47 protein-coding genes and 2 tRNA genes (1 of these 49 only partly in view) are annotated in these 57,671 nt (G+C 45.3%); 30 read left to right on the forward strand and 19 right to left on the reverse strand.

What is annotated here, in order from left to right; all coding sequences use genetic code 11:
• On the reverse strand, positions 1-278 hold the beginning of the coding sequence (locus QUF61_RS01565; RefSeq protein WP_289680136.1) for an endonuclease/exonuclease/phosphatase family protein. Its footprint begins 616 nt before the window's first position; the window shows 278 of its 894 coding nt (coding positions 1-278); its start codon is at positions 276-278; its stop codon lies off the left edge, out of view.
• 225 nt (positions 279-503) lie between these two features.
• Here QUF61_RS01565 and QUF61_RS01570 point away from each other — a divergent pair, with 225 nt between their 5' ends.
• From QUF61_RS01570 to QUF61_RS01630, 13 genes are all read left to right on the forward strand, one after another.
• Entirely contained in the window at positions 504-1,043 is a 540-nt protein-coding gene (locus QUF61_RS01570; RefSeq protein WP_407080040.1) for an NUDIX hydrolase, read from the forward strand.
• Entirely contained in the window at positions 1,040-1,630 is a 591-nt protein-coding gene (locus QUF61_RS01575) for a YqeG family HAD IIIA-type phosphatase (protein WP_289680138.1), read from the forward strand. The genes QUF61_RS01570 and QUF61_RS01575 overlap by 4 nt, the downstream gene beginning before the upstream one ends.
• Positions 1,631-1,635: 5 nt before the next feature.
• The gene (gluQRS, locus tag QUF61_RS01580) at positions 1,636-2,580 is read left to right on the forward strand and encodes a tRNA glutamyl-Q(34) synthetase GluQRS (protein WP_289680140.1); all 945 of its coding nucleotides are present in this window, start codon (positions 1,636-1,638) and stop codon (positions 2,578-2,580) included.
• Between the two features lie 328 nt (positions 2,581-2,908).
• The gene (gene aat / locus QUF61_RS01585) at positions 2,909-3,646 is read left to right on the forward strand and encodes a leucyl/phenylalanyl-tRNA--protein transferase (protein ID WP_289680142.1); all 738 of its coding nucleotides are present in this window, start codon (positions 2,909-2,911) and stop codon (positions 3,644-3,646) included.
• Positions 3,647-3,664: 18 nt separating this feature from the next.
• Entirely contained in the window at positions 3,665-4,411 is a 747-nt protein-coding gene (locus tag QUF61_RS01590; protein WP_103920439.1) for an arginyltransferase, read from the forward strand.
• Between the two features lie 44 nt (positions 4,412-4,455).
• Positions 4,456-4,530, forward strand: a tRNA-Gly gene (locus QUF61_RS01595).
• 183 nt (positions 4,531-4,713) lie between these two features.
• The gene (locus QUF61_RS01600; RefSeq protein WP_289680143.1) at positions 4,714-5,946 is read left to right on the forward strand and encodes a tyrosine-type recombinase/integrase; all 1,233 of its coding nucleotides are present in this window, start codon (positions 4,714-4,716) and stop codon (positions 5,944-5,946) included.
• A 224-nt stretch (positions 5,947-6,170) separates the two neighbouring features.
• Positions 6,171-6,353 (forward strand): helix-turn-helix transcriptional regulator, encoded by a 183-nt coding sequence (locus QUF61_RS01605; protein ID WP_103920441.1) that lies wholly within the window; start codon positions 6,171-6,173, stop codon positions 6,351-6,353.
• Between the two features lie 205 nt (positions 6,354-6,558).
• Positions 6,559-9,591: a DUF927 domain-containing protein gene (locus QUF61_RS01610; protein ID WP_289680144.1), complete on the forward strand. Its 3,033-nt coding sequence runs from the start codon at positions 6,559-6,561 to the stop codon at positions 9,589-9,591.
• A complete protein-coding gene (locus tag QUF61_RS01615; protein ID WP_103920443.1) occupies positions 9,588-9,788 on the forward strand; it encodes a hypothetical protein in 201 nt (66 codons plus the stop codon). Before QUF61_RS01610 ends, QUF61_RS01615 begins: the two co-directional genes overlap by 4 nt.
• Before the next feature lie 105 nt (positions 9,789-9,893).
• Positions 9,894-10,289 (forward strand): DUF5681 domain-containing protein, encoded by a 396-nt coding sequence (locus QUF61_RS01620; protein ID WP_103920444.1) that lies wholly within the window; start codon positions 9,894-9,896, stop codon positions 10,287-10,289.
• Positions 10,273-10,479: a hypothetical protein gene (locus QUF61_RS01625; protein WP_289680148.1), complete on the forward strand. Its 207-nt coding sequence runs from the start codon at positions 10,273-10,275 to the stop codon at positions 10,477-10,479. The genes QUF61_RS01620 and QUF61_RS01625 overlap by 17 nt, the downstream gene beginning before the upstream one ends.
• Positions 10,463-10,735 carry a hypothetical protein gene (locus tag QUF61_RS01630; RefSeq protein ID WP_289680150.1) on the forward strand — a complete coding sequence of 91 codons (273 nt, stop codon included), beginning with the start codon at positions 10,463-10,465 and terminating at the stop codon, positions 10,733-10,735. Before QUF61_RS01625 ends, QUF61_RS01630 begins: the two co-directional genes overlap by 17 nt.
• 226 nt (positions 10,736-10,961) lie before the next feature.
• On the opposite strand, the gene QUF61_RS01635 is transcribed toward QUF61_RS01630, so the two are convergent.
• The 3 genes from QUF61_RS01635 to QUF61_RS01645 are packed head-to-tail and all read right to left on the reverse strand — an operon-like array spanning position 10,962 to position 17,176.
• Entirely contained in the window at positions 10,962-12,032 is a 1,071-nt protein-coding gene (locus QUF61_RS01635) for a Fic family protein (protein WP_103920447.1), read from the reverse strand.
• A 3-nt stretch (positions 12,033-12,035) separates the two neighbouring features.
• Entirely contained in the window at positions 12,036-16,871 is a 4,836-nt protein-coding gene (locus QUF61_RS01640) for a DEAD/DEAH box helicase (protein WP_289680151.1), read from the reverse strand.
• 47 nt (positions 16,872-16,918) lie between these two features.
• Complete coding sequence (locus QUF61_RS01645) at positions 16,919-17,176, reverse strand: hypothetical protein (protein ID WP_103920449.1); 258 nt, start codon at positions 17,174-17,176, stop codon at positions 16,919-16,921.
• A gap of 104 nt (positions 17,177-17,280) precedes the next feature.
• Here QUF61_RS01645 and QUF61_RS01650 point away from each other — a divergent pair, with 104 nt between their 5' ends.
• The 5 genes from QUF61_RS01650 to QUF61_RS01670 all read left to right on the forward strand — a co-directional run bounded on the left by QUF61_RS01650 (position 17,281) and on the right by QUF61_RS01670 (position 20,297).
• Positions 17,281-17,505: a hypothetical protein gene (locus QUF61_RS01650; protein WP_103920450.1), complete on the forward strand. Its 225-nt coding sequence runs from the start codon at positions 17,281-17,283 to the stop codon at positions 17,503-17,505.
• A 71-nt stretch (positions 17,506-17,576) separates the two neighbouring features.
• A complete protein-coding gene (locus tag QUF61_RS01655; protein ID WP_286019387.1) occupies positions 17,577-17,825 on the forward strand; it encodes a hypothetical protein in 249 nt (82 codons plus the stop codon).
• Entirely contained in the window at positions 17,822-19,372 is a 1,551-nt protein-coding gene (locus QUF61_RS01660; protein WP_289680152.1) for a hypothetical protein, read from the forward strand. The genes QUF61_RS01655 and QUF61_RS01660 overlap by 4 nt, the downstream gene beginning before the upstream one ends.
• A 46-nt stretch (positions 19,373-19,418) precedes the next feature.
• Positions 19,419-19,652, forward strand: coding sequence for a hypothetical protein (locus QUF61_RS01665; protein ID WP_289680153.1), 234 nt, complete (start codon positions 19,419-19,421; stop codon positions 19,650-19,652).
• A 240-nt stretch (positions 19,653-19,892) separates the two neighbouring features.
• Positions 19,893-20,297: a hypothetical protein gene (locus tag QUF61_RS01670; RefSeq protein ID WP_289680154.1), complete on the forward strand. Its 405-nt coding sequence runs from the start codon at positions 19,893-19,895 to the stop codon at positions 20,295-20,297.
• A gap of 299 nt (positions 20,298-20,596) precedes the next feature.
• On the opposite strand, the gene QUF61_RS01675 is transcribed toward QUF61_RS01670, so the two are convergent.
• Positions 20,597-21,832: a DUF1015 domain-containing protein gene (locus QUF61_RS01675; RefSeq protein ID WP_289680155.1), complete on the reverse strand. Its 1,236-nt coding sequence runs from the start codon at positions 21,830-21,832 to the stop codon at positions 20,597-20,599.
• A gap of 317 nt (positions 21,833-22,149) precedes the next feature.
• Between QUF61_RS01675 and QUF61_RS01680 the strand changes: the two genes are divergently transcribed.
• The 5 genes from QUF61_RS01680 to QUF61_RS01700 all read left to right on the forward strand — a co-directional run bounded on the left by QUF61_RS01680 (position 22,150) and on the right by QUF61_RS01700 (position 33,051).
• On the forward strand, positions 22,150-25,425 hold the full coding sequence (locus QUF61_RS01680) for an AAA family ATPase (RefSeq protein WP_289680156.1): 3,276 nt from the start codon (positions 22,150-22,152) through the stop codon (positions 25,423-25,425).
• A 149-nt stretch (positions 25,426-25,574) separates the two neighbouring features.
• Positions 25,575-27,587, forward strand: a complete 2,013-nt coding sequence (locus QUF61_RS01685) for an AAA family ATPase (RefSeq protein WP_289680158.1) — start codon at positions 25,575-25,577, stop codon at positions 27,585-27,587.
• A gap of 76 nt (positions 27,588-27,663) precedes the next feature.
• Entirely contained in the window at positions 27,664-29,208 is a 1,545-nt protein-coding gene (locus QUF61_RS01690) for a glycosyltransferase (RefSeq protein WP_289680160.1), read from the forward strand.
• On the forward strand, positions 29,174-32,578 hold the full coding sequence (locus tag QUF61_RS01695) for a glycosyltransferase family 2 protein (protein WP_289680161.1): 3,405 nt from the start codon (positions 29,174-29,176) through the stop codon (positions 32,576-32,578). Before QUF61_RS01690 ends, QUF61_RS01695 begins: the two co-directional genes overlap by 35 nt.
• Complete coding sequence (locus tag QUF61_RS01700; protein ID WP_103920464.1) at positions 32,572-33,051, forward strand: low molecular weight protein-tyrosine-phosphatase; 480 nt, start codon at positions 32,572-32,574, stop codon at positions 33,049-33,051. The genes QUF61_RS01695 and QUF61_RS01700 overlap by 7 nt, the downstream gene beginning before the upstream one ends.
• A gap of 193 nt (positions 33,052-33,244) precedes the next feature.
• On the opposite strand, the gene QUF61_RS01705 is transcribed toward QUF61_RS01700, so the two are convergent.
• The 5 genes from QUF61_RS01705 to QUF61_RS01725 form a co-directional block, all read right to left on the reverse strand.
• Positions 33,245-33,709 (reverse strand): hypothetical protein, encoded by a 465-nt coding sequence (locus QUF61_RS01705; protein WP_289680162.1) that lies wholly within the window; start codon positions 33,707-33,709, stop codon positions 33,245-33,247.
• A gap of 15 nt (positions 33,710-33,724) precedes the next feature.
• Positions 33,725-34,861 carry a sulfur reduction protein DsrS gene (locus QUF61_RS01710; protein WP_103920466.1) on the reverse strand — a complete coding sequence of 379 codons (1,137 nt, stop codon included), beginning with the start codon at positions 34,859-34,861 and terminating at the stop codon, positions 33,725-33,727.
• Between the two features lie 74 nt (positions 34,862-34,935).
• Complete coding sequence (locus QUF61_RS01715) at positions 34,936-35,646, reverse strand: DUF484 family protein (RefSeq protein WP_289680163.1); 711 nt, start codon at positions 35,644-35,646, stop codon at positions 34,936-34,938.
• Positions 35,643-36,473 (reverse strand): diaminopimelate epimerase, encoded by an 831-nt coding sequence (gene dapF, locus QUF61_RS01720; RefSeq protein ID WP_289680164.1) that lies wholly within the window; start codon positions 36,471-36,473, stop codon positions 35,643-35,645. The genes QUF61_RS01715 and dapF overlap by 4 nt, the downstream gene beginning before the upstream one ends.
• Before the next feature lie 348 nt (positions 36,474-36,821).
• Entirely contained in the window at positions 36,822-37,622 is an 801-nt protein-coding gene (locus QUF61_RS01725) for a LysM peptidoglycan-binding domain-containing protein (RefSeq protein WP_289680165.1), read from the reverse strand.
• A 226-nt stretch (positions 37,623-37,848) separates the two neighbouring features.
• Between QUF61_RS01725 and QUF61_RS01730 the strand changes: the two genes are divergently transcribed.
• From QUF61_RS01730 to QUF61_RS01760, 7 genes are all read left to right on the forward strand, one after another.
• Positions 37,849-37,925, forward strand: a tRNA-Arg gene (locus tag QUF61_RS01730).
• A 214-nt stretch (positions 37,926-38,139) separates the two neighbouring features.
• Positions 38,140-38,349 (forward strand): cold-shock protein, encoded by a 210-nt coding sequence (locus QUF61_RS01735; RefSeq protein ID WP_103920470.1) that lies wholly within the window; start codon positions 38,140-38,142, stop codon positions 38,347-38,349.
• 287 nt (positions 38,350-38,636) lie between these two features.
• On the forward strand, positions 38,637-42,503 hold the full coding sequence (locus QUF61_RS01740) for a hybrid sensor histidine kinase/response regulator (protein ID WP_289680167.1): 3,867 nt from the start codon (positions 38,637-38,639) through the stop codon (positions 42,501-42,503).
• Positions 42,504-42,614: 111 nt separating this feature from the next.
• Entirely contained in the window at positions 42,615-43,553 is a 939-nt protein-coding gene (miaA, locus tag QUF61_RS01745; protein ID WP_289680168.1) for a tRNA (adenosine(37)-N6)-dimethylallyltransferase MiaA, read from the forward strand.
• 56 nt (positions 43,554-43,609) lie between these two features.
• The gene (hfq, locus tag QUF61_RS01750) at positions 43,610-43,855 is read left to right on the forward strand and encodes an RNA chaperone Hfq (RefSeq protein ID WP_103918742.1); all 246 of its coding nucleotides are present in this window, start codon (positions 43,610-43,612) and stop codon (positions 43,853-43,855) included.
• 207 nt (positions 43,856-44,062) lie between these two features.
• On the forward strand, positions 44,063-45,388 hold the full coding sequence (gene hflX, locus QUF61_RS01755; protein ID WP_289680169.1) for a ribosome rescue GTPase HflX: 1,326 nt from the start codon (positions 44,063-44,065) through the stop codon (positions 45,386-45,388).
• Between the two features lie 95 nt (positions 45,389-45,483).
• Positions 45,484-47,883, forward strand: a complete 2,400-nt coding sequence (locus tag QUF61_RS01760; protein WP_289680171.1) for a thioredoxin domain-containing protein — start codon at positions 45,484-45,486, stop codon at positions 47,881-47,883.
• Between the two features lie 393 nt (positions 47,884-48,276).
• On the opposite strand, the gene QUF61_RS01765 is transcribed toward QUF61_RS01760, so the two are convergent.
• The 9 genes from QUF61_RS01765 to QUF61_RS01805 all read right to left on the reverse strand — a co-directional run bounded on the left by QUF61_RS01765 (position 48,277) and on the right by QUF61_RS01805 (position 57,442).
• Positions 48,277-48,873 (reverse strand): NapC/NirT family cytochrome c, encoded by a 597-nt coding sequence (locus tag QUF61_RS01765; RefSeq protein WP_103918739.1) that lies wholly within the window; start codon positions 48,871-48,873, stop codon positions 48,277-48,279.
• Between the two features lie 332 nt (positions 48,874-49,205).
• Entirely contained in the window at positions 49,206-49,622 is a 417-nt protein-coding gene (locus QUF61_RS01770; RefSeq protein ID WP_103918738.1) for a nitrate reductase cytochrome c-type subunit, read from the reverse strand.
• A gap of 32 nt (positions 49,623-49,654) precedes the next feature.
• A complete protein-coding gene (napH, locus tag QUF61_RS01775; RefSeq protein WP_103918737.1) occupies positions 49,655-50,545 on the reverse strand; it encodes a quinol dehydrogenase ferredoxin subunit NapH in 891 nt (296 codons plus the stop codon).
• A gap of 2 nt (positions 50,546-50,547) precedes the next feature.
• Positions 50,548-51,414, reverse strand: coding sequence for a ferredoxin-type protein NapG (gene napG / locus QUF61_RS01780; protein ID WP_103918736.1), 867 nt, complete (start codon positions 51,412-51,414; stop codon positions 50,548-50,550).
• A 77-nt stretch (positions 51,415-51,491) separates the two neighbouring features.
• Positions 51,492-54,029, reverse strand: a complete 2,538-nt coding sequence (gene napA, locus QUF61_RS01785) for a nitrate reductase catalytic subunit NapA (RefSeq protein ID WP_103918735.1) — start codon at positions 54,027-54,029, stop codon at positions 51,492-51,494.
• Complete coding sequence (locus QUF61_RS01790; RefSeq protein ID WP_103918734.1) at positions 54,026-54,286, reverse strand: chaperone NapD; 261 nt, start codon at positions 54,284-54,286, stop codon at positions 54,026-54,028. The genes napA and QUF61_RS01790 overlap by 4 nt, the downstream gene beginning before the upstream one ends.
• Entirely contained in the window at positions 54,283-54,837 is a 555-nt protein-coding gene (napF, locus tag QUF61_RS01795; protein ID WP_320416056.1) for a ferredoxin-type protein NapF, read from the reverse strand. Before napF ends, QUF61_RS01790 begins: the two co-directional genes overlap by 4 nt.
• Before the next feature lie 455 nt (positions 54,838-55,292).
• The gene (locus tag QUF61_RS01800) at positions 55,293-55,763 is read right to left on the reverse strand and encodes a MarR family winged helix-turn-helix transcriptional regulator (RefSeq protein ID WP_103918733.1); all 471 of its coding nucleotides are present in this window, start codon (positions 55,761-55,763) and stop codon (positions 55,293-55,295) included.
• A complete protein-coding gene (locus tag QUF61_RS01805) occupies positions 55,763-57,442 on the reverse strand; it encodes an NAD-dependent malic enzyme (protein WP_103918732.1) in 1,680 nt (559 codons plus the stop codon). Before QUF61_RS01805 ends, QUF61_RS01800 begins: the two co-directional genes overlap by 1 nt.
• Positions 57,443-57,671 lie beyond the last annotated feature (229 nt).

Raw genomic sequence — 57,671 nt, forward strand, 5'->3', positions numbered from 1 at the left:
TCGGGCCGCACCCGCTGCAAGAGTTTTGCAATATTGTTTAAGTGTTGCTGAATCTTTTTTTCAGACTGAAAAAATTGATGAAAACCATTGCTGCGCCCGTGCGCAATATTTAAGGTGCAGACTTTTAACATGGCAGTGCTATTAGGTGGTGGTATCTGTCTGCTGTCAGCAAACATGGCATACTGGGTGACTTGCATCTTATCATGACCGGTCAGCCCGTAAGCCGTCCAGGTTGCCAAAGCCAGCAGGAAGAATAAACTGATTGTGATTGATTTCAATATTTTCGGCATCATTTATTGTAAGGTAACTCGCAAGAAATAACACCCCCGTAGCGTGCAGGATTTTTATTCGTTTTCAAGGCGTAAAAACCGGCGCATAGTGAGCTATGTAACGGTTTTTACAACGCGGAAAACGGGTAAAAAGACCAGCGAAATGGGGGGCGTTATGCGCTGCGAGTTACCTAAGTAGATTTTAGGGTGTTGTCTAAGGATAGGTGAAACATTGTGAATTTAAACATAAATTATTGTAGTTATTGCGGCGCGGATCAACTGGCAGAAGAAATCCCCGCAGGCGATAATATGCCGCGTATTGTTTGTTCACAATGCGGTAGCATCCATTATCAAAACCCCAAAATTGTTGCAGGTTGTCTGGTCACTTGGCAGGATCAGGTTTTATTATGCCGCCGCGCCATTGAGCCGCGTTATGGTTTATGGACGATGCCTGCCGGCTTTATGGAAAATAATGAATCCATAGAAGAAGCAGCCTGTCGGGAAACGTTTGAAGAAGCGCAGGCACGGGTTACACTGGATGGTTTATATGGCTTTTACAGCATTCCCAGAATCAGCCATGTGTATGTTTTATTTCGTGGTCATCTGGACAAACAAGAATTTGGGCCGGGCAGTGAAAGCCTGGAGGTAAAATTATTTTCTGAAGCGGAGATTCCCTGGGATGACTTGGCATTTAATGCAGTGAGAGTCACTTTGCGGCATTATTTTAATGACCGTAAACGTGGGGAATTTCCTTTACATCTACAAACGCTATGAGTCACTTATTAAAACGCAGTTTTTATGCTTTACAGCAAGCCTGGTCTTACCGGCATTGCCTGCAACAAGCACAACAAAACCGGCAATGCGCTGATATCAGCACGTTGTTACCACAGGATTTGCAACAACAAGGCATTTCTGTGCTGGTGCTGGATTTTGATGGCGTACTTGCCAGTCACGGAGAAATTGCACCTGCGCCAGCGGTGCAAAGCTGGTTGAAGCAATGTACAGCAAGCACAGATATTCAGCAGATATATTTACTCACTAATAAACCCATGTCTGCACGTTTTGCCTGGTTTGAGCAACATTTTCCGCAAGTGCAGTGTTTTATCAGTCCCAGCAAAAAACCCTATCCTGATGGTTTGTTGGCCATAGCTAAACAAAGTGGGCAGCCTGTGGAAAAGCTGTTATTGGTGGATGATAGACTGTTGACCGGCGTATTGGCAGCCTGTATTGCCAAAGTGCCGGTGCTGTGGCTGAATCAACCGTTGACCAATTTTCGCAAGCGCCCACTACAGGAAAGCTTTTTTATGTTGCTGCGTAAAATGGATAAGCTGTTATTAGGCTTATTTAAGGTATTTCATTAAGCGCCATGTCAGTTTATCGTGGTCGCTTTGCGCCTTCTCCCACCGGCCCTTTACATTTTGGCTCATTGGTCAGCGCCGTGGGCAGCTTTTTGCAAGCACGCAGTCAGAATGGACTGTGGTTGCTGCGTATGGAAGATGTGGATCAAACCCGCTGCTTTACTCAGGCAGCGGATAGCATTCTGCGTACTCTGGAAGCTTATGACTTGTACTGGGACGAGTCTTATATGGTGCAAACCCAGCGCAGTGAAGCCTATACTTATGCTTTGCAGCAACTGCATGAACTTGATCAGATTTATGCCTGCGCCTGTAGTCGTAAAGCGATTGCAACGCATAACCAAACACAGGGCCATCCACCAGGTTTTTATGCGGGACTTTGCCGCAATGGCATACCCAATGATACGTTCAAAACCCATGAGCAAATGAGTGTTCGGGTTAAGGTTGAAAATCAATGCTTAGGGTTTGAGGATCGGGTGCAGGGGTTCTGGCAACAAAATCTGGAACAGGAAGTAGGTGACTTCGTTATCCGTCGCGCAGATGGTTTATTTGCTTATCAACTGGCAGTGGTGGTGGATGACCGTGACCAGGGCATTACGGAAATCGTGCGTGGCAGCGACCTCATTGACTCAACGCCACGCCAGTGTTATTTACAGTCCTTGCTCGGTATACCATCCCCGGATTATATACATTTGCCAGTTGCACAAAATGCCCAGGGTGAAAAGCTCAGCAAACAAACCCACGCTCCGGCATTACCGCTGGAGCGCCCCGTTATCTGGCTGTGGCAGGCCTTGGACTTTCTCGGACAACAGCCCCCCAGAGATTTACAGGAAGCAGACCTGGATGCATTTTGGGACTGGGCAATCAGACATTGGCGTCTGGAACAAGTACCTAAAGTGTTGGGGTCGGAATATCAACCATTCCATAGCAGAGCTTCCACTCGATGTTCAAATTAGAAAATTAGCATACATTAAAATTACTCAATCTTTCGCATTCAACAGGGTCTTCCTTGAGGTTTTTTAGGGGTTGAGTTGTTAAAGATGGGCTAGCATCAGTTAAGGAGTGAGAATTTTATAACTTCAGAAACTGAACTGGTCTTTTTCTCCATTTTCTGCGTTGTTAAAACAGTTACATAGCTTGCTATGCGCCTGTTTTCACGCCTTGAAAATGAATAAAAATCCTGCGCCCAGTTCCTGCACTTATTTCATCCTCACTCCTAAGCACACAAGATTTTGTTATACTTTAAAGAAATAATATCACCTTAACACTGTCAGTAACCAAGCCATGCAACGCCCTTATTTACTTTCTACAGATACGCCCTGGCATCAGTTTCCGCCATTAGACAAGGCGTTAAAATATCCTGATGGCTTACTCGCCATAGGCGGCGACTTGCATGTGCAGCGCCTGGTTCATGCTTATAAACAAGGCATTTTTCCCTGGTATAGTGATGAGCAACCCATATTATGGTGGTCGCCTGATCCGCGTATGGTGTTATTTCCTGAACGCCTGAAAGTCTCCCGCAGCCTGCGTAAAAATATCCGCAATGGTGGTTTCAGTGTTACCTTAAATCACGCTTTTCTTGATGTGATTGCCGCTTGTGCGCTGGTGGTGCGGGAAGAGCAGGAAGGTACCTGGATTACGGAAGAAATGATGGAAGCTTATTATGCTTTGCATCAACAAGGCATTGCCCACTCGGTAGAATGTTGGTTTGAGGGACGTCTGGTGGGTGGTTTATATGGTTTGGGCCTGGGTCGTGTATTTTTTGGCGAATCCATGTTCAGCCTGATGAGTAATGCCTCTAAAGTGGCTTTTTCTGTATTTACCCGCCAATTGCAAGCCTGGAATTATGCCTTAATCGATTGTCAGGTGCATACCACACATTTAGAAAGCCTGGGCGCGGAAACAATACCCCGCACCCTGTTCCGGCAGTTATTAGATTCCCATTGTGAACAAGACAGTTGCTTAAGCAGTGCAAAAAAACAATTGGCAATGACTTCTTTTTTTAATCATTCTTCTGAATAAACTACGCGGGTTTACACAATGCGCCCACTTGCCCAACATCATGAACAACGCCCACGGCAGTTAAATTTATATGCCACGCCAAGCCATGACTGTACTTATCTGCCGCAACAGCAAGCCAGAACCATTTTTCTGGATCCTAACATACCTAAAGATAGCTTTATTTATGGGCAGTTAAGCCAACAGGGATTTCGCCGTAGTGGTGAACATTTATACCGCCCACATTGTGATGCCTGTGAACAATGTTTATCAGTGCGGGTACGGGTTCAGGATTTTAAAATGCGTCGCAGTCAGCGCCGTATCTGGCATAAAAATACGGATTTAACCGTCATAAAACACCCAGCTATTTTTCAAACATCTCATTTTCAGTTGTATCAGAAATATTTGGCACATCAGCATCAAGGTGGGGGGATGGATAATCCAAGCCCAGAAGAATATATGCAATTTTTGACCAATCACTGGTCACATACTTTTTTTTATACTTTTTATCAAAACCAAAAATTGCTGGCTGTTGCGGTCTTAGATGAAATGAGTAATGGTTTTTCCGCCATTTATACCTTTTATGATCCAGAACAAAAACAACGTAGTCTCGGCGCTTATGCCATTTTATGGGAAATTGAAGAAACCCGACGTCAAGGACTGGAATGGTTATATTTAGGTTACTGGATACGTGATTGTAAAAAAATGCGTTATAAAATCCAATATCAACCCCTGGAATTTTATCATCAGGGACATTGGGAATCCCAAGTACCCCAAAATTTAAAATAAGGCTGCCACAGTTAAAGCTTTTATTGTATAATTCTAGCGCTTTCGCGGGTGTCGTATAATGGTTATTACCTTAGCTTCCCAAGCTAAAGATGACGGTTCGATTCCGTTCACCCGCTCCACAATCTCATTTCAGAACGTTTCATAATATCCCACAAGCAAAGCAATAAAAGGGATTCCCGCCTTTCTGTTGTTTCATTAGATACCATCTTGTATAGTGACATACCACCGCTTTTGCTGGTATTTATGTTGGCATTTTCATACCAGCAAAACTGCATACCATCAAATCCCCAAAAGGTGCAGTTATGTCATTGACCGATATACAAATCCGTAACGCCAAACCCAAAGATAAGCCATACAAATTATCAGACGGCAAAGGGCTTTATCTGCTGATTAATAAAGCTGGGAAATACTGGCGTTATGGTTATCGCTTTTCAGGCAAACAAAAAACGCTGGCATTAGGTGTATATCCAGAAACTACCCTCCAACAAGCACGGCTAAAACTGGCAGATGCTCGCTTATTGCTGGCTGATGGCGTAGATCCAAGCACATACAAACAGGCGCAAAAACAGGCCAATAAACTGGATGCTGAAAACAGCCTTGAGATGGTAGCGCGTGACTGGTTTGGACGAACCCAAAGCAAATGGACAAAGGGTTATGCAGACGCAACTATCAAGCGATTGGAAAAGGATATATTCCCTTGGCTGGGTAATAAACCAATTACCGATATAAAACCACCTGATGTATTACGGGTGTTGCGGCGTATTGAATCCAGAGGCGCAAATGAAACAGCACATAGGATGTTGCAAATCTGTGGTATGTTTTTTCGCTATGCCGTGGCTACTGGGGTACTGGAAAGTGATCCTTGCCGTGATTTACGTGGTGCGCTTGCGCCTGTTAAACGCAAACACCATCCAAGCATCACAGACCCCGCAAACATTGCCCCATTAATGCAAGTAATCCGGGATTATGAAGGTGAACTTGTCACCCGATGCGCCTTAAAACTGCTTCCCCTTGTCTTTGTCCGGCCTGGCGAACTTCGCCAGGCTGAATGGTCAGAAATTGACCTGAACGCGGCGCTGTGGTCGATACCGGGCAGTAAAATGAAAATGAAAGCCGATCATCTTATCCCCCTGTCCAGCCAAGCTGTTAAGATTTTGCAAGAAATTCAGCCACTTACCCAGCAAACAAGCCGCTATGTATTCCCCTCTATCCGTTCTAATAGCCGTCCAATGTCTGAAAATACCATCAATGCTGCTTTACGGCGTTTGGGATATACCAAAGAACAAATGACCGGTCACGGATTCAGGGCAATGGCTAGAACCAACCTTGATGAAGTGTTGAGATTCAGAATTGAAGTGATTGAAATGCAGCTTGCCCATGCGGTACGTGATGCCAATGGACGGGCATACAACAGAACCCAATACATTGATGATCGCCAGCGCATGATGCAAGCCTGGGCTGATTGGTTGGATGATCTGCAAGTGGGTGATGGTATCAATGGCAATAATATTGTACCAATCAATAAGGCTGGCTAAGATGTTGTAACGATTAAGCCGGGGATAGGGCGGGAAGTCATGAACCTGCCTGATAAGGTGCTGTATCCCTTTCTATGGCACTTTCTTACCTGCTCCTATTTTTTGGTGAAAGGGAAATAATTGCTGGCACGCAGTTTTTTATTTGCCTTTACTTGTGTATCAGTGTTTTGCAAAAATAGGTGCGTAGTCTCATTTCACCCCAAACAATACCAGAGAGGTTAATTATGGCAAATATGGAGTTACTACGCTTAAAACAGGTTTTGGAAATCGTACCAGCAAGCCGGGCAACAATTTGGCGTTGGACGCGAGACGGCAAATTTCCAAAACCTATCAAACTATCAGAACGCTGCACGGCTTGGAAAAAATCAGATATTGAATCCTGGATTGATGAGAGGGCAGCAGCATGAATTATAGGCATAAAAAAACCAGAAAGGGTGCCAGCCCGATCTGGTCAATGTGTCTTTTGTAGTCGATAACACAAACAGCATACACTTTGTTAAGTGCTTATATTATATCAATAAATAGTGGTTACAGCCATTATTTATTGGTACTTATAAGTATAACATGGTGTTTCATGCTGTTTATATCTAACTTTTTATAGGATATAAATCCATGACAACTGATAAATACATTCAATCTGCCATTGATGCAGAATTGGATAACATCAGCAGCAGCACTGGTGGGCGTAATAATGCCCTGAATAGTGCAGCTTTTGCGCTGGGAAGCTTATGTGCAGCTAACTGGAATGATTACACCCGACAACAGGCTGAAGATAATTTAATGCAAGCGGCGCTTGATGTTGAATTGCAGGAATCTGAAGCACGGGCAACCATTAAAAGCGGCCTGGATGATGGTGAACAAGAGCCACGGAAAAAGCCAGAAGCGCTGAACCAGCATCACAATAAAAAGCAGTTTTTCAAAACACCAGCAGATGCAGTGGGGGCATGGTCAACATTACCCGCTGCTGATTCCGATCACGCTTATCTGCAACGTAAAAATATCCAGCCTTATATTGCCCGGCAAAATGGTGATGAACTCATTATCCCATTACAAACTGATTTTGCTGGTACGGTGACATCAGTGCAGCGCATTCTGCCAACCAGGAATAAATCAGGTACAGACAAGCTTTTTATTAAAGGAACGCAGAAAAAAGGCGCGTTTTGTCTAATCGGTGAAGTGGAGGAAGATAAGCCACTACTATTTTGTGAAGGTTACGCCACTGGCGCAAGTATTCATGAAGCCACCGGGCTGCCTGTTGTGGTTTGCTTTGATTCCGGCAATCTTCCAAGGGTTGCGCAGAAGTTACGCAATGAAACAAATCAATGCCCTTTTATTTATTGCGTGGATGCTGATGAAGCTGGGAAAAATGCAGCCAGGAAAGCGGTTAAAAAATCTGGTGGCCTTGATTGCATCCCTGATTTTTCAGGTATAAACAGCAAGGGAAATGATTTTAATGACCTGCATAATGTGGCAGGGCTAAATACTGTTAAAAAACAAATCAGCGAAATGGTTGATCGTGTGGAATCTGGTTTGTTAAATGCTGGTTTTACGGGGCAATCAGATGATGATAAGCCCCAATTCAAGCTTGAAAACGGGAAATTGTACAGGTTACATTCTAAAAAAGATGAACTTGGCGTAAAGTCGGATTATATCTGTATTGGCAGCGCAATCCAGGTTAAAGCTGCCACTGTTGATATGCGCGGCGGCAATCACGGGCGTTTGTTGGTATTTTATGATCGTCAATATGAACGCCAGTTTGTCATGCCTATGGAAATGCTTGCCAGTGAAACTTCAAAGCTGGCAGGCGCATTATTAAATCGTGGTTATTGGTGTGTTGCTCCCCATCAAAAATTTATCCGTGATGGTATTGCAGAGTATGTTAATTCAGTAAGACCACCGGAAACCTTGACCACAACTGAAAGCACTGGCTGGCATGATCATACTTTTGTGTTCACTGGCGGTGAAGTCATTGGTAATGATAACAAGGTAATTTTTACCGGTGCGGATACCGATATTTACGCGGCACAAGGTACGCTTACTCAATGGCAACAAGCAGTAGCAGAGCTGTGTACAGGCAATTCCCGTTTACTGTTTTCAACCTCTCTTGCCTTTGCCGGGGTGTTGATGCCTTTGACTGGGGATGAAGGCGCAGGCACTAATATTTATGGTGATACCAGTACGGGCAAAACCACCACGCAACGTGCAGCGGCCTCTGTATGGGGCAGCCCTGAGCCGGGTGGTTTTATCTCAAAATGGAACGCCACGGCAACCGGGCTGGAAATCCAGGCAGTGCAACGCAATCACACGTTGTTTTGCATTGATGAACTGGGCGAAGTTGATCCGAAAATAGCGGGGCGTTTGATTTACCAGCTTGCCAGTGGCGTACAAAAAGGACGTGGACGGGCAGGTGATACCGGCATCGGGCTGGCGAATCTCAAAACCTGGAAAATGCCGTTTATATCCAGCGCGGAAAAAACCCTTGCCCAACATATTGAAGAAGCGGGGCAACGTCTATATGGCGGTCAGGCGGTACGCTGTGTAGATATTCCAGCGGATGCGGGTGCAGGACTTGGTGTGTTTGAGGATGTACACGGCACACCGGGCAACACAAAAGCGGCGGGGGCTGCTTTTTCAGAGCGCATCAAGGATGCCACGCATAAATTTTATGGCACTGCTGGACGCGCCTTTGTGCAAGCTTTATTAAAAATGGGAATAGCCAAAACCCTGGATTTTGTGACAAGTAAACGCACAGAATTTATGTTATGCCTACCAAGTGATGCCGGGAGCGTTCCCAGACGTGCAGCCAAGTTATTCAGTTTATCAGCAGCAGCTGGGGAACTTGCGATCCAGCTTAACATTTTACCCTGGCAACCCGGCACAGCAATGGAAGCGGCAAAGCGTTGTTTTAATGACTGGCTGGCAGAAAATGGCACGGGCAACCCGGAAGAACAAGCGGCGCTGGCACAAGTGGCTTATTTTATCGAAACCAACCAGGAAAATTTCCGGCGCTGGAATGAAAAGGATGCCAGCAGCGGTGGACGTAATATATCGCACCAGGTGGGATACTTGTCTGAAGATGAAAATGAATATTACATCATGCCCGAAATCTTCAAAAAAGATACCTGCAAGGGATACCGGCCTGAGTTTGTCTTAAAGCAATTAGATAAGCGCGGGATACTGGTTTATTCACCAAAGCGGCGGCAATTACAAATCAGGTTGCCAAATGCAAAAAAACCATCAAAGGTTTATGCAATTAAAACGGACTTTACAGAAAACGTACTGGATACACTGGATACACTGGATACAACTATACATAAAGCTAATAATAACGGGGCTTCTAGCTGTAACCACCCTGTAGCCACTTCGTATCCAACGGGCGATTCTGTAACCACTGAAAGCCAGTCTTGTTCTGGACAGAACCATCCAGAGAAAAAATCTGTATCCACTGTAACCACTGCTGGAAATTCTGTATCCACAGAAAACAGTAATGAAAACAATGTTGTACCCACTGTATCCAGTGTAACCACTATAAAAACAGGTTTGCCAAAAAAAACTTATCAAAAACCTTATGTGGGCAGCCCAAGCACTGCATTGGTTATGGATGAGGATTTTTATTCAGATAATGGTGGGGGGGCAATATCATGAACTTAACCCCAAAAGAACAGCGCAAATTAAACAGAGGGCGCATGTTGATTATGCGGAAAATTCATGTGGAGCGATTAAAGCGGTTTTTAGATCATGGCGGGAAACCACCTGGTGAATTAATGCCACACGAAAAAAAGCGTATTAATGCTTATATGGCTGTTGTTGAGCAAGATATTAAACAGCAGCGCTTACAGTAATTAACCAATGTCTGAACCTTGCATTTATGCGGGTTCAGGATGCAGTCTGGCTAAATCAGCCAGCCTGCTTATATAGGTTTTATTGATTAGAACAAGGACAAAACAATGCCATTCCAAAAAGGCCAGAGCGGAAACCCCAGCGGGAGACCACCGGGAATCCAGGATAAACGTGCAGCATTACGGGATTTGCTCGATCCCCATGCGGATGAACTGGTAAAGCAAGCTGTCAAGATGGCGCTGGAAGGTGACACGGCAGCATTAAAGCTGTGTCTTGATAGGTTGATCCCGCCAATGAAAACTGCACCAGTAAATATACCAGGTTTGGCTGTTGGCAGTCTGGCTGAACGCGGCGCGGCGGTACTGGATGCCCTGGGAGGTGGTGAAATAGAACCAGCCCAAGGTGCGGTGTTATTGTCTGCCTTGCAATCACAGGCACGGATTGTTGAGGTATCTGAAATTATTGAGCGGCTTGAGGTATTGGAAAATGAACGGCACAATTAAAAGTAGGCTGGATGCCCTGGAAATAAAAAAAGGCACGGGTGATAATGCGCCGATCATCGTTTGCCTTAACCAGACTAAAGACCAGGCAGTAGCAGAATATGAAGCGCGTCACGGGGTTGTGGTTGGGGATAATGCTATTTGTATTCAATTCAAAGGCGTAGACGGGAGTGTGCATGAACAGCAGCATTAAAACCCGGTTAAAGGCTTTGGAAGGAGAACAAGGTCAGTTCCTTGATATATGGCTTAAACTCGAAGGTATAGTTATCTCAATCTCTTATTTTGACGGCGCAGACTTTGGCAAAGAAGCAGCACGGCAGCGCGTGAGCAAGTTAAGGACTCAGGAAGAATTCAGCGAGTTTATGCGCGATACTCTAAAGCTGGACACGATAAGTGCTGACCACAAAACCACCGCACTGGCGGTGCTTGCCAACAAGTTGCCGGGATAACCTCCCTTCAAATTAGCTTTATTCAATGGCACTAAGGCCTCTGCTTTGATGTTGCTGGCTTTATTAACAATGATTTAATACAGTCCATAATCTATTTCAGAGTAGAATGGATTGCTTAATGGGTATAAAAAACCTATAAAAAATAGGTATAAAAAAATCAATTTCTTGCACATATCAAGCAGGACATGTATAAATTTTTGGTATTTTTATACATATTTTTCACTGATTACCTGATAAAAATTTTATATAAAGGTTTATTCAGATAATAGTTGCTTCTACCTATTTTCAACTTCTCCAAAAATCCAGCTTCGACCAATTTATCCAGATAACTGGTGGCTGTCGCACGGGAAACCCGCAAATCATCCATGACAAATTCTATTTTGGTGTAAGGATGCTTAAACAGATTATTTAGTAAATCCTGACTGTATACTTTAGGCAGTTCAGCGCGAATTCTATGCTTATAATCCTGCATGAGCTGCTTAATATCATGCACCAGGTGGATGGTTTTCTGTGCGGTATCGGCAATGCCCTTTAACATAAACAAAACCCATGATTCCCAATCATTGGCATCACGCACTTGCTGCAAGTATTGATAATAATCGTCTTTGTTTTCTATTACATAACGGCTCAGATATAAAATAGGAAGTTGCAGCAAATCCTTACAGACCAGATACAAAACATTGATAATCCGCCCTGTTCTGCCGTTACCGTCATAAAACGGGTGGATGCTCTCAAATTGATGGTGAATAACCGCCATTTTAATCAGCGGATCAACGTCCGATAATTCATCATTATTGATGTACTGTTCCAGATTATCCATTAAGCGGTTGATGTCATCGGGATGCTGCGGCGGGGTGTATACCGTTTCCCCGGTTCGCTGATTTTTCAGTGCCGTTCCCGCCTGCCTGCGAAAGCCTGCGTTATTGCCTTCCAGTTCAGACTGAATTTGCTTGATGTGGTTCAGCGTCAAAATTTTACCGTGGCGCACCAGTTCAAAGCCGGTTCTCAGGGCATTGGCGTAGTTTTGCACTTCCTTGGTGGCGGTGTTGGCAAATACTTCGGTTTGCAGTTCAGCCCTGAATAACGCATCCTGCGTGGTGATGATGTTTTCCACGGCTGAGCTATCCCGCGCTTCCTGCAAAGTCAGGGTGTTGATTAAGATAGTCTCATTGGGGATGGTTGCCCCAACGCCTTTTAATTCCGCCAGATAACGATGCGCCAGCGCTGCCTGTTTCAACACCGCTTTGGTTTCGAGTTCCAGAGCTGGGGGCAGTGCTGCGGGTTGCCAGTCAGACATGGCTTAAACCTGCTCATTCAAAGGCGGCAGACTTTCCACAATCCGCACGCTTTCCAGACTCACCCGCACGATACGTTTAACCAGATCGATAATATAACGCGGGTCTTCCGACCAGTCATTAGGGTCATTTTTGATGCCGCTTTTTTTATCGATGGTGACCTGGTAGCGGTCTATGAGCCATTCCAATGCCGGTTTGCCGTTGACGATATAGTCATAAGCCTGCAAGGGAATATTACTTAAAATGACACGGCTGTTATAGATAAGCGTGGTTTTATCCTTTTCCTTGCCTTTTTTGGCAAACTGCATTTTCTGGACGCGGTAAAAACTGGTTTTATCTTCCAGCATATCCGCTGCACTTTCCTGCACCGGGTACGGGTCTATGCTTTCATAGTTGAGATGCCAGTCGGCTAATTCCTGACCTGCCTTGCTGAATGCCCAAAAATCCTGGGCAAAGGGAATACGCGGCAGTTCTTTTTTGAGATTGGCGGCAAAACGGGTTTTGTATTCAGGGGAATGCATTAGCCCATAAACATAATAAAAAATGTCTTTTTTGCTGATGCTGGTGTCGGTATAGGTTTTTTGGAATTCAGCCAGAATGCTGTCGGGGATGGCATCCTGTTTGACGTATTCATCAGCAATGCCAAACAGATCACCGCTACTTTCTATTTTTTCGTAGGTGTAGAGGGGGAAACCCTGACCGCCAGAATGTTGCATATTTAAATCTGGTAATGTATCTACTATCAGTGCTGAAGAATCTTTTCCACCTGCCCCAATACCACTAACATAAATCACAAGATTTTTTAATTCAGGCTTTGGGAAAATCCGAGGCATTTGATAACGTCTATCATTAAAATTTTTATCAAAATAAACCCATTGTTTGCAATAAGGGCGGTACATATCACATACGACTGATGATTTATTCAATGAATGGGTTATTTCTTTTCCTAAATTATTTTTTAAACTAACTGACCAGCTTATTTTAGTCGCATCGGTATTAATGAATTTATCAACAGAAATACTCTTATTCTGCAAGGCTTTGTATTCAGCGACCTGTGCATTATAAAAATCAATCATTTGTTGCATATTATTTTCAAGTTGTTGCTTATTAAAATGATATGTCCAGGTATCACGACTTGTTGCAATCCCTCTTGAATAATCACTAAATATAACTTTTCCCGCTTTATCTTTTTTATCTCCCAATGATATGAATTTATCAAATGCAGGATCGCGCTGATTAATCCAGTCATGGGCAGCATTGGGCTTTAAGGTTTTCCAGTCAATCCCCTGTATGCTGTGAAAATCATCAATAATATTCAGCTTTTCTTTTTGACTGAGATAATCACCAATATCATGGTAAAACAGTTGGCAGTTTTTGCCTTTTCCTGGATTTTTGACCAATAAAGTAATGGCAATAGGGGCGCGACTGCCTGAACCAAAAATTTTGCCACCTTCTTTGCGTGATGTTTCGCCTGATGTACGTTGATTACCCCGCAAGTTAAAACAATAAATGCTATTAAATTCATCGGTTAAAGACTGGCGCAAACCATCCATTGCGTTGCTGTCAATAAATGATCCATTGGTGACAAAGCAGACTATGCCTTTATCCGCAATCCGATCACTTGCCCAACGAATTGCCCGGATATAAGAATCATACAAACTATTTTTATTGGTGGCGCTGGAACAGGCAGCGTAAGTATCCCGAATACCGCTATCCAAATTGGGATATTGGAGATTTTTATTATTGTCATTTTCGCTGGTTTGCTTTGCTGAATAGGGCGGATTGCCCACAATCACCTGTATCACTTGTTTATTTTGCTGTTTGGCGCGGTCGCTGTTGGCTGGCAGCATGGCATCAACCCAGCCCTGCATATCACCCCGGCCTTCCGTCATCTGGAAGGTGTCGGTTAAGACGATGCCGTTAAACGGCTGGTAATCTCCCCCCGCCACGCCATGATAAGCCGCTTCAATATTTACCGCCGCAATGTAATAAGCCAGCAATACCAGTTCATTGGCATGGAGTTCTTGCTGATATTTGCGCTGTAAATCTTCAGGTTTGATTAAGCCGCTTTGCAGCAGACGCACCATAAACGTGCCCGTACCAGTGAAGGGGTCGAGAATATGTACGCCTTCATCACTTAACCCCTTGCCAAACTCTTGCTGTAAGGCAGCATCGGTGCTGTGAATAATGAAATCCACCACTTCAGTGGGGGTGTAAACAATGCCCAGACGTTCCGCCATGCGCGGGAAGGCAGCGCGAAAAAACTTATCATACAGTTCAACAATGATTTTTTGTTTGCCAGTGGCGTTGTCAATGCCTTTTGCGCGCATTTTGACGCTGGCATAAAATCTTTCCAGGGTGGCGGTTTCCTTGCGTAAAGATTGTTCGTGCAGCACGTCCAGCATGGCTTGCATGGCCTGGGATACGGGGTTGTGTTGGGTAAAGTCGTAATCTTCAAACAGGGCATCAAATACGGGTTGGGTAATCAGGTGTTGTGCCAGCATTTCTATGGCATCATCGGTGCTGATGGCGGGGTTCAGATTGTTTCGCAGACCTTGCAAGAAGGTATCAAAAGTGGCTTTGTGTTGGGGCAGGCTTTCCAGTAAGGCTTTAATGCGGCTGATGTGGCGTTCGGCAATGGCGGCAATATCCTTTGCCCAGTCTTCCCAATAACGGCGCTGTCCACATTTTTGCACGATTTTGGCATAGATGGCATCGCGCCATTCGTCAATATGGGGAAAGTTCAGCACACCTTGCTGGCCTGTATCATTGCTTTTATTTGTATCGTTTTCTGATGGTGTGCCGCCGTCATCATCAGCATCCCCACCCGTTACGCCAATCACCTGGATATTATCAGGTTTGCTTTGGTTCAGTTCCAGTTTATTAACCGTGGCATTAAAGCGGTCATCATGGGCGCGTAAGGCTTGCAGCACCTGCCACACGACTTTGTATTTTTTATTGTCTCTTAAGGCTTCTTCCGGCGTTAAGTCTGCGGGTATGCCAATGGGCAGAATAATATAACCGTATTGTTTGCCATCGGCTTTACGCATCACCCGGCCTACAGATTGCACCACGTCCACAACTGAATTGCGCGGGGTCAGGAACATAACGGCATCCAGCGCGGGTACGTCTACCCCTTCCGATAAACAACGGGCATTAGAGAGTATACGGCAGGTATTGCCTTGTGATTCCGCTTTAAGCCAGTCCAGGCGTTGATTACGCGCCAGGGCGTTAAAGGTGCCGTCTACGTGGTCAACTTCGCAGTGTAACAAGTTATCATTGTCTTCATGGGTCTGGTGGTATTCGCTGACTATATCGGCAAACTGGCTGGTAATTTGTTTGGATGCCTTGATATTTTGACAAAAAGCCACGGCGCGGCGCATGGGGCTGTTATCCCCTGCCAGCACGTTACCGTCCAGGTCACGCGCCATGCGTTTGGATAAGCCGTTCCAGCAGCCGGTGATTTTAACCGCGTCTTCCAGGTTTAATTGGTTATCGTCATCCGCCAGTTGCGTTTGAAAAGTTTTGCTGACATATTTTTCATCAACTGCCAGTACCATGACCTTGTAATCCGATAATAAGTTGCTGCTGACCGCTTCAGAGAAGCCTAAACGGTGGAACTCTTTACCATACAGGCTTTCATCATCCATAGAACACAGGCTGGCATTATTTTCCTGGGCTTTGCTTTTGGCGCTGTCATCATACAGGCGCGGGGTTGCCGTCATATACAGGCGTTTTTTGCCCCGGACATAGTTTTCATCGTGAATGCGCACGAATTTGGATTCTTCTTTATCCGCCAGGGTTGCGCCTGTGGTGCGGTGGGCTTCATCGCAGATAATCAAATCAAATTCAGGGGTGTCGTATTGTTGCTGGGATTCAGCAATCACCTGGATGGATTGGTAGGTTGAAAACACAACATTTAACTGGCGTTTGCCTGCCTGTTTTATGTGGCTTGCCAGTTTTTCCGGGTCGGTGGTGGCTGGTAAGGCTAAATCATGGGTTTTAATATCTTCCTGGGTTTTACCGACTTTGGTATCAGAACACACGGTAAAGTTATGCAGGCTTAACTGGCATTCCGCTGACCATTCACGCAGGGTTTGCGATAACAGGGAAATGGACGGCACCAGAAACAAAACAAAGCCGTGATCCCCTGTACTTTTTGCCATTTCTTCGGCAATTTTTAATGAAGTAAAGGTTTTTCCCGTGCCACAAGCCATAATCAGCTTACCCCGGTCGGCCTGTTCAAAACCCGCCACCGTATTATCAACTGCTTTATGCAGGACTTCATTTTGTTTGCTGAAACCTGCTATCACCTTTTCCAGTGCACTTTGCTGGTGGGGGCGTAATTGTTTTTTGGGCTTTAAGCTCAGGTGACCAGGCTTTTCCCAGATAAACTGTTCCCAGTCTATAGGGCTTTGGGCTAAATCCTGAACGCGCAGGCGATTTACGGCAATTTGCTGGTTTTCCAGTGCTTTTTCTGCATTTTTGCCCCATTTATCTGTGGTGGAAACAATCAAACGGCTGCTGAACGGGGCTTTGCCGGATGCAGTAAAAAAGGAGTCTATATCTGATTTTTGCAGGCTGTGCGCAGGATCGTAAAACTTGCACTGGATGGCGCAATATTCCCCGGTATCCCGTTCCTGTGCCACTAAATCTATGCCGGTATCTCCCCCATCGCGTCCAGGCCAATCTGACCATAGCCAGACATCGCTGTATTTTTCCTGATACAGCGGATCGGTTTTTAAGTAGGCCAGCATTAAACGCTCGAATTTATCCCCCTGGTTGCGGGTGGATGTGGCTGTTTGCCGGTAGTCTTCCAGAACGTTGTGAATTGTGGTCATTTTGCGTGGCATTCCGTTGATAGGGGGCTGACAATGTAAAAAATTATTTATTTGTTTGTAGAAACAGGTTTGTTTTTCAGTATCTCAATACCTGCACTTATTACCGCTTCAATCGCTTTTTGCATATTTGGTTTGCCTGCTCCGCGTCCGCTGACATTTACCCAGCCTCTATCTTTGGCGATAGCCTCAAGCTGTTTTATATCGTCTTGCGCAAGCCAGCAATTAAATTGCTTCTTGTTATCCGCGTCTTTGCGCTCCCGATAACGCGCATGGCGTTCTTTGCCTGTTGCTGCTGTCTTTTTCATCCGCACATTATCCAACATTCAGTCTGTTTATAGAAATATTTAATTGAAACTGTTTGTAGAAACGACTATTATTTAATTTTGTTTCTATAAACGAGGTATTTCACATGGCAACAGAACGAAAAATTCTGAATGCTCGACACCGCGCCAAACGCAGCACAGATCACACCTTAAAAAATGTTTGGATACCAAGCGTAGATATTAAGCGACTGGAAAAGCTTGCAAAAAAACGGGGCTGGCTGGCAGCAACCGGGCGCAATGCCGGACAAGTTAATTTCCAGCAGGCAATTAATGAAGTTTTGAAGGCTGGTTTATCAGCTTTGAAGGCATAAAAAAACGGCGCTGTCATCCGACCAAAGACCGACAGCACCGCATCACTCAAACCCAAGAAAGGTATAGAGCAATGAATAGTATAACAAAAAACAGGCAGGCTATTAAGCAGGCAAATAAATGGCGCACAGACTACAACCGGCACGGGCATGGCGGTGTTGTTGTGGTATTTAATGGTGTTGTGAATGGCTGGGTAAATAAGTTACGTAACCCTGAACAATGGCAGCCAGGCTGCATTGCTGTGGATGAACAGCAAGATACCTGGATTGCTTGTGGTGGTAATGCCCAAAGTGGTGCAGAACGCTGGGAGGCTGTGCAATGAATACCATTTACGCATGGTTTTATCAGGCAATGCCGTTTATTTTAGCCGGTCTGTTTATATTGGGGCTTTATGCCTTCATGCGCACCAGAAAGCCGGGTAATGAAGCCATGCCCAGCAGCGTGGTAACTTTAACTGGTGTGGCTGGCGCATTGGCGGCGCTGGTCAGTATGGCGTTTTCCTATTCCTTTGCTGTCAGCCTGGGCGACTCACTGTTTATGAAGCTGGCAATGGTGTTTCTATTCTTTTCCTGGCAGATAGCAGAATTTACAGCAGCCTTTTGGTTTGGGCATAGTCTCAATTCATTGAGCGTGTCAAAAACCATCATTGCTATGATCCTGTTTTTGGGTGGCGTGACTATCAACTGGACGGCGGGACAATCTTTTCTATCAGGGCGCATAGATGATATTGAATCTGAAAGATTACGCCAGAGTGATGCTTACCAATCAGCACAGGTGCAACGCCAAAATGCGCAGAATAAAGCCGCAAGTCTGGCAATTTCCCCAGCACAATATCAGGATGCAGCAACAGCAGTGCAGGCACTTGAATCAGACTTAAACCAATACAAAAACAGTCAGGCTAAAAACTCAGGCGGTGCCAGCGTGGGAACTGTCCAGGCAGTGGTTGCCCGGTATGGTTGCAATGGGTATTACAGTAAATACTGTGTCGAGCAAGAGCGCATAAAATCGGAAATGATCCAGCACCAGAAAACAATCCAGCAGTGGCAAGCGTACCAAGCGGCACAAAGTCACGCGCAGGGATTGGCAGCGCAACCACTACCCAGCGGCGCGACGGATGCAACCTTGCCTGGCATCAGAAACTTATCAGAAACGCTGGGGATTCCAGTTGCTACTGTGAAGGCATATTTCAACTCATTACTGGGCGCGGCTTGTGAGGTGGCGGCATTAGCCATGCTTTGGTTATTTGGCGGTTTTGTGGCGCAGATTCGCCAAGATGAAGGCCAGCAGATGCCACCGGCAACAGTCACTAGGCCGGGTGATCCTATTCCAGCCATGAGCAGTGGTGGCAGAATCAACACAGACGGGCTAATAGAAGGCCATGCCGGGGAATGTGTATTAAACGCCATGGCAACAAGCTGGCTGGATGTTAATTATCCTGACTGGTTGGATAACTTAAACCTGGGCGCATTAGCCTTGCCCGTAGTCAATGACTATAAGCCAATGCCTAAAGGCAATGACTCCAGTTCAATGCCTAATAAGCCAATGACTAAAGGCAATGAGTTAAGCCAAGCCGATGCTGAATTGATAGAAGATTATTTCCCAGGGATACTGGACAATTTAAGAAAGCAAGGCGGGGAAGCTGCAATACCTGGCTTTATTGAAGTTGCCAGACAAAAGAAAGCAGAAGGCAAGCCCATATCGGCACAAGGCTATGATTCTAAAGATAAGCGTACAGTAGGCGGTACTTATAACTGTGAGTCATGTGGTGATGAATTCAAGGCAAAAACAACCTGGCACCGTTTCTGTGCAGCGTGTGGCGCTGAACGTAAAAAAGGCGTTTTAAGAGCAAAGGCAAAAGGGAATAAATAAAAGCAAACCGCCTGTAATCGTGGGCGGTTTTTCAAGGTGAAATATCATGTATAAAAAAACACAATCTCAAGCTTCACAAAAAAAATTGATGGTATTTATGCTGGTACTTTATTTATTTGAAATAACTTTATACTTTGTAAACAGTGCATTACCGTTGCTTTTCGGATTCGTTCACCCGCTCCACAATCTCATTTCAGAACGTTTCATAATATCCCACAAGCAAAGCAATAAAAGGGATTCCCGCCTTTCTGTTGTTTCACTCGACTATCAAGGATTTTAAATTTGACAATTTTCAGTAAATGAGCATCTAATTTATAGATAGTCCTGCCTGATTCAGGAGAAAACAGATGCTCTTTACCAAACCACTACCCTTCATCAGCAAATTTATTAGGGTGAACTGGCTGGCGATGATACGGATAAAAAACATGCTAAAGTTACCACGCGGATCTACAAAGCATACAAAATTTTTGATAAGAAGACAGGTGGATACTTCAATGGTTAAACGGTTGTTTTGCTGTACTTGATCACACCTAAAATAAGTTTGCCGGTAGGATTTCGGTTTTATGAGCCAGACCCGGTGATGAGGCAGTGGAAGAAGAATGATGAAAAGCTGAAAAAGCAGGGTATCAAAAAATCTGAGCGACCAGTGGAACCTGCAAAAAATCCAAAATATCCGAGCAAGCTGGCTTTGATGCTGGAATTACTGGAAGAATTCAAGTTTTACCATCTGCATATCCGCGTTAAAGCAATCCTGGGTGATGCGCTGTATGGAAGTGCTTGGTTTATGAATCAGGCAACGAAGGTTTTTACTGATACACAAACTATCAGTCAATTACAAAAGTCACAAATTGTCCAATATCGCAATCGGGAAATGTCGGTAGCTCAATATTTTGGTAAATACCACGGATACGTGGCAAAGAAGTGAAAGTTATGATTGGTAGTGCGCGATTACATGTTTCAGAAATTGGATGAAATCATCGCAGTTGCCAAAAGGCTTTTTCCGCTCAGGGATTCCTCAAAACATATGAATGATAGAGACTTGGGTAGGCTTGAGCCAACGCCATCGTTGGTATATAGGGCGAAAGATTGTATGTCTTAAGCATAAATTTTGTTTTTGTCAAAAATAAAAACTTGAGAGTCGAGTAATACCTAAAATTTGATCGGTCTTTTTATCCTCGTTCCTAAATCTGGCAGGTCTTTAAGACCTGCCAGGTTGATGTGTAATCAATCCAATATATGTGAAACCAACCCATCAGCCAGTTTGGGTTCAAACCAGGTTGATTTTGGTGGCATCACCTGATTGGCATCAGCAACATCCATCAAATCGGACATGCGGGTGGGAAATAAGGAAAATGCCAGTTTCATCTCGCCGCTGTCTACCCGCGCCTGTAAGCCTTCCAGGCCACGGATACCACCGACAAAATCAATACGCTTATCACGGCGCGGATCGGTAATGCCCAGGATGGGGGCAATTAAATAATCACTGAGCAGACTGACATCCAGTCGCGCCACGGGATCATCTTTAGGAATACACTGGCTGTGAATATCCAGACGGTACCAGCGGTCATTAAGATACATGCCAAATTCACCTGGATGAGAGGGTTTGAAAGGTTCAGTTTCCAGTTGCACCTGGAAGTTTTCTTCCACCCGTTGCAGGAAGCTTGTCTCATCCAGGTCGTTAAGATCTTTAATTACCCGGTTATAATCCAGAATTTTCATGCGCGTGTCCGGGAACATCACCACCAGAAAATAATCATGCGCGTTATCTTGTGGCGCTTGCTCGCCATTGCGCATTTTTGCCACCCGTGAAGCGGAAGCTGAGCGATGATGACCATCGGCAATATATAAGGCAGGCATGGCATCAAAAGTGTCAGTAATCGTCTGGATATGGGTATCTTCTTCCACCAGCCAAAGCCGGTGAATAATGCCATCATCCGCAGTGACATCAACAATCGGCGTGCTGCTGGTCAATTGATCAATCAAACCCTGGATGGTGTCATCCTGTTTATAGGTTAATAAAACCGGGCCGGTCTGCGCGTCTAAGGTATCAATTTGACGTACCCGATCATCTTCTTTGTCCGGGCGGGTAAATTCGTGTTTACGAATCCGGTTGCTGTCATAATCAACCACGGATGCTGCGGCAACCAAACCGATTTGGCTGTGATCATCCATCACCAGTTCATACAGATAATACAAGGATTTGGCATCCTGCTTTAAAACCCCTTGCGCAATCATCTTTTGCAAATTTTCCGCGCCTTTGGCATAAACCGCAGGATCATAAGGGCTGATGCCCTTGGCAAGATCAATTTCCGGGCGGGAAATATGTAAAAAACTCCAGGGACGCCCCGCTGCGCGCTGTCGCGCTTCTTCGGTATTGAGGACATCATAAGGCGGAGCAACAACCGCTTCGGTATATTCCGGCGTCGGGCGTAATCCTGCAAAGGGGCGAATTAATGACATGATGCTTCCTTGTATTAAAAACTTAAATAGAGTGTGTATTTTAACAAAAATACACGATATATTGAGTCTCAGGCAATGGAACTTGTAGTGAATTTTAACGAATATCAAATGATATTGCTGAAATTGTATTGAGTTGTCTGAAGAGCAAACCATGTCCTGATGAATAAACCCTAGCCACTTTGAGCATGAGGCGAAAGCAATTCGCAAGCGTGTAACGGATGAAAGAAGCTTACATCAAATTCAGGTCAATTTAAAAAAATGGCATTTTGTCCCAATCCTGAACAAAAAAAAACCTGGATTTTGTTATCCTAACTATCATGAAAACACCACCTTCACCTCATTTATCTGCTTTTTGCAAGCCGCAGGCAAAAGTCATTTTTGATGATCAGATAACAGCGGCTGCAAGTTGGAAGTCCTGTCCAGTGGATATTCGCAGCTTACACAGTGAAGCGCGCAGTCAGTTTCAGGCCATGTATCACAACTTGTGTCGCCCGGAAATCAACCCGCAGATATTGGCCTCAAACCCCAGAATATTGTATTTATCTGGTCAGGCCGGGGTAGGTAAAAGTCATTTATTACAGTATTTTCGCCAGCAGGTGCATCAACAGGGACGCGGTTGTTGCGTTAACATGTCCTTGCCGCTGCTAATGCAAAATCCTGATGATTATTTGTTGAATCAGGTGATCGAGGGTCTGGAAAAACCCTGGCAGGAAAGTGCGCAGACCTCTGCTTTATTGCGGGTATCCCATGCGCTGTTGGAAAATTATCAACGTATTCCAACCAGTGCTTTGCAGATTTTCCGCCAGGGACAGTTTAATGATCACAGTTTGGGGCTGGCAACCCAGGCTTTGTGTCAACAGCTTTGCAAACACCCGGAGTTCCAGGATTTAGAGCCAGAATTATTACGTGTGTTGTTGTATTTACAACGTCATGAGCCACGCTATCGGCGGCGGGCCTTAAAATATCTGCGCTGCGAGCCACTGAATAAAACTGACTTAAAAATTCTGGGTGGTATGCCTGCCACAGCCCTTAAAACCAAACCCGGTATACGCCTGGCACAATTAAGTCAGGTAATTTTTCAAGTCAGCGGCGGACCTTTGGTGTTATGCCTGGATGAACTGGAAAATATCAGCAGCCCGGTACCGCTCAGTGCTTTTATGCAATCTTTGTTGCTGTTGGCACAGCAGGCACCGCGTGTATTGCTGCTACTTAGCTGTCTGGAGAAGGCTTATTTGGAAACTTGTCCGGCGAGTCTGCGCAAGTGCTTACACAGCCATATGACAAGCCTGGATTTGTTACCGGGTTGCTCAGAACAGGAAGCCAGGGACTTGATTGCACAACGTTTAAAAACCTATTTTAAGCACTTGCAACTGCAAACCAAGGCCAATGATCCGTTTTACCCGCTGAATATTGCAAATCTGGTGCTGACATCAACGCAAACACCGCGTGATATTCTGCAAGCCTGCCAACGGCAACAAGGAAAACATCAAACGGGACAACAAGCAGCGTCACTATCACAAAAACCGCTGCAATATCCACCTGAACAACAAGCACTGGAAAAACAATGGCAGGATTTTATTGCGCGTTTACATCCCGTCTTATCACGCTCCCTGCCGGAGCAAGCGACTGGCCTGCAAGCATTATTACTGCACAGCCTGTCGCAATACCTGCAAGAACAGCGTTTAACAAAACAATGTCAGGTACAAACTCAAGACAGTGACATACTGCTGCTGCGTGGTGAGCAGAATACGCCTTTACGCCTGCGTTTATGTAATCAACGCCTGCAAAACGGTGACTTGACACGCCAATTACAAAATTTACTGGATGATGCCAGTTTGCCTATAGCAAATCAGGATGACAGTATCCCGATTGCAATACGACATAGTATTTTCAGTCGCAGCGCCAGTAACAGCGTGGCCTTAAAACTTGGTGAAATCCGTCGCGCCGGGGGCATGGTGGTCATCCTGGAAGACAGTGACTGGCGCACCCTGTGGTTTATGCGGCAGTTTTATCAGCAAAAATACCAGCAAAAAGGATTTCAATCCTGGCTGCAACACCGGCAACCCCTGTCACAACTGCCAGGATTACAACGTTTAACCTCATTTTTTGAGGATTTAAATCATGCAGTCGTTTCTCAGCCAGAAGCAGCGCATAAAACCAGCAAGCCGGTTATGCCATCACCCGCACCTGCTTCAACGCAACAAGACATACAAAGACCTTCCCAATTTTTAAAACCTGGAAGCACTGCAATAAAAACAAAACCGGAAAAGTTATTGGTAAAGCCTCATGAACCAAGGCAGAGCAAAGCACCCGCGACAGAAGCCCAATTATACCTGCCCAGCACCAGTGGCGAGCCACTCAGCGTACAACTGGGGCGTAGCGCCGATAAAATGCAACAACGACAAGTTGATCTGCGCGCGCATATCGGCATTCTGGAAGAAAATGGACACAGCGCCTGGCAACTCTCTGCCAGCTTGATGGAACAACTTTTATTACGTGATATTCCGGTCTTGCTGGTTGATACGCAGGGGCGTTTTAAGCATTATGCGCAGCCAGCGCAGTGGCAACAGCCTGCTGATCCAGTGCAAGCGCAACAATTTCAGGCTTTGCGTGATCATCTGCAAGTACAATATTATGCGCCCGGTCAACACCCGGATAACTTACAGGACATCAGTCTGCCCGTGCAGGTTGCCGGATTAGGGCGCTTGCCGCGTAATGAGCGCATTGATTATTGTCGGGCCAACAGTGCCATGCTGGTTGCCTTAATACGCGAGCAAGGCCAATCGATTGCAACGGCGGCACAAAAATGGTTAAGTCAGGCCTTGTACGCGCTGACGGAATATTATCATGATGAAGCGGTGACGCTGGTGCAATTAAAAGTTTTTTTACGCCAGCACCAAACACGTCAGGCATTGCCGGAAGCTGATTTTATTAATTTATTGCAAGGGTTGAAACAACTCCCTGTCAATATTGGTTTAATGACATCCGAGCACGCCAGCAGCACCGGCTCCACAACCTTGCGCAGTCAACTTAACCAAGGTCAGGCCGCCAACCTGATTTTACTGGATTTACAGCACTGCACGCCCGCCCAGCAAAATTACTGGGTGTGGCACAGTCTGCTGAGTCTGAATAATCACGCAGAGCAATTTCCCGGCACGGCCTTGCGCCAGGTCTGCATACTTGATGATGCGATAGATGGGTTGTCACCTTACCAGCAGATACGCCAGAGCGGCTTATTAACGCAGCTATTAAAACGCAGTCGCATGGCTGGCGTCAGTCTGGTTTTTAACAGTGTATTTAGCAACCACAGGGCAGAAAGCTGGGGGCTGTTATTTGAGCAGCAGGAAGCTGTAGAATTAGGCAGTTGGTTTATTGGCAGCATGTCTTTAGCCAAAAATCTGGAAAAATTACATACCTTGTTTGTAGGGACGGGGCTTGACCCCAAGCGGATTTTGCCAGGCTTGCAAACCCATGGTTTTTATATCCGCAAAGCAGGGGAAACCTTACGCTTTACGGGTAAACCGGCGCTGGTTAAACCAGCGTTGATGCAAAGTACACTGACTGCGACATCAATAAATGCAGCAAATAGATAATGTGGTTTCCAATTTTGCCGGAGATGGATTTGCAGTCTTACATTTGGAACATTTCATTTCATTCTCCGTAAGCTTATAATGAAAACCAGCGTGAAGAAAAAGCGGTTTTTTCGTATTTCAAATCTCTAAAACCTACGAAACAGAAGCTTTTGCATAACACCAATTCATCCTATCAGTTTATTATTATCTCTTCTATGCAACTACTTAATTTCCAGGTTTCCAATTATCGCTCAATTAATGACAGCGGTTTAATTGATGTCAACCCCCGCACCATGCTGGTGGGGCGTAATGAAAGCGGCAAAACCAACTTACTGTTGGCGCTGCAAAGTCTCAATCCGCCAGCAGGCATTAAAAAGCTGTCTTATGTTAAAGACTTTCCTCGCTGGCGTAATATTTCAGCGTATCAGGATAGTCTGATTGTGGTGAAAACCCGCTGGGCTTTATCCACTGCGGAACAACAACAATTACTGGAAATTTTCCCCAGAACCGGATTTGGCGCAGAACCCGTTACAGAACTAGTCATCAGCCGTGATTATACGACTAAACGTCAGATTCATTTTGTAAATCTGCCGCCACTGGAAATCGACAGCGCGGCAAGCGACAGGCAGCGCCGCAGCATTGAGCGCAGCATTAAAAACGCGCTGAAAGATGCGCTGGATAAACGCAGCATAGAAAAAGCTGGACGTGCCTTAAATGTGTTGAGTCATGAAATTGCAACCGGACAAGATGATCCTGCGGAGTGGGCGCTGCGGGTGTTGAAGGTCATCGGCGTGTTTCAGCGCTCCTTCGATAGCTTAAAATTGTCCTTGCCAGACAGTAGCAAAACGCAGTTGCAGGCGTTGAGCAAACATGCCGAGCAAATTGCGGCGGATGCCCCGCAACAAAAACAGGCGCGGATTTGGGTCAGTACAAACCTGCCGGTATTTGTGTATCTGAATGAATATCCAAAACTGGCAGGACATCAGAACTTAAAAGTTTTTCTGCAACACGCTGAGCAAAGTCGTATGAGCGAGGCGGAGCAGAACTTTGCGCGTTTGTGCAAAGTCGCTGAACTGGAACCGGCAAAATTATTAAAATCGCTGCACAGCGATCATCAACAGCGACAACTGCTGACCAACCGCGCCAGCGCAATTGTTACCCGCAAACTGCGTAAACTCTGGCGTGATCGTCCGTTAAAAGTACGCTTTCACGCCGATGCCGAACATTTTGACACGCTGATTTCAGAACCTGATGATGTGTATGATGTTGAGGTCAATTTAGACGAGCGCAGCCGTGGTTTTCGCTGGTTCTTCTCCTTTTATATCACTTTTGCCGCCGACACCACTGAGGGGCTGGCCAGTAATGCCATTGTGTTGCTGGATGAACCAGGTATGCATTTACACGCCCACGCACAGCGTGACTTGCTGGATCATTTTATTCACGATTTTGATTTACCAGTTTTATTTACCACCCATTCTCCATTTATGATTCCGCAGGAAGAAGTGAGTAGTGTACGCACCGTGGATATTGATCCAGAGCACGGCACCTGGGTCAGTAATCAACCCCAGGCACGTCCTGCGCATTTAAAGCATGACAGTCGCACCCTGTTTCCCTTGCAGGCTGCGCTGGCTTATGAGCAAATCAACGCTTTGTTTGCGCAACGCCCGTGTTTATTGGTGCCTTCACTGGCAGAAGCGATCATGCTGGAAGCGATTTATGTCTATTTGCAGGAGCAAGGTAAAAGACTGCCAGCGCTGGACATCATACCTGGCGCAGGTACGCATAAAATCGCGCATATGGCCGCCTTATTAGGCGTACAAGCCGCGCAATTACGCATACTGGAAACCCACAAAATGGATTTAGCCCCAGACCATGTGGCTTTGCCCGCAAAGGCTAAGAATATTGCAGCCTTACTGCCTGATGAGTTATTGCATGAATGGGTTTGCCAGGCCCATAAGCAACTGCCGGGTGAACCGCCACCGCTATTGTATAAAGAAACCAGCGCAGACGGTTATCTGGATGCCTTAACGCCTTATGTACGGTTTTACCATGAGCGTGAGCAGGTTTTTCAGCATTTACAACTGGCAAAAATCTTTATGTTGGTGCTGGGGCAAAATCCACAGCAGGTTTTATCTGAAACAAATATCCAGTTATTTGAAAAATTTTTTCATATTGTCATATAAAAACAAATAATAAGGTTTGTTTATCACCGTATTCCGTTTAAAATGATCTGTTTTTTCCTTGTAACAGACCTTTTACATGAAAATACTATATATCAATTGGGCACCTTTATGGTTAGGTGCTGAAATCGGCGGCGGCGTTAATGTGTATGCCCAGAATATGGCGCTTGCTTTGCAGGCGCGTGGGCATCAAATGTACTCGCTGTCAGCGGGATACGCTTATAATTTTGCCGGTGGCACGTATTTAAAGCGTGGCCCGGATTATCAGGGCGTGATTAATTATGAAGTGATCAATGCCCCGAATATTTCACCAGGTTATCTGCTCAAACCCAACCCGACAGCGGATTTGCGCGAACCGGAAATCGAGCAGATTTTTCAGAAACTATTACAAGACTTAAAGCCGGATTTGGTGCACTTTAATAATATTGAGGGCTTTTCCGGTCATTGCATTGAACTGGCTAAGGCCAGCGGCGCGCGGGTGGTGTTTTCACTGCATAATTATCACCCGGTGTGCAATCAGGTGTATCAACTGTATCAAAATCAGGAAATCTGCGAGGATTTTCAGGACGGCGCAAAATGCGTCAACTGCTTCAGCCCGCCGCCGAAAGATAAGGAAATTTTCAAACGTAAGCTGGGTTATCACATTCACTTATACCCCGAAGGTCATTTATTCTGGGGGCCTATCCATTTTCTGAAAAACAGCATCAAAACGCTGCTGCTGTGGAGCAAGCTGGCGCGTTCCATTATTGGCGTCTGGCGTGAGCGCAAGCGTTTAAATCAGCAGCCGGTGGATACCCAGCCGCAACCTGAAGCGACAACAGAAACAACCTTCACCTTACACCGCACTGAACCGGTAACTATCTCAGTACGAGAAAAATCAGCGGGTCTGGCTTATAAACAACGCCGCGAAACATTGGTTGCCGCAATTAATCAGGCCGACTTGGTGTTATCGGTCTCCACCTGGGTGTCACGGATTTTTATCGGCATGGGCGTGGATAAAACCAAGCTGGAAACCTGCCATATCGGTAATCGTATTGCAGAAATGGGACGCCATTACACCCATCCACAGCCGGATTACAGTGATAATAAACGCCCCATCCATCTGGTATATATCGGTCTGGCTTCGCAGCCCAAGGGGTTTCCATTTTTTCTGCGCACCCTGGCGAACCTGGAAAGTAAAGATTTAGCCCGAATTCATTTACATATTTATGCCAAGGGTGTACATAATTTCGGGACTTTGCTGGAGCCGTTAAATGCTCGACTGGCGGGGCTGGAAACCCATGATGGCTACCGTAATACTGACTTGCCGCAGATTCTGCAAAAAATGGATGTTGGCATCGTGCCGCCCATCTGGTGGGACAATGCGCCGCAAGTGGTGTTTGAGATGATGGCTTTGGGCGTGCCTTTGATTGGCGCGGAAATTGGCGGTATACCGGATTTTGTGACCCATGATAAAAATGGCCTGTTATTTAAGCCCGGTGATGCTGAGGACTTACAAAAACAGTTGCTGGCAATTGTGTCTAAGCCTCAGAAAATTGCCGATTTCCGTGCTGCCCTGCCGCCAATGAAAACCATTGCAGAACATGCCGATGAGCTTGAAGCTTTTTATCAAAATAATCATTAAACGCTGGTTTGATGCAGTTGCTGACTCTGGCAGTGGACGGTTTATCCGTGCCAGCATCCAGCGCAGGCGCATCCAATGGCATATCTGGCAGGCAGCGCGCCGGGGCAATACTCACAATGAAGGCTTGAGACAACAGCTTTTAGCTTTACGCACCTCAGATTCTGGCTATTTTATCTGGCTGTTGTTACATAAGCTGTACATCCCCCGCTTATTAAGCGCGAAAAACAAATACGGGGCGCAACAGCCTTATTTTTCAATTCTGGTGCCGGTGTATAACAGCGATCCCGTCTGGTTGCAGCGCACGGTCGATTCTGTCATCAGTCAGCACTATCCACGCTGGGAATTGATATTATGCGATGATGCCTCGCCTCAGGAAGACACGCGCCTTTTGCTAAAGCAATTAGCCGGGTGCGACAGGCGCATACGTCTGGCATTTAATGCGCGTAATCAAGGTATATCCAGAGCCACCAATCATGCCGCCAAGCTGGCGCAGGGGGATTGGCTGGTATTGCTGGATCATGATGACACGCTGTATGCTGATGCCTTGGAAAAACTAGCTGAGCATATCGGGCAGCAGCCGCAGGCCAGTGTGTTTTATTCTGATGAAGATCGGCTTTCTGCCCAGGGCTTTTGTTATCAACATAATTTTAAACCCGGCTTTTCGCCCTCATTGCTGGAAACCCAGAATTATATTTTGCATCTGGTGTGCGTGACTAAAACTGCTTTTGAAGCGGTGGGCTGCCTGCGCAGTGGTTTTGACGGCTCTCAGGATTATGATTTGTTACTGCGTCTGCTCAGTGCCAAACACACGTTTTTCCATATTCCTCAAGTACTGTATTCCTGGGGCGAAAGTGATACCTCCATGGTGGGCGGTCAGTTAAAACCTGCGGTATTTGATGCCGGTCGCCGTGCTTTAATCGAATATTTTGCCCGTACCCAGGCGCGTATAGATCACATCAGCGCTCAAGCAGGCAGTGGTGAATACCATGCCCATTTTAAGTTGCCCACGCCGTGCCGGGTGTTGTGGGTAAAAACCCGACCGGATGCCGCGCCGCTGGACTTACCCTTACCGACTTTCAGCGTAAACTGGCAAGTCGATGAGATTATTGCTTATGATGGCATTTCCCCAATTGTTGCCGCCTTATCACAGCTATCCGCGCAAGCCGAGCCTTATGATTTTATTTTATTTTGCCGTGCAGGTCTGGATGCCGTCGATTTTGAGTTGGTTTTGTCCGAATTAGGCGGTTGGGCCTTACGCCCTCAAGTTGGCATGGTAGCCGGTTTAATTGTCAATCAGCAGCAGCAAATTTTACACGCAGGCTTTTCCTATCTGCCATCCGGGCGCTTGCAGGCGGATTTTCAGGGCAGAAAACTTAATGATACACCGCTGGCGAAGCGGGTACGTGATTGCAGCGTGGTTTCTGGTGACTTGTTAGCCATGCGCCCGGATGTATTGCAACAGCACCAGGAAATTCAGGGCATCAGCCACCCGGACTATTGGTTTGTGGCTTTGTGTCTGGCTGTGCAACAACAGCAGCAACGTGTGGTGTACCTGCCTTGGGCTGCCATGGAAGCACGCGCGCGTGGGCTTGGGGATTTCCCTGTGCCTGCAAGACCTCCCCGATTGTTAAAATCTGGAAGGTCTAAAATCCATCACCCCACAGAACTTTATCTGAACCCGAATTTGATTTCTCCCTGGAATGACTGGCGCTTGCCAAATCCATTGCCTGATGAGCCACAATTGGCACAGACTATAGATAACAATACAAGTCTGTCATTTATGCCTTATCGGCAGGCATCGCCCTTATCAAATAATAAGCCTCCTCAGTTTTCAATTATTCTGACCACCTGGAATAGTCATCTGGGCTATTTACGGGAAATGCTGGAATCCATCCATGTTCAGCAATGGAGCGATTTTGAAGTCTGTATTGCCGATGATGCTTCAGATAAGGCGCGTTTGCGTGACTATTTAAAAAATCTGGGGCAGCAAGATAGCCGTTTTGTGGTGCAACTGGCAGATACGCGTTTAGGCATTGCCGGTAACACCAATCGCGCCTTAGCAAAAGCCCGTGGTGAATGGCTGCTATTTTGTGATCATGATGATGTACTGGAATCCCACGCGCTGCAAACGCTGGCGGATTATATCCAGCAACATGCCAGCGTGGATTTGGTATACAGTGATGAAACCCTGATGGATGAACACAGTGTCCGTCACAATCCGCACCATCGTCCCGACTGGAACCCCGACATGTTTACCAGCCAGATGTATTTCCCGCATCTGGTGGCAGTGCGCCGCAGTCTGGTGGAACGTGTAGGCCAGCTAAATCCTGCCCTGGACGGCGCGCAGGATTATGATTTTCATTTGCGCACCACCGAGCAAGCGCGCGCAATAGGCCATATTCCCGAAGTGTTATATGCCTGGCGTATGCATCCTGATTCGGTGGCAATGGATGCTGCCAGTAAGCTCTATGCTTATGAATCAGGACGGCGGGCGCTGGCGAATGCCATGTCACGGCGCGGCGAAACTGTGAATGTGTTGAATGCACCGGGTACGGCATTGGGTGTTTACCGGGTTAAACGCAAAGTGCAGGATTGCACAATTTCCCATATTCTGGCGGTGGACAGCGCGCAGGCGATTAACAGCATTCGCAGTATCCGTCAATGCAGTCGCCGTCCAGTGGAAATTATTGCGGTGCTTTCCGGTAAGGATGCCAAGCTGGCAATCGCTTTGCGTCAGGCTGATGCGCAGCTACAAACGCTGATTGTTGCTGATGACCACAATCGCGCGCAACGCTATAATGCAGGCGCACGCATTGCCCAGGGGCAGCAACTCATTTTTTCTCCCGATAGCGTGGAACTGGTGGACAGCGATTATCCTGATGCGCTACTGGAACACAGTCAGCGTAGTGATATCGGCGCGGTGGCCGGTAAACTGATTTATCCTAATGGTTGTTATTATCACACGGGTTTGTTACTGGGCGTCAATGGCTTTTGTGGTTATGCCCATCGCAATATCTGGCAAGGCCCCGGTTATTGGTATTATGCTTTAGTCATTCGTAATTATACTGCGCTGTCCTGGGACTTTATGGCAGTATCCCGCCCCCATTGGCAGGAAGTTGATGGTTTTGATGAACAACTGGCACAGTTTGCCGATGTTGATTTTTGTCTGAAACTGGGGCGTTTGGGTTTGCGTCAGGTGTACACACCTTATGCCAGCGGCGTGTTCAAACGCGCTGTTCATCATCTGGAAGCACTGCAAAATGAAACCGCAGCTGATATTTTGATTCAGCGTTATGGCGTGGAAATATTACAAGATCCACAATATCACCCACGTTTGTCAAAACAATTTGAGGACTTTTCTGAATGTTAAAAATCTTATTTGTCTGTATGGGAAATATCTGCCGTTCACCAACAGCCCAGGGTGCTTTTGCAGAACTGGTCAAACAGCAGGGCTTGAATGCTAAAATCCAAATCGATTCTGCTGGTACCCATGCTTATCATATCGGCAAAGCCCCAGACCAGCGCGCGCAGGCAGCAGCCCGTAACCGTAAAATTGATTTAAGCGACCAGCGCGCACGTCAGGTTCAGGCGAGTGACTTTGAACAATTTGATTATATTCTGGCGATGGATAAGGATAATGAAGACAATCTACGCCACATTTGTCCATCTGAACACCAGGATAAGATCCATTTATTTCTTGCGTTTGCTCCTGAGCATAAAGAACAGGAAGTGCCTGATCCTTATTATGGCGGCACGCAGGGGTTTGAACATGTATTGGACTTAGTGGGAGCTGCTGCGCAGGGGTTGTTAAATAATATAGAGGCAAATTATGGGTTTGCCTAAGGAATGGGAATTAAATAACTGGTACAGTTGGCACAGGATTTTTTTTCATATTCAAGAGTAAGTGTTCAGTCTCTCCCAGGGCCAGCAGAATGCCAGCGTTCCCAGGAGAAGTAAACGGATACATTCAAGACACGAAAATTAGAAATATGGTGCCGGATCATAAAATATCCGGGTTAAATACGAGTACCAATCGTTATTTCTTGGCATCTTTCACCAAAACATCACCAAATGGCGTTCTGACACGGTGGTGACCTGCGGGTACATCTTCATCGGCAATGGTGCGGGGTTTGAATTTGGGTGCAGTTGCTGATGAGGTTTTGGCTGCGGGTTTTGCGCCAAAAGGCATGGGTACTGCGGGTTTGGTTTTAGCAACGGGTTTGCTTGTATGTTCCGTCATGCGACTTTGCAAGGTCAGTTCCTGTAATGGCATATCCGGTTTGTTCTGAGATTTGATCTGTACGGTACGTGGTGCAATTTTTTTAATTTGCCACTCACCAATCGTCCCCCCCTCTCTGCGTTTAAACGTTTTACCCTGGAAACTGATAAAGGCATATTTTTTTTCTCCAATCGTACTGACGCCCTGCAAAGCAATGGTGTCGGCTGCCAGTACCGGGTGTACGAAGAGTCCTAAGCAAATTAGTAGTAAAGAATATTTCATTTCTTTTATCCAGGGTTAGATATTAATGGGTTGGCGTAATTGCTTTAATTGTTCAAAAATCGGGCTTGTGACAGGTTTGAGTTTTTTACGCATCAGGGAGCCTATGGAGCTTGTGCGTGAGAAAATCGGGCGCAATACGCCATAATCCAATGCGGCTAATGTCATCATGGCTTGCAAATAGGCTTGTAACTCAGGTGCTTGTTTAAGCACAGCGTTTAAGCCTGTCACCATGCCGGGGTTTTCCATGCAGCAGGCTTGCGCAACATTGGGTAACAGGCTTTCAATCGCCTGATTGTCCATATTATCCGGTTTTAAGCTTGTAAAGTACTGCGCCAAATAGACAATAAAGTGATTGACGATATCCTGATTAATTGGTTTTTTTAATACCCGCTCGCACAGTTGGATAAAACTTTGCCCCTCTGGAGAAAGTATCTTTAACACCAATAAAGCCACCGGGTTGTTTTGTTCTGTCAGAGGTTTAAGCTTGGCAGCAAGGCTTGTGTAAGCATCATGCGCAGCTTGTTGTTCTGGCAACAGACGCATATCACTGCGCAAAAAACCCAATAAATAACTATTTTTATGCTGACCACGATGCCATAAATCTTGTATTTCCGCTGTGTTTAATAAACCGGGCTGTAATATCCGCTGCACAGATTCGGCCTGCATCATCGGCTCTTCTTCAAATGGCAGAAACTCCAGTATATGCTGAGCCAGTTCCTTGCCCAGTTCACTGTTGATGATATTACTTTTTTGCAGCATCTGGCGGGCATTGTCTGTTTCCTGCGCTGCCCACCAGGCCCGTTTTGCCAGTTCCGGCGTTAACCCTGGCGCATGTACAACGGCAATCACCGCTTCAGGCTCTCCCAGTTTCAGCAACTGTTCCAGGCTTTCATCCCGTGCTTGCCCCATGCGGATCCAACGGCTGATATATACGGGATAACCTTCCGGGGAACCCAGAATCACAGCGGAAATCAGTTCCCGCACCTGACGCAGGTATTGTTCATCCCGGCAATTGGCATTGAGTTTGACCTTGGCTTCGCCACGCGGTGTCAAGGCATGAACAGTCATGCTCGATTCATTAATCCGAATGGCTTTGACTTCACCTGCCAGCAAAACATTTAAGCGTAAGTTGTCTTCGTTGGATAAGCTCATTGTTTACGGTTTACGGTTTAATGCGAAGGCATGTTTGTCAACTAATAACTGATAACTGATAACTGCAAACTGATTCATACTTGCCAGCGCCTTAACATCTGACTGACTAGCTTGCCCATATAACTGAGTAAATCGGTACTCATACCCGCATAAAACCGTGCCACATCAAGACTACCCAGTGCCAATATCCCTTGCGGTTTTGGAGTGCCCAGTGGTATTAACACCGCAGAGCCAAGTTTTAACTCGGGAAATAAATACGCAGCCTGGGCATTCGTCAGCCGACCACAGAGTGGCGTGCTGGTATTTAATACATTTTCAAACAGGTTAAATACTTGCGCATCATATTCTGTCAGTTCCTGGCGCAAGGCCATTTCTGCTTGTATCTGCGGTTCTTTCAGTGACACATCAAACAAACGCACGATAACAGCATCGGTGTTAAATTCTTCATTTAAGCTTTGATACAAAGTATCAAAAAATGCATCCAGGTCGGTTTGTTCCAGTAAAGCAGTCACTAAATGCTGAATCTGAACATTTAATACTTCATTACGCTTGGCTGCCTCAATCATGGTATTAATCTGGCGCTGCAACTGCTGATTCTCATCGCGCAGCACCCGTACCTGACGCTCAACCAATGAAATGGCGGCATCTGGCCCATGCGGAATATCCATTTTAGTCAATAAAGATTCGTGATGGATAAAAAAATCGGGGTGTTGTTGCAGATAAGCGGCAACTTTTTCCTCGGGTAATTGTTCTAAACTCGCACCACTAAAAGGATCGCTATTCATAATTCAATTGTTCCTTCAAAAACACGTATCGCAGGGCCGGTCATCCAGACTGGCTGTGTTATATCATCCCAACGTATTTGTAATACACCGCCGGGTAAGTCAACCTGCACCTGACTATCCAGCTTATTCCACAGGCGACCAATCACCATTGCTGCGCAAGCACCGGTACCACAGGCCAGGGTTTCGCCACTGCCACGCTCAAATACCCGCAACCGGATACGCTGGCGATTAATAATCTGCATAAAACCGACATTGACCCGCTGCGGGAAACGCGGATGAGATTCCAATAATGGGCCAATTTTAGCCACAGGCGCATGATCCACCGAAGGAATTTCCAGCACGGCATGGGGATTACCCATAGATACTGCACCAATACGCAGTTTTTGCTCACCCACTTGAATCTCGTATTCAAGTGCTTGTTGCTCAGCTTCAAACGGCAGTTCCAGCGGCTCTAGTAGCGGCACCCCCATATTCACTCGCACTTGATCATCGGTTTCCAGATACAGACGAATAATACCGGAATGGGTTTGTACCACCAACTCATCTTTGTCAGTTAAGCCCTGTTCCCGGACAAAACGGGCAAAGCAACGCGCACCATTGCCGCATTGCTCAACTTCCCCACCATCAGCATTAAAAATACGATAATTAAAATCCACTTCAGGAATACTGCCAGATTCCACCAGCAATACCTGATCGCAACCAATGCCGGTATGCCGATCCGCAATTTTGCAGATTTGCCCGGCAGTCAGCACTAAAGGATGGGCAACGGCATTAAACACCACAAAATCATTGCCTAAACCATGCATTTTAGTAAAAGAACGTTTCATCGTGATTACGCCCCTTCAGGGCTTGTTTTGCAAAAAACATTTTAAAAAGAACACAAAGAGCGCTTTATTTTTTTAGCAGCCATCCTTTATTGTCTGGCATCTTTGCGTGAAACTTGTTTTTGCTTAAGTTAATGACTTTGGGGCGTTGCCCCAAGAAATCCAAGCCCAGGCTTGGCCTCCTTTAAACTTAGGAGTGAGGATAAAATAAATACAGAAACTGGGCGCAGGATTTTTATTCATTTTCAAGGCGTGAAAACAGGCGCATAGCAAGCTATGTAACTGTTTTCACAACGCAGAAAATGGAGAAAAAGACCAGCCAAGTTGCTGAAGTTATAAAATTCTCGCTCCTTATGGCGCAACCCGCAATTGCTGACCAATACGTAAACTCGTTGAGCGTAAGTTATTTAAGGACATCATCTGACTCACCGTACTACCATAACGCCGGGAAATGCTGTACAAGGTATCACCAGGTTGTACAGTATGGTATTTCACGCTGCCATAGCTGGGTGCCACAGGCGCAGTATTGGGATAAGCCGGTACGCTGGTAGCACCAAGACGCAGTTGCTGACCAATACTTAAAGTCGCTGAACGCAGGCTATTGGCTGCCATTAATTGCTCAACACTTAAACCATAACGGCGGGAAATGCTGTATAAGGTTTCGCCAGGTTGCACGCTATGCACTGCACCATAGGCGGGTGTTGCAGGAGCAGGTGTATAAGTGGGTGCTGGGGTATAGGTTGGCGGCGGAGTATAGGTTGGCGGTGGGGTATAGGTTGGTTGTGCAACTGGCATTGTGGGACTGCCGCTAACACGCAATTGCTGGCCAATACTTAAGGCCGTCGATTGCAAACTATTTAAGGCCATAATCTGATTGACGCTAGTGTTATAGCGGCGTGAAATACTGTATAAAGTTTCCCCCGGTTGTACCACATGCATACCCGCTGGCACGCCGGTATTAACTGGCGGTGTCATCGTTGGCGGCGCACCTATTGGGCTACCAGGTTGTACCACTACCGTACCCGGTGGCGTCATACCTGGCCCCGTACCTGAGACTGGCGCAGGGATTTCCGGCACCACTTCAGTGCGACTGCAAGCAGCCAACAAAGAAATTGCAGCTACGCCAATGAGAACTTGAGTGGGTTGCTTCATAAGAAAACTCCTAGATCAATAAGTCGGGCATGAGATGTAAGCGACTTTCAGTAGCGAAGCGAATGAATGAAGCTTAACATCGAATTCAGGTTAATTAATATTATCTACCAATCATACACGGTATTTTATTGGTATTGAAGTGGACATTATGCGCTAAAACGGGTATGCTTTGCCGCCTTTATGTGTGTGGTATGACATGATTATCTATAAATAATGTCATGATTATGCGCCCGTAGCTCAGTTGGATAGAGTGCAGGCCTCCGAAGCCTGAGGTCACAGGTTCGATTCCTGTCGGGCGCGCCATTTCCCCCCAGCTTTTTATAAATTCTTTTCTTGACATCGTTAGTAAAGTCTATATGCTGCTGTTCCAGCTAGAAAAGAAAGAATCTTGTTTGAATCTACTGTTTCGTTGTTTTATTCGTAATTCCTCGTCCTGTTGTTTCTTAAGTGTCAATCTCATTTCCCGCTATTCAAGCCTCTTGAAGGCTCTCTTATATTTAATTTTCAGGATGTTATTATGTCTAATACTGTTAATGGAACCGTTAAATGGTTCAACGAAGCTAAAGGTTTTGGTTTTATCGAGCAGGAATCCGGCCCGGATTTATTTGCTCACTTTAGTGCCATTGTGAGTTCCGGATTTAAAACCCTGGCAGAAGGCCAGAAAGTTGAATTTACCGTCACTCAAGGCCCAAAAGGCCCACAAGCTGAGAATATTGTCGCTATTTAAATTGACAGCAATGTCGTTGCTTCGGTGTAAGTGATTGGCATTTATCTGTACTTTTAAATAAAAAAAGGTAAACCATTTGGTTTACCTTTTTTTTTGCAACAAGGATGGGGATTGCTCAGAGCATGAGCAGACGGGGAAACGATTGGGGCAATGCCATAACTTAAAAAAATAGATTAACAGTCGCCCCCATATCAGCAAAGCTATAACGCTAAACTAGCAACAAAAATATAAAAGTCGTGTATCGTTACATAAAATAATATTTTTTAGTATCCATAAAGGTTTACCTTGTGTTTTTTATCCAAATATTTTTATTGATGATTTTGCTCTGCTCACCACTATTGGCAGCACATAAAGAATCTCAGAATCTAATTTTTCATCACCTGTCTATAGAGCAAAGTCTATCGCAAAATACCATTTATGCCATTGCCCAGGATGATTTAGGCTTTATGTGGTTTGCAACCCGGGATGGATTGAATCGTTATGATGGTACGGATATTAAATCATATCGTTATGATGCAGAAAATGCGAATACGCTGGGTAATCATAAAATTCACAGTTTGTATTATGAGCCGGGTGGTTTGTTATGGATTGGCACGAAATCGGGTCTATTTGCTTATGATCGCAGCGCTGAGCAGGATAAAGATAAAAAGGAATTTATTCGCTATTGGGGAGAAAAAAATAATAAAAAAAATGCTAATTATGATATTCGAGCAATTTATGCCACGCAGGATAAACATCTGTGGTTCAGCACCGATGGCAATGGTTTGTATGAATTCAATCAAGATAAAACTTTTTTAAAGTCCTATCGGCATGATCCCGATGATCCCAAAAGTTTGAGTAATAATGCAGTCTGGTCGATTGTTGAAGATGATCAAGGTTTTATTTGGGTTGGCAGCGATGAAAACGGGCTAAACCGTTTGGATCGTGCCACCGGCAAATTTACACATTATTTATCGAACCCCAAAACAACGCCTTATCGGCAAAATCATATTACCCATTTAATTAAAGATCACCGGGGCATGTTATGGATAGGCACTGTCGGTGGTTTATTACATTTTGATCCGGTATCACAAACAGTAATTAAAACCTATACCCATGATCGGGAAAACCCAAACAGCTTGGCTAAGGATGAAGTTTGGACGATATTGGAAGAGCAAAATGGTTTTATCTGGATAGGTACTGATGGCAACGGTCTGGATGTTTTAAATCCCAAGACAGGTCAGTTTCATCATTATACTCATGATCCTTCAAATATCAGAACTCTCAGTCATAATGAGGTTATCTCGTTGTATAAAGACAGGGAGGGTGCTTTATGGGTGGGGACCGATGGTGGTGGCATTAATTATGGTCAGTTAGCGCCATTTCAACATTGGCATCACCGGGCGGACTCTCAAAATAGTCTGGCAGGTAATCATGTGCGCAGTTTGTTGCAGGATAAAGATGGTAGTCTTTGGGTTGCTACGGATGGATTTGGGCTTGATCATTTTTCCACCGATTATCAAAAGGTTGAACATTATCAATATGATAAAAATGATCCTTTCAGTTTGCCTGATAATAGGGTTCACAGTTTGCACCAGGATGCCAATGGTCAGATTTGGGTTGGAACGGACAATGCCTATTTAAGTTATTTTGATAAGGTACGGCAAGGTTTTGTCTCCTATGCTTATCAACCCGGTATGAAAAAAAACAATAATGCCATTCAGGCAATTACCAGTGATGTCGATAACCGCCTCTGGATTGGTACCCACCAAGGTTTAAGTGAATTTGATCGCCAACAGCAAAAATTTATTAAACACCCGCTATTAGTGCAGGAAAAACCACATGAACGGGATGAACTGTTATCAATTTCCGTTATTTACCCTGATCAACAAGGCAATCTCTGGATTGGTTCCCAGACGCATGGCCTGTTTCGTTTTAATCCAAAGCAACAAAAGTTACACCATTTTTCTGAAAATTATAAAAAAAAGGGGAATCTGACTGATCCTAATATCCTGACAATTTATCAGGATAGTGATTTACGATTATGGATAGGCACTGAAGGGGGTGGTTTAAATCTGTTTAAACCAGAGCATGAAAGTTTCCAGGCTTATCGGGAAAGTTCTTCTCCCCCACTGGCAAATGACTTTATTCATTGCATTTTAGAGGATAATGCCGGTTTTTTGTGGCTCAGCAGCCACCAGGGTCTGATTCGTTTTAATCCAAAAACTGGAGTCAGCAGTCGCTATAGCGTATTTGATGGATTGCAGGGCAATGAATTTACCTTAGCCTGTACCACAGGTATTGATGGTTATTTATTATTTGGTGGTCGTAATGGTTTTAATCGCTTTAACCCGCAAAACTGGGAAGCCGCTAAAACAGCCCCTAAATTATTAATTACAGCAATTGATGTTAATTCAGAAGGCAAAACCATCACATTATTAAAACAACCCAGTCCAACACCGGATGCTGTGCAGCTAGCTAGGCAGGAGAGTAGGCTTTCCGTTACATTTATGGCCCCCAGTTTTTTCCAGCATGAAAAAAATTATTACCGTTATCGTTTGAAGGGTTTGCATGCTAAATGGCTTAATATTAAACAAAACCGGGTAAACTACAGTTATTTACCACCTGGGAACTATACTTTTCAGGTAGAATTCAATTCACCTGCTTATGCAACAAAAAGTCGGGCTGAATTTGAACTGGAAGTACCTGAACCCTGGTGGTTATACCCCCCTTTTATTACATTAAGTACCTTTGTGTTAATTATCCTGATTACAGGTTTGTTATATTGGCGACATCAACGCCATCATCGATATCAGAAACAAATTTTAAAAAATCAGCTTGCAGATAAAAACCAGATATTACAAAAAGTTAATAAGAAACTACAACAAGAAGTCATGGTTCGGCGTCAATCTGAGAAACACTTATTGGACGCTAAATTATTGGCAGAACAAGCGCAGCAACAAGCGCAACAGGCCAATAAAGCAAAAAGTACCTTTCTGGCAAATATGAGTCATGAATTACGCACGCCCTTAAATGGTATTATGGGATATGCACAAATTCTGGAAATATCTTCCTCTCTGACCACTGAACAAATGGAGAGTGTACATACCATCTATCAAAGTGGTAATTATCTGCTGACTTTAATTGCCGATATTTTGGATTTATCCCGTATTGAAGCGGGAAAACTGGAATTTCATCCGCACTATTTTAAGCTGAGTAACTTTCTTGCAGGTATTAAACAAATGCTGCAGATCCGCGCCCGTCGTAAAGGACTTAAGCTAGAGTTTAATGCCAAGGCAGAAACCCTGGCCTTACAGGTATATTTTGATGAAAAGTGTTTACAGCAGATTTTATTGAATTTATTAAGTAATGCGATTAAGTTTACTGAAAAAGGCAATGTATCACTCAAAATCCAACAATATAATAAACAATTACGCTTCAGTGTGCGCGATACCGGTATTGCTATTCCACAACAGGAATTATCAAAAATTTTTGAACCCTTTCAACAACTTGCTAATCAAGGCAAAGTAAAAGCAAATGAGGAAGGTACGGGATTGGGTTTATCAATTACCCGTAAACTTATTGAGCAAATGGGGGGGCAGTTACAGGTTGAAAGTCAGGAGGGGGTAGGCAGCCATTTCTGGTTTGAATTAGCCTTGTTATCAGATGCAAGTTCTCTTAATACGGAGCGTGATAGATTTAATCATCAGCAAGCTTTCAGTAATGAGAAAAAAGTCATTGCTTATCGTCCACTATATGTTTCGTCTGAAAATGCTAATACACGGACAATTTTGGTGGTTGATGATCAAATCAAAAATCGTAACTTATTTCATCAGCTACTCATACCGCTGGGCTTTAAGGTGATGGATGCAGAAAATGGAAAACTGGCATTGAGCCTATTAGAGCGCTTATATGACAAGCATGAACTACCCAGCATAATCTTTATGGATCTCAAAATGCCGATAATGGACGGCTTAAGCTGTATTCGCACTATAAGAGCGGATCAGCGTTTTAGTGAATTAGCCATCGTTGTGCTGTCCGCTAATGTACTTGAACAACAAAAAACTGAAAGTTTCAGCGCAGGTTGTAATCATTTTATCACTCATCCTGTACAATTTTCAGAACTCTTGGACAGCATAGAAACTTATGCAGGCATTGAATGGATAAGAGAATAGGAACAGATATGACCCAATTTCGATATCTTCGCTGTTTTTTTGCCCATTTTCCGCGTTCCTAAAGAAAAAGCTGGATTAAAAAAGATATATTAGAATATAATAATATAGATTGTGAATACAGAAACCACCATCCAACAATCCCCCCCTGCAATTTTTTTAATGGGGCCAACCGCTTCTGGTAAAACAGATCTGGCAGTCACATTAGTGCAACAGTTTTCCTGTGAAATTATCAGTGTAGATTCTGCGCTGGTGTATCGCGGTATGGATATTGGCACAGCAAAACCAGATGCACAAACCTTGACCGCTGCACCGCATCGTTTATTGGATATTCGCAGCCCGTTGGAAAGTTATTCTGCGGCTGAATTTCGGGCAGATGCATTACAAGCAATGCACGAAATCACCGCACAGGGAAAAATCCCTTTATTGGTGGGGGGGACGGGTTTGTATTTCCGGGCTTTGCAACAAGGTTTAGCCAAACTGCCAAAAGCTGATCCCAAAATACGGGAAGCATTACTGAGCGAAGCGGAACAATGTGGTTGGATAGCCATGCATCAAAAATTGCAGGCTTGCGATCCACAATCAGCGCAAAAAATACATCCCAATGATCCGCAGCGTATACAAAGGGCATTGGAAGTGTATGAACTGACAGGGCAGCCCATGAGCGCTTTAGTGGCAGCGTCACAACCGCCACCGTTGCCATGGACAGTTATAAAAATGGTGTTGGCCCCGGATAAGCAAACGGTATTACACCCACGTATTCACAAACGTTTTGAACAAATGTTAGAACAGGGCTTGATTGAAGAAGTACGGGCCTTATTTCAACAAACAGAACTGAATTTACAATATCCAGCCATGCGCGCAGTGGGTTATCGTCAAGTCTGGTTATATCTGGAAGGCCAATTGACTTATGATGAAATGATTGCCGATGCGACTACCGCCACACGCAGACTGGCTAAACGGCAATTAACCTGGCTGCGCAAAGAACAAAACGCACATTGGTTTAAAAATGCAGAACAAGCACTGCAATGGTTGCAAAATTGCTTGACATAATTTGAGTTAAACTCAATCACAAATCACAATAAATAACTTTAATAAGGGGAAACTCCATGAGTAAAGGACAAACCTTGCAGGATCCATTTTTAAATGCGCTTCGTAAAGAACGTGTTCCCGTATCCATCTACCTGGTTAATGGCATCAAATTACAAGGACAAATTGAATCATTTGATCAATTTGTCATTTTATTAAAAAATGCCGTCAGCCAAATGGTATACAAACATGCTGTTTCTACTATCGTACCTGCGCGTAATGTAAAATATCTGCAAGATGATGAGGAAATTGATGCAAATCATTAATCCCTTTTAAAACATTACAATTCCTGTTTATAATGTTTTCTGTTGATATAACAAATTAAGGCTTTTGCAGTCCATAAATATAAATTTTTAGCCTCCCCTCCTTCCAGGAGGGGATTGAGGGTGGTAATCTAATACCGTCCCTTATCAACAGACGATTCACCATGAAGTATTCAACCTGCAACACTAAAAAATACAGGAGCAAGCAATTTGTTTGAACGCCCCCATAGCGGTAAGCAACAAGGCGAACGCGCCATTTTAGTATCCATCCGTTTTGACAACGAAGACTATAGCCCTGATGTTGAAGAATTTACGGAACTGGTCGCCGCAGCCGGGGTTACTCCCAGTATTATTCTGACCGGAAAACGCAGACATCCCGATCCCGCTTATTTTGTAGGCGGTGGCAAACGTCTTGAAATTGAAGCCGCAGTTGCTCAAGGCGAAGTGGATGTCATCTTATTTAATCACAGCCTTTCGCCTGCTCAATCCCGTAATCTGGAACGTGATCTCAATTGTCGTGTACTGGATCGCTCAGAAGTCATTCTCGATATTTTTGCGCAACGCGCGCGTTCCTTTGAAGGTAAGTTACAAGTTGAGCTGGCGCAACTGCAACACCTGTCCACCCGCCTGATTCGGGGCTGGACTCACCTGGAGCGGCAAAAAGGCGGCATAGGTTTGCGCGGCCCAGGGGAAACCCAGTTAGAAACTGATCGGCGTTTGATTGGTGATCGCATCAAGCAAATCCACCGCCGCCTGGAAAAAGTGCGTAAACAACGCGAGCAGGGCAGGCGCTCCCGACAAAAAGCGGAACTACCCGGTATTTCTCTGGTTGGTTACACCAACGCCGGTAAATCCACCTTATTCAATCGCCTGACAGAAGCAACCGTGTATGCCGCTGACCAACTTTTTGCCACGTTAGATCCCACTTTACGCCGTTTGGACTTACCCAACAAAGCCCCAATTATTCTGGCGGATACGGTAGGTTTTATTCAGCAGCTACCCCATGATTTGGTCGCCGCTTTTCGTGCAACGCTGGATGAAACTGTACAGGCCAAAGTTTTATTACATGTGGTGGATGCCAGTGATCCGGAACGACTGTTACGTATCGAACAAGTCAACGAAGTATTGTTGGATATTGGCGCAGACAAGGTGCCTCAGATTCTGGTCTACAACAAAATTGACAATCTGGAACAGGGCAAAGCCGCGCTGGAACGCGATGACGAAGGCCGTATTCGTAAGGTCTGGTTATCGGCGATTACCGGCGAAGGCATTGATTTACTGCAACAGGCATTGATTGAATGTGTTGCGGTGCATCGTGCGCGCCACCAGATTCGTATTCCGCTGGCTCATGCCAGGATTCGCGCCCGCTTCCATGCCTTAGGGCAGGTATTGAGTGAAGAATTTAATGAGCAAGGGGATTGCCTCATGGAAGTTGAAATCGAAGAGCGGCATTTTGCACCATTTAAGGATCAAGTTCAGGAATATAAACTGAGTCCAGAAGTCACTATCGACACCGCCGAGCATAAGTTCACATAGAGGGTTCTTTGACCGTGCGACACGGGCCGATGGATGGTGGCGTGAGCTGCCTTTAGCGCGGCGCTCTGGTAAAACAAGTTATGGAGACCGATTAAATGTTTAAGAAACTTTTTTTAATCCCATTACTGGTCATTACCATGCCCCATATCCAAACAGTTACCCAAGCCGCCACCCACCCCGGCGCTACTGCCTATCCAGATGCCTTGCAGCAAAAATTACAGCAGCGTCTGCAAGTCCTGGGTTCTGACTATAAACCCCGCACGGAACATCTGGAAGAAAGTGGTCAAGCCCAGTTCAATAATCGTTTATTGCTGGAAGACTCGCCCTATCTCCAGCAGCATGCGCATAATCCGGTAGACTGGTATCCCTGGGGGAAAGCGGCATTTGCACGCGCTAAAGCAGAAAATAAACCAATTTTTCTGTCCATTGGTTATGCCACCTGCCACTGGTGTCATGTCATGGAAAAAGAAAGTTTTGAGGATTTGGAGATTGCACATTTTCTGAATCAACATTTTATTGCCATCAAAGTTGATCGTGAGCAGCGCCCGGATATTGATGATATTTATATGAATGCGGTGTTAATCGTCAATGGCAGCGGCGGCTGGCCCATGTCCAGTTTCCTCGCCAGCGATGGCAAGCCGTTTTATAACGGTACCTATTTTCCACCTCAACGCTTTTTAGCAATTTTGCAACAAATTCAAAAACTCTGGCTAGAACAACAACCTCAATTGCTGGCGCAGGCAGAACAAATCAGTGCACGGGTTGCGCAGTACATGGGGGCGGAACACAGTGCGCAGGCATTAGGTGAGCAGGTCTTTCCCGCCGCCATGCGTGAAATTTTGCAGCGTCAGGATAACTTTCAGGGTGGCTTTGGACAAAGTCAGAAATTCCCACATGAGACCTGGTTATTTTTTCTGCTTAAAGCCGCAGAATCTGAAAACAATGCTTTGGCGCTGGATGCTGTAAAAACAGCCCTGGATGCCATGCAGCAAGGTGGGATTCATGATCAAATCGGTGGTGGTTTTCACCGTTATACTGTAGACCCGGAATGGCTCACCCCGCACTTTGAAAAAATGCTGTATAACCAGGCGCAACTGGCGCAGGTTTACTTATTAGCTTATCGCTTGACGGGGAATCAGTTATATGCGCGCACTGTCCGGCAAATTCTGGATTATGTGCTACGTGATATGACCGATAGTCATGGCGGCTTTTATTCCGCCACCGATGCAGACAGTCGCTTAACCCCTGAAAGTGAAGCCGAAGAAGGTTTATTTTTTTTGTGGACACCTGCACAGATAAAAGCTGCTTTACCGGCTGATTTAGCAAAACTGACAATCGATGTTTATGGTCTGACTAAAAACGGTAACTTTGAAGGCCGTAATATTTTATATCTTGAACAAGACTGGGCAACAATCGCCAAACAACATCAGCAGGATTTGCCTGTCTTGCTGAAAAAAATTGATGCCATTCGGGAAACGTTGTATCAGGTGCGTCAACAACGTCCTAAGCCCTTGCGTGATGAAAAAATTCTCACTGCCTGGAATGGACGCATGATTATGGTGCTGGCGAAAGCTGCGTTGTTATTGGAAGTGCCGCATTATCTCAGTGCCGCGCAAAAAGCCGCACAATTTTTGTTATCACGCAGCGAAGCAGGGCAGTTATGGCGGGTTTCCCTGCATGGGCAGGACTCCATCCCCGGCAACCTGGAAGATTACGCCGGTCTGATTGAAGCCTTAAACACCCTGTATGACGCTGATGGCAACAAGCAATGGCTACACCACGCGCAGCAATTAGCCGACAGCATGATAAAACAGTTTCAAGATTCAGAGCAGGGTGGTTTTTTTCTCAGTATTGCCGATGAACACTTGATAATACGCCCGAAAAGCCCGGAAGATGGCGCGGAACCATCCGGCAATGCCACCGCTTTACGCGCTTTGGTGCAATTGGCGGCGCGTAGTGGCGAAACCCGTTATCTGGAAACCGCGAGAAATAACTTAGCCGCTTTTGCCGGTCAGATTCAAGCGCAGCCTGCCAGCTTTGGTTATTTATTGGTTGCTGCTCAGGAATTACTGCGGGGTAGCAGTGCCGCGCTGCGTTATCTGGCGCAAGGCAACATTAAAATACACCTGCAACGTGATTTTAATGGTGATGACATACAAAATAAAGCCCGTTTGAGCATTACCATGCAACAAGGCTGGCACATTAATGCCAATCAACCGCTGCAAAAGTCTTTGATAGCCACTGAAATCTTTTTGCATTCGGAAACAAAACCAGATAAGACACTGCCGGTAAATGTATTGTATCCGGTTGCGGTAGAAGCGCGTTTAGGTTTCAGTCAGAAACCGTTACGCTTATATCAAGATACTGCTGTGTTTGAAGTGAGCTGGGTGCAAGACATCAAACCGCACACATTGGAATTGGTTTTACAAGCCTGTAATGATAAACACTGTCTGCCACCAGAAAAACTGTCATTTTTTCTGGATGTAGGTTCTTGAGTTCAGCGCAAGTTTCTTTCAGCACTAAATGTACTGAAAACTGCCTCCACCTCACGCTAAATTATTGATAGCAGATGCCAGATTTAAGATAATAACTATTCTGATGCAGAGGATCTAAAAACAGCCGTATATTCCTTTGCATTAAGCCAGGTTATAGTTTTCTTAATGCTGTCACAGTTTTTAATACCATATATTATTGTTCAATGTATAAAGATTTTGGAGGGGATTTATTAATTTGTAAAGAGGGAATTCAAACCCAGTTTACTAATGGAATAGCTTATAAAATTGATTTAAAGTAGAAAAACGCATAAGGGGGGGGATAAATATCAGAGCAACAAAAAACGCCGCAATACACTCTCGTAATACTGCGGCGCTTTTGTTCAAAGCATATGATTATTCTTCTGCTGGCATTTCAACTTTGAGTAAAGGATCAGCATCAACCGCTTCTTCCCAGCCTTGAGGCAGAGAGTGCGCGATACCTTTGTGACAGTCGATGCAGGTCATGCTGGGTTCTTTACCATCCTGCACTTCCCATACATGAGGATCATGACGTTCGGCACTGCGTTCTTCTTGTTTATCCAGATTCATGGAACCAAAGTTATGACAGTTACGGCATTCACGAGAGTTGGTGGATTTCATCCGCTTCCATTCACTCATAGCCATCGTCAGGCGGTATTCTTCAAATTTCTCTGGGGTGTCGATGGTGCCCATGAGTTTATGCCAAATCTCATTGGAAGCCTTGATTTTACGAATAATTTTATGTATCCATTCTTTTGGTACGTGGCAGTCAGGGCAGGTTGCGCGCACACCGGTACGATTAGACCAGTGGATAGTCTCTTGCAACTCTTGATAAACATTGTTTTCCATTTCATGGCAAGAGATACAGAATTCTTCAGTATTAGTGAGTTCCAGGGTCCAGTTAAACCCCCCCCACATTATGATACCTAATATAATACCAGTGACGAGTGTACCAGATATAAACTTAAACATAACTATTCCACTTTAATAAATGTAACTAATGTGACGCAATCCGAATTGACTTTGGTTTGAACCTTAGGTTTTTTCAGGCTAATCAATATAGCATGGTGCAAAAAACAGTTTTTTTATCTCTTATTCAAAAAATAAAAATGAAGCTTTTTCGTAACGCCAGAATGTAAATTTAAGGAAGCTAAAATTAGCCCCTTATACCCTTAAAAAAAGCCTCATATTATAACTTAAAATGAATTATTAATATATTAATAACTTATAATTTACTGTTATATTTATGAAGCATATAGCGCAAAATACCCCCTTCTGATAGAAGGAGGTAAGGCATTTATTCCTTAAAAGTTATTTTCAACTAAAGGTTGTGCGTTGACTTGTGGTGCATGACACTGACTACAGAAATAACGGCGTGCTGAAGGTGCTTCTAACTTCTTGCCATCACGATCTAAATAGTGACTTTCACCAATTGCTGGCGCTTTTTCCTTTTTATGATTTTTTTGGCTATGGCATTTCATGCAGCTATTATTTTTCAAGCTGATTTTTTCTTTCTCAATGCCATGTGGGATCATGGGAGGTTGCAACTTATAGCTACGCTTAATCCCGCCTTTTATCTTCTCTTGTTTCTTTTTATCGAACATTTCAGCACCTTTGTTGAGATCATGAGCACCTCGCAAGGATTGAACTTCCGCAGTTGCCGTAAGAGACAACATTGATGCCACGATGCCTACCATTAATGCTTGAATCATTTTTTTCATGATGCCCTCCACCAGGCTAAATATGTCAGACGCTAATGCGCCTTATCTTTAACTACACTCACTTTGATTTGGTTTTCAAAACGCAAACCGAATTTGAAGACGTCTTCCGAGCAGACATCAATACAGCGACCACAATTAGTGCATTCTGCCGCTGAAATCACCGGCCCGATACCCTTACCCGCACCTTTCAGTGCAGGTTTTATCACTTGCGGCTCAGGACAAACAACAAAGCAGTCCATACAATCATTACAAGCTTCACGCTTATCAGCGCGCACCCGCAATGGACTAAACCGCCCTAATAAACTGTATAAGCCCCCCATAGGACAGAGATGACTACACCAGCCACGTTTGGCAATCAGCAGGTCAAACAGGAAAATAGCAATCACTACCGCCCAGGCCAGACCGACACCAAAGATGATTCCCCGGTGTAAAATGGACACCGGATTAAACATCTCGTAAGCCATGCTGTTGGTCATTGCCGCCAGGATAAGCACCATTGCCAGCATCCAGTAACGCAGATTTCTGGAAAAACGTGCACCGCCACGAATACCTAAATACCTTCTCAGCCAGAAAGCGGCATCGGTAATCAGATTTACGGGGCAAACCCACGAACAATAAACCCTGCCGCCAACGAGCAGATAAAACAGCACAACAATCAGAAAACCGATAATGGCATCCACCGCAGGCACAAAACCTGTTGCCAGTATTTGCAAAAATAGAATCGGTTCCGTCATGGGCACAGTATCAAACAATAAGCTGGATGACAGATTACCTTTGATAATCCAGATACCGGCTAAAGGCCCAAGCAGGAATAACAGCATGACTGCCACCTGACTGAAGCGTCTTAGCAACAACCACTTATGTGCACCCAGCCAGCCTTTGGCTTTAATAGCATCCCGCCCAATTTCGCCAGACTTAATCATGCTTATTCTCCCAATCCACGGTTCAGTGCATCAATCGCACTATTAGGATCGGGCGATTCGGCATCATCTATAATCAGACCTTCACCATCATGCTCATAACGCACCCCTTCAGGCAGGTTATAACGGTGTTCGGTATCCGGCGTCACCAGGGCTTGACCAGCCTTGGATTTTTCTTCCCAGCCTTTACGGTAGTGCGAACCTAATTCACCTTGTACCAGAGGGTTGGGCAGCACGCGAATTGCCGATTCTTCAAGAATACAAACCTCTTCACATTTGCCACAGCCAGTACAGGCATCAGAATGCACCACCGGAATAAACAGGGCATGTTTACCAGAACGTTCGTTATGCCGTTTTTCCAGCGTTATTGCCTTGCCTCGGATAGGACAGATGTTGAAACAGACCTCGCAGCGCAAACCTAGAAAAGCAATGCAGGTTTCTTCATCAGAAACCACCGCCAGACCCATTCTAGCCTCATTAATATCAGTCAGCTCATGGCTGAGCGCGCCAGTGGGACAGACCGGTATGCAAGGAATGTCTTCACACATCTCACAACCGGCTTCACGGGCGTAAAAGTAAGGCGTGCCCATCGGCAGATCATCCCCCATCTTAGCCAGATGAAGCATGTCATAGGGGCAATCACGCACGCACAAACCACAACGGGTACAGGCAGCGAGAAAGTCCATTTCCGGTAAAGCACCTGGCGGACGCAATGCATTTGCGGGCAGAGCACCTGCACGCTGCGAATAAACGCCAATACCAAGTCCCAGCAGACCAACGCCGCAAGCGGTTCTGGCACTATCGACCAGAAACTGCCTGCGGGTTGTTTGCTGTGAGTCACCTTTTACTTTATTCCTGTTTTGGTCGCTCATGACAATTTACTCTAAGGCCAGTGTTCCATCACCAACAAAATACTGATATGCGAAGGCATATCAGTATTCTTCCATCTTTACGCCTTCACAACCTTGACCGCACACTTTTTGTAATCCGTTTCTTTAGAAAGCGGATCAGTCTGGTCAAGCGTGACCTTATTGATCAAACGACCAGCGTCAAACCAAGGCACAAACACCAGTCCCTCTGGTGGACGGTTACGACCACGGGTCTCTACGCGGGTGGTGATTTCACCGCGACGGGAAATTACTTTGACCTTGGAGCCATCACGCAGTCTGCGTTTTTTGGCATCTTTAGGATGCATATAGACCAAAGCATCAGGCACGGCACGATACAACTCAGGTACACGACGGGTCATGGAACCTGAATGCCAGTGCTCTAATACGCGACCGGTACACAGCCACATATCGTATTCAGCGTCCGGTGGCTCAGCTGCAGGTTCATAAGGCGCGGTAATGATATTAGCCTTGCCGTCTGGTTTGCCATAGAACTGGAGGCCGGAACCTTTGGCGACATGAGGATCATAACCTTCACGGAAACGCCACAGGGTTTCTTTACCATCAATAACTGGCCAGCGAATACCACGCGCTTTATGATAGGCATCAAAATCAGCCATTTCATGACCTTTTTTAGGCTTATCGTCTGCGGTATTAAACATGCGATATTCTTCAAACAAGCCTTTTTGTGGATAAAAACCGAAGTGTTTGGCTTCGTCATTATCATACTTGTTGCCCCGATCATCAGTCACTTGTTCCGCTGGGAACTTGTCGATCTGACCATTGGTATACAATATGTCATATAAGGTCTTATCGGCATATTCCGGCTTTTGTGCAATCAGGTCTTCTGGCCAGACATCTTTGACTTTGACGTACTTGGCAAATTCCATCAACTGCCACAAATCGGACTTGGAATCACCTGGTGCAGCAACCTGTTGACGCCAGAACTGGGTACGGCGCTCGGCATTACCATAAGCACCTTCTTTCTCAATCCACATTGCGGTGGGCAGCACTAAATCGGCACCCATCGCAGATATGGTTGGATAGGGATCACTGACGGCAATAAAGTTATCAGGATTACGCCAACCCGGATAAGACTCGTCATTGAAGTTAGCGGCTGCCTGGAGGTTGTTATTACACATGACCCAGAAGGTATTCATGACCCCATCTTTTAAGGCGCGGTGCATGGCAACAGCGTGAATCAGGGTTTTACCCATTTTCGGATCATTGGCGCGAGGAATCGTGCCTTCTGGCAGTTTCCATACTTTTTCAGCAAATTTACAGTGTGCTTCTTTTTTAACCACTAAATCTGCTGGCAGGCGGTGAGTAAAGGTACCCACTTCGCGTGCAGTACCGCAGGCAGAAGGTTGACCGGTCAGTGAGAATGGGCTGTTGCCAGGCTCAGAGATTTTACCCATCAATAAGTGGATATTGTAAACCAGGCCATTGACCCAAACGCCACGGGTATGTTGATTAAAGCCCATAGTCCAGAAGGAAGAGACTTTCTTTTTAGGATCGGCATAGGCTTTGGCCAGACGTTCCAGATTTTCCTTAGGCACACCGGATAACTTGCTGGTGTATTCCAGGGTGTAAGGTTCTAAGGACTTGGCATATTCTTCAAAAGTGATGCCGGACAGCTTGCCTTTACCTGGGTTCTTCGCCGCTTTTTCAAGTGGATGCGTTGGACGCAGACCATAACCAATATCGGTCGGGGTCTTTTTGAAATTAACGTGCTTATCGATAAATTCCTGGTTATACGCCTTGTTTTGAACAATATAGTTGGCAATATAGTTGGCAATCGCTAAGTCGGTCTGTGGTACGAAGGTGACTTCGTTATCAGCCAATTCATAGGAGCGGTGCTCATAAGTTGACATCACATGCACTTCACAACCGGGTTTGGTCAGACGGGTATCTGTCAGACGTGACCACAGGATTGGGTGCATTTCTGCCATATTCGCGCCCCACAGCACAAATACATCGGCGTGTTCCAGATCGTCATAACAGCCCATAGGCTCATCAATGCCGAAACCACGCATGAAAGCGCCTACCGCTGAAGCCATGCAATGACGCGCATTAGGCTCTAAGCTGTTGGAACGGAAACCGGCTTTCATCAATTTAGATGCGGCATAACCTTCCCATACGGTCCATTGACCAGAGCCGAACATGCCCACGCCTTTAGGGCCTTTTTTACGGGCTGCAATCCATTTTTCTGCCATGGTTTTGAAGGCTTCATCCCAGGAAACCGGTTCAAATTTACCATTTTTATCGTATTTGCCGTCTGTTTTACGCAGCAAAGGTTGGGTCAGGCGATCTTTTCCGTAAAGAATCTTCGGCAAGAAGTAGCCTTTAATACAGTTAAGACCACGGTTAACCGCTGCATCAGGGTCACCCTGAGATGCAACAACTTTACCGTCTTTCACGCCCATTAATACACTGCAACCGGTGCCGCAATAGCGACACGCCGCCTTATCCCAGCGAATGCCGTCATCCTGCTTTTCCGCAGCAAGTGCTTCTTTGGCACCGGGAATGGTTATCCCTGCGACAGAGGCCGTTGCTACAATGGCATTGGTTTTAATAAAATCCCGCCGTGTTTGTTTCATGACATAGTTTCCTCTTTGGTTGGTTCTTCATCTTCACGCTGATGGTAAATCATTGATGCCGATAGCACACCTTCCAGTCGCTGTATAGCGAGCATGGAATCCGCCATTTGATCTTCATCATCCTCTTCCAAGGTAACCACCGCACGTCCTTCTTCACTAATTCCATGGACTTCCACACCCGGTATGGCAAGCAATCGTTGCTCTACGGCTGCAAACCCTTCTGGATGCGCATGAACCAGAATCCCGCAAATATTCATGCAATCTCCTCTTGTTGATCCCGATCTAATGGTGATTCGGGCTGCTGCTCAAGCATGTGACTCACACTTACCGCATCAACTGGACAAACGGAAACACAAGCACCACAGCCTGTGCATTTATTATTTTCAATAGAAAGATCAGCACGACCGCCGACCTTGAGTTTGAAACGGATAGCACGGGTATCACAAACATCGCCGCAACTACGACAGGTGATCCCCTTTGTTGATAGGCACCGATCATTGATTTGCGCAACCATTGACCATGGCGGGTCAATTTCGCGACTCAATGCCCCGGTTTTGCAGACGGTAACACAATCACCACAGAAACTGCATTCTCCCTGCTTAAAATTAACACCTGGAAATCCGCCATCAGTCATCACAATAACATGTTCTTCACAGCTTTTAATACAATCGCCACAGCGAGAACAAAGTGTGTGAAATGAAGATAAAACTGCCCAGGGTGGACGTAATGGCAATTGGCCTAGATCACGAACACGACCTCGGAGCAAATTTCGGCGGCTAATATCCACGGTAGTTGAATGCATTCCCATCAAAATTGTAATGATAATCGGGCTTAGTGTAGCTTAACGCTAAGTAATGATAATTGATAAAGATCAATGCGTCTGGAGTTCAAACGATGCAGCTACCCTAAACCTTTCAAGGTTTTTTTTCAAAATTTTTTTACCTAGTATTACAAAGATTAATATAGATTATAAAAACCAGGTATCTTTACGTATATTCATTGGCAAGTCAATTGCTGTAGTCTTTAATAAACCAAATAAAATTTGTTTACAAACAATATATTAGAATCTTCTGATAAAGGAATTAACAAGATTCTGCTATCAATCACCCACTCACTACCCTGAATACGCCAGGAAATTTCATATTGGGCCTTGCTTATGAAAACATTACAAAAAATACTCGCTACCCCTATCGGTATCTTGCTGATATACGGCGTTTTATTCGCAATAGGATTTGGCAGCGGCCTATGGAGCTTCACCCAGTTTTAGGATGTTGATAATCGTGCCAGTCTTTGCTGTATATCCTGCAAAGTCTGGCTACTCTGTTGCAGTGCCTTGGTATCCAGGTTTTGTCCCAGCAACTTAATCAAACGCTCGATTTTCCCGGATAAAATACTTAACTGCTTTTCGCCCTGCGGCGTTAAACTCAAAAAGGCTTCTCTTGGATTATTGAGATTTTTGGCCGTGGCAACTGCACCTTGCTCAATAAGTTGTTCTACCATCTTTTTGACACTTTCCTGTGGCAGCGCACGTTCTGCTGCGAGTTGTGAGACATGTGCCTCACCACCAGCGGCAGCAATGCTACGCATCAGATTCCACGCCCCCAGACCCTCGTCAGAAACCATGCCTAAGTTTCTACCGATACCTTGCAGGCGAAAAAAAGTCTGAAAAACATCCCAGATCAAGGTTTCCAGGGCGCGTTCTGATTCCGAAAGGTTACTTGCTGAAAAATTCATTACACATAACTCCGATAATGAGGTTCATACATTCTCTGCTGGATATCTGCCAGCAAATCATCTGGTTTTGCCGCACTCGCAAGCCCCTGCTCATAGGCTAACTGCGCAACAGCAACTGCAATTTGTAAAGAAACAGCGCGAATACTGCTTAATGCCGGGTAAATCCGGCCTTTTTCCAAATCAGTTTCACTCACTTGCTCTGACAAGGTTTTGGCGGCAATAAAAAACATTTGATCCGTTACCCGGGTGCTTTGCGCGGCAATCACACCTAAACCGACACCGGGGAAAATATAGGCATTATTACCCTGTCCCGGCACAAATTGCCGACCTTTGTAATCCACTGGGGCAAAGGGGCTGCCACTGGCAAAAATTGCGCGTCCTTCAGTATGCTTATAGGCTTGTTCAGCAGTACACTCTGCTTTAGAGGTTGGATTAGAGAGTGCAAAAATAACTGGGCGTTCGTGATAAGTCGCCATTGCTTCCAAGACTTCGGAAGTAAAACTCCCGGCCTGCCCGGATACACCGATAATTGCTGTGGGCTTTAAGTCGTGTACTGCCTGTAAAAAGCTTTCCGCTGGCGGATGTTCATGGGCATATAAGGCCTTATGCTTGTTTAAGCCATCACGCCCCGCGATAACCAGCCCCCTGGAATCTACGAACCAGCAGCGCTTTAAGGCTTCAGTTTCACTCATGCCTTCTGCAATCATCGCGGTGCAAATCATATGGGCAATACCCATACCAGCCTCGCCTGCCCCCATAAACAAGACTTTTTGCTCAGCGATGGATTTTCTGGAAATGCGCAATGCCGCATAAAGCCCTGCCAGCGCAACCGACCCCGTACCTTGAATGTCATCGTTAAAGCTGCAAATACGGTCTTGATATTTTTCCAGCATACGAAAAGCATTATGATTGGCAAAATCTTCAAACTGTACCAATGCGTGTGGATACAACGCCTGTACTGCCTGAATAAATTCTTCAACTAATGCATCATAAGCCTCACCTGTTAAACGCGCCTGCGGCAAACCCGTATAAAAAGGATCGTCTAATAATTTTTGATTATTGGTACCAACATCCAGCAATACCGGCAAACAATGATCGGGCAAAACGCCAGCACAAGCAGTATACAAAGATAATTTACCCACCGGAATGCCCATGCCAAAAGCACCCAGATCGCCTAAACCCAGGATACGTTCGCCATCAGTCACCACAATAACCCGCACATCTTTAATCGGCCAGTTTTGTAATAAGTTTTTAATGTCGCCTTTATCTGCCGCAGACAGATAAATGCCTTGTGGATCCTGAAAAATATGTCCATATTTTTGACAGGCATAACCTACAGTCGGGGTATAAATAATCGGCATCAATTCTTCAAGGTTTTCAATGATTGTACGATAAAACAGGGTTTCATTCCGATTATGCAAAGCCATCAAATAAACAAACTGATCCAGCGGCGAAGCTAAGTCTCTGACCCGTCGCAAAATACGTTGCATCTGATCATCTTGTGCATAAATGCGGGGGGGAAGCAGACCACGTAAATTGAGCACATCCCGTTCTTCAAGCGTAAACGCCATACCCTTATTGAGTCGGGGGTTGTTGATAATTGCACAGCCTGTCGGTAATTCTTCAACAGACAGGGCGATGCCAGTATGGGTCGATAACGCATTCTCAAAAACGGTCATGCAGTTCTCCTATAGATAAAAAAATGGATGACAAAGGTTTTACCTGCCACTATCAAAGGTGTCAAGTTACAGCGTATTACGTTGGTTACAAATTTTTTACACGGTAGGGCAGAGGTGAGCTGCTAAGTCAGCATATTTATCCTTATAGTGTAAGTTTTTACCTACTTAATATCACTTTAAGCATAGCTGTGCTGAGCAATTAATGATAATATTTCCATTTTATTACTCA

The sequence above is a fragment of the Candidatus Venteria ishoeyi genome (genome assembly GCF_030378065.1).
Lineage (GTDB): Bacteria > Pseudomonadota > Gammaproteobacteria > Beggiatoales > Beggiatoaceae > Venteria > Venteria ishoeyi.

Bases quoted from the DNA above. Each gene is read 5' to 3' on its own strand.
- QUF61_RS01610 (WP_289680144.1), top strand. From the start codon at position 6,559: ATGACAACTGATAAATACATTCAATCTGCCATTGATGCAGAATTGGAT.
- QUF61_RS01695 (WP_289680161.1), top strand. From the start codon at position 29,174: ATGAGCTTGAAGCTTTTTATCAAAATAATCATTAAACGCTGGTTTGAT.
- QUF61_RS01770 (WP_103918738.1), bottom strand. From the start codon at position 49,622: ATGAAAAAAATGATTCAAGCATTAATGGTAGGCATCGTGGCATCAATG.
- napH (WP_103918737.1), bottom strand. From the start codon at position 50,545: ATGATTAAGTCTGGCGAAATTGGGCGGGATGCTATTAAAGCCAAAGGC.
- QUF61_RS01650 (WP_103920450.1), top strand. From the start codon at position 17,281: ATGGCAACAGAACGAAAAATTCTGAATGCTCGACACCGCGCCAAACGC.
- QUF61_RS01690 (WP_289680160.1), top strand. From the start codon at position 27,664: ATGAAAATACTATATATCAATTGGGCACCTTTATGGTTAGGTGCTGAA.
- napA (WP_103918735.1), bottom strand. From the start codon at position 54,029: ATGAAACAAACACGGCGGGATTTTATTAAAACCAATGCCATTGTAGCA.
- QUF61_RS01715 (WP_289680163.1), bottom strand. From the start codon at position 35,646: ATGAATAGCGATCCTTTTAGTGGTGCGAGTTTAGAACAATTACCCGAG.
- napF (WP_320416056.1), bottom strand. From the start codon at position 54,837: ATGGGAATGCATTCAACTACCGTGGATATTAGCCGCCGAAATTTGCTC.
- QUF61_RS01675 (WP_289680155.1), bottom strand. From the start codon at position 21,832: ATGTCATTAATTCGCCCCTTTGCAGGATTACGCCCGACGCCGGAATAT.
- QUF61_RS01625 (WP_289680148.1), top strand. From the start codon at position 10,273: ATGAACGGCACAATTAAAAGTAGGCTGGATGCCCTGGAAATAAAAAAA.
- QUF61_RS01790 (WP_103918734.1), bottom strand. From the start codon at position 54,286: ATGAATATTTGCGGGATTCTGGTTCATGCGCATCCAGAAGGGTTTGCA.
- QUF61_RS01700 (WP_103920464.1), top strand. From the start codon at position 32,572: ATGTTAAAAATCTTATTTGTCTGTATGGGAAATATCTGCCGTTCACCA.
- QUF61_RS01620 (WP_103920444.1), top strand. From the start codon at position 9,894: ATGCCATTCCAAAAAGGCCAGAGCGGAAACCCCAGCGGGAGACCACCG.
- QUF61_RS01725 (WP_289680165.1), bottom strand. From the start codon at position 37,622: ATGAAGCAACCCACTCAAGTTCTCATTGGCGTAGCTGCAATTTCTTTG.
- QUF61_RS01805 (WP_103918732.1), bottom strand. From the start codon at position 57,442: ATGACCGTTTTTGAGAATGCGTTATCGACCCATACTGGCATCGCCCTG.
- hfq (WP_103918742.1), top strand. From the start codon at position 43,610: ATGAGTAAAGGACAAACCTTGCAGGATCCATTTTTAAATGCGCTTCGT.
- QUF61_RS01665 (WP_289680153.1), top strand. From the start codon at position 19,419: ATGTATAAAAAAACACAATCTCAAGCTTCACAAAAAAAATTGATGGTA.
- QUF61_RS01710 (WP_103920466.1), bottom strand. From the start codon at position 34,861: ATGAGCTTATCCAACGAAGACAACTTACGCTTAAATGTTTTGCTGGCA.
- dapF (WP_289680164.1), bottom strand. From the start codon at position 36,473: ATGAAACGTTCTTTTACTAAAATGCATGGTTTAGGCAATGATTTTGTG.
- QUF61_RS01645 (WP_103920449.1), bottom strand. From the start codon at position 17,176: ATGAAAAAGACAGCAGCAACAGGCAAAGAACGCCATGCGCGTTATCGG.
- QUF61_RS01655 (WP_286019387.1), top strand. From the start codon at position 17,577: ATGAATAGTATAACAAAAAACAGGCAGGCTATTAAGCAGGCAAATAAA.
- QUF61_RS01590 (WP_103920439.1), top strand. From the start codon at position 3,665: ATGCGCCCACTTGCCCAACATCATGAACAACGCCCACGGCAGTTAAAT.
- QUF61_RS01635 (WP_103920447.1), bottom strand. From the start codon at position 12,032: ATGTCTGACTGGCAACCCGCAGCACTGCCCCCAGCTCTGGAACTCGAA.
- gluQRS (WP_289680140.1), top strand. From the start codon at position 1,636: ATGTCAGTTTATCGTGGTCGCTTTGCGCCTTCTCCCACCGGCCCTTTA.
- QUF61_RS01735 (WP_103920470.1), top strand. From the start codon at position 38,140: ATGTCTAATACTGTTAATGGAACCGTTAAATGGTTCAACGAAGCTAAA.
- QUF61_RS01800 (WP_103918733.1), bottom strand. From the start codon at position 55,763: ATGAATTTTTCAGCAAGTAACCTTTCGGAATCAGAACGCGCCCTGGAA.
- QUF61_RS01760 (WP_289680171.1), top strand. From the start codon at position 45,484: ATGTTTAAGAAACTTTTTTTAATCCCATTACTGGTCATTACCATGCCC.
- QUF61_RS01615 (WP_103920443.1), top strand. From the start codon at position 9,588: ATGAACTTAACCCCAAAAGAACAGCGCAAATTAAACAGAGGGCGCATG.
- QUF61_RS01575 (WP_289680138.1), top strand. From the start codon at position 1,040: ATGAGTCACTTATTAAAACGCAGTTTTTATGCTTTACAGCAAGCCTGG.
- aat (WP_289680142.1), top strand. From the start codon at position 2,909: ATGCAACGCCCTTATTTACTTTCTACAGATACGCCCTGGCATCAGTTT.
- QUF61_RS01660 (WP_289680152.1), top strand. From the start codon at position 17,822: ATGAATACCATTTACGCATGGTTTTATCAGGCAATGCCGTTTATTTTA.
- QUF61_RS01630 (WP_289680150.1), top strand. From the start codon at position 10,463: ATGAACAGCAGCATTAAAACCCGGTTAAAGGCTTTGGAAGGAGAACAA.
- QUF61_RS01640 (WP_289680151.1), bottom strand. From the start codon at position 16,871: ATGACCACAATTCACAACGTTCTGGAAGACTACCGGCAAACAGCCACA.
- QUF61_RS01765 (WP_103918739.1), bottom strand. From the start codon at position 48,873: ATGTTTAAGTTTATATCTGGTACACTCGTCACTGGTATTATATTAGGT.
- QUF61_RS01705 (WP_289680162.1), bottom strand. From the start codon at position 33,709: ATGAAATATTCTTTACTACTAATTTGCTTAGGACTCTTCGTACACCCG.
- QUF61_RS01600 (WP_289680143.1), top strand. From the start codon at position 4,714: ATGTCATTGACCGATATACAAATCCGTAACGCCAAACCCAAAGATAAG.
- QUF61_RS01605 (WP_103920441.1), top strand. From the start codon at position 6,171: ATGGCAAATATGGAGTTACTACGCTTAAAACAGGTTTTGGAAATCGTA.
- QUF61_RS01680 (WP_289680156.1), top strand. From the start codon at position 22,150: ATGAAAACACCACCTTCACCTCATTTATCTGCTTTTTGCAAGCCGCAG.
- napG (WP_103918736.1), bottom strand. From the start codon at position 51,414: ATGAGCGACCAAAACAGGAATAAAGTAAAAGGTGACTCACAGCAAACA.